61 protein-coding genes and 1 riboswitch (1 of these 62 cut by a window edge) are annotated in these 57671 nt (G+C 36.4%); of the genes, 35 read left to right on the top strand and 26 right to left on the bottom strand.

The features are described 5' to 3' along the window. The first annotated feature begins 94 nt into the window (after positions 1–94). The 11 genes from ASG21_RS13580 (at position 95) to ASG21_RS13630 (ending at position 11988) form a co-directional block, all read left to right on the top strand. Entirely contained in the window at positions 95–745 is a 651-nt protein-coding gene (locus tag ASG21_RS13580) for a protein-L-isoaspartate(D-aspartate) O-methyltransferase (RefSeq protein ID WP_056081103.1), read from the top strand. Positions 746–747: 2 nt separating this feature from the next. Continuing rightward, on the top strand, positions 748–1146 hold the full coding sequence (locus tag ASG21_RS13585; protein ID WP_056081104.1) for a DUF1801 domain-containing protein: 399 nt from the start codon (positions 748–750) through the stop codon (positions 1144–1146). Positions 1147–1207: 61 nt separating this feature from the next. Then, the gene (locus ASG21_RS13590) at positions 1208–1471 is read left to right on the top strand and encodes a hypothetical protein (RefSeq protein WP_056081107.1); all 264 of its coding nucleotides are present in this window, start codon (positions 1208–1210) and stop codon (positions 1469–1471) included. A 75-nt stretch (positions 1472–1546) separates the two neighbouring features. Beyond that, positions 1547–2524: a D-glycerate dehydrogenase gene (locus ASG21_RS13595; protein ID WP_056081110.1), complete on the top strand. Its 978-nt coding sequence runs from the start codon at positions 1547–1549 to the stop codon at positions 2522–2524. Between the two features lie 209 nt (positions 2525–2733). Beyond that, positions 2734–3072, top strand: a complete 339-nt coding sequence (locus ASG21_RS20240; protein WP_056081113.1) for a hypothetical protein — start codon at positions 2734–2736, stop codon at positions 3070–3072. Positions 3073–3272: 200 nt separating this feature from the next. Then, on the top strand, positions 3273–7472 hold the full coding sequence (locus tag ASG21_RS13605) for a T9SS type B sorting domain-containing protein (RefSeq protein ID WP_056081116.1): 4200 nt from the start codon (positions 3273–3275) through the stop codon (positions 7470–7472). A gap of 205 nt (positions 7473–7677) precedes the next feature. Beyond that, positions 7678–8094 (top strand): endonuclease domain-containing protein, encoded by a 417-nt coding sequence (locus ASG21_RS13610; protein ID WP_056081118.1) that lies wholly within the window; start codon positions 7678–7680, stop codon positions 8092–8094. Positions 8095–8141: 47 nt separating this feature from the next. Further along, positions 8142–8900, top strand: a complete 759-nt coding sequence (locus tag ASG21_RS13615) for a hypothetical protein (RefSeq protein ID WP_157844531.1) — start codon at positions 8142–8144, stop codon at positions 8898–8900. Positions 8901–8906: 6 nt separating this feature from the next. Further along, entirely contained in the window at positions 8907–10892 is a 1986-nt protein-coding gene (locus ASG21_RS13620; protein WP_056081124.1) for a urocanate hydratase, read from the top strand. Between the two features lie 2 nt (positions 10893–10894). Further along, positions 10895–11428 (top strand): hypothetical protein, encoded by a 534-nt coding sequence (locus tag ASG21_RS13625; protein ID WP_056081127.1) that lies wholly within the window; start codon positions 10895–10897, stop codon positions 11426–11428. Between the two features lie 74 nt (positions 11429–11502). Then, entirely contained in the window at positions 11503–11988 is a 486-nt protein-coding gene (locus tag ASG21_RS13630) for a DUF3997 domain-containing protein (protein WP_056081130.1), read from the top strand. Positions 11989–12240: 252 nt separating this feature from the next. Here the strand turns inward: ASG21_RS13630 and ASG21_RS13635 are convergent, their stop codons facing one another. Further along, complete coding sequence (locus tag ASG21_RS13635) at positions 12241–12792, bottom strand: hypothetical protein (protein ID WP_056081132.1); 552 nt, start codon at positions 12790–12792, stop codon at positions 12241–12243. Next, positions 12782–13732, bottom strand: coding sequence for a hypothetical protein (locus tag ASG21_RS13640; RefSeq protein WP_056081135.1), 951 nt, complete (start codon positions 13730–13732; stop codon positions 12782–12784). Before ASG21_RS13640 ends, ASG21_RS13635 begins: the two co-directional genes overlap by 11 nt. A gap of 261 nt (positions 13733–13993) precedes the next feature. Between ASG21_RS13640 and ASG21_RS13650 the strand changes: the two genes are divergently transcribed. From ASG21_RS13650 to ASG21_RS13680, 7 genes are all read left to right on the top strand, one after another. Further along, positions 13994–14692: a DUF6261 family protein gene (locus ASG21_RS13650; RefSeq protein ID WP_056081141.1), complete on the top strand. Its 699-nt coding sequence runs from the start codon at positions 13994–13996 to the stop codon at positions 14690–14692. 672 nt (positions 14693–15364) lie between these two features. Beyond that, positions 15365–15685 carry a GIY-YIG nuclease family protein gene (locus ASG21_RS13655; RefSeq protein ID WP_056081144.1) on the top strand — a complete coding sequence of 107 codons (321 nt, stop codon included), beginning with the start codon at positions 15365–15367 and terminating at the stop codon, positions 15683–15685. Positions 15686–16266: 581 nt separating this feature from the next. Continuing rightward, the gene (locus tag ASG21_RS13660; protein WP_056081148.1) at positions 16267–17025 is read left to right on the top strand and encodes an NAD(P)-binding domain-containing protein; all 759 of its coding nucleotides are present in this window, start codon (positions 16267–16269) and stop codon (positions 17023–17025) included. A gap of 118 nt (positions 17026–17143) precedes the next feature. Continuing rightward, entirely contained in the window at positions 17144–17485 is a 342-nt protein-coding gene (locus ASG21_RS13665; protein WP_056081151.1) for a hypothetical protein, read from the top strand. Positions 17486–17552: 67 nt separating this feature from the next. Beyond that, positions 17553–17771 carry a hypothetical protein gene (locus ASG21_RS13670; protein ID WP_128414300.1) on the top strand — a complete coding sequence of 73 codons (219 nt, stop codon included), beginning with the start codon at positions 17553–17555 and terminating at the stop codon, positions 17769–17771. Between the two features lie 10 nt (positions 17772–17781). Continuing rightward, positions 17782–18789 (top strand): cytochrome-c peroxidase, encoded by a 1008-nt coding sequence (locus ASG21_RS13675; protein ID WP_128414301.1) that lies wholly within the window; start codon positions 17782–17784, stop codon positions 18787–18789. 16 nt (positions 18790–18805) lie between these two features. Next, positions 18806–19270 (top strand): hypothetical protein, encoded by a 465-nt coding sequence (locus ASG21_RS13680; RefSeq protein ID WP_128414302.1) that lies wholly within the window; start codon positions 18806–18808, stop codon positions 19268–19270. Positions 19271–19301: 31 nt separating this feature from the next. Here ASG21_RS13680 and ASG21_RS13685 read toward each other — a convergent pair whose 3' ends face one another. From ASG21_RS13685 to ASG21_RS13715, 7 genes are all read right to left on the bottom strand, one after another. Further along, positions 19302–19802 (bottom strand): hypothetical protein, encoded by a 501-nt coding sequence (locus ASG21_RS13685; protein WP_056081161.1) that lies wholly within the window; start codon positions 19800–19802, stop codon positions 19302–19304. Positions 19803–19838: 36 nt separating this feature from the next. Then, the gene (locus tag ASG21_RS13690; RefSeq protein ID WP_056081163.1) at positions 19839–20513 is read right to left on the bottom strand and encodes an RDD family protein; all 675 of its coding nucleotides are present in this window, start codon (positions 20511–20513) and stop codon (positions 19839–19841) included. Between the two features lie 165 nt (positions 20514–20678). Then, positions 20679–21752, bottom strand: a complete 1074-nt coding sequence (locus ASG21_RS13695; protein WP_056081166.1) for a type I restriction endonuclease — start codon at positions 21750–21752, stop codon at positions 20679–20681. A gap of 145 nt (positions 21753–21897) precedes the next feature. Continuing rightward, positions 21898–22416: a thioredoxin family protein gene (locus ASG21_RS13700; protein ID WP_056081168.1), complete on the bottom strand. Its 519-nt coding sequence runs from the start codon at positions 22414–22416 to the stop codon at positions 21898–21900. Between the two features lie 202 nt (positions 22417–22618). Next, complete coding sequence (locus tag ASG21_RS13705) at positions 22619–23476, bottom strand: hypothetical protein (protein ID WP_056081171.1); 858 nt, start codon at positions 23474–23476, stop codon at positions 22619–22621. 11 nt (positions 23477–23487) lie between these two features. Next, positions 23488–24384 carry a hypothetical protein gene (locus ASG21_RS13710; protein WP_056081173.1) on the bottom strand — a complete coding sequence of 299 codons (897 nt, stop codon included), beginning with the start codon at positions 24382–24384 and terminating at the stop codon, positions 23488–23490. Further along, the gene (locus ASG21_RS13715) at positions 24371–25276 is read right to left on the bottom strand and encodes a hypothetical protein (protein ID WP_056081176.1); all 906 of its coding nucleotides are present in this window, start codon (positions 25274–25276) and stop codon (positions 24371–24373) included. The genes ASG21_RS13710 and ASG21_RS13715 overlap by 14 nt, the downstream gene beginning before the upstream one ends. A gap of 505 nt (positions 25277–25781) precedes the next feature. On the opposite strand from ASG21_RS13715, the gene ASG21_RS13720 reads away from it, so the two are divergent. Next, positions 25782–28001: an NADP-dependent isocitrate dehydrogenase gene (locus ASG21_RS13720; protein WP_056081179.1), complete on the top strand. Its 2220-nt coding sequence runs from the start codon at positions 25782–25784 to the stop codon at positions 27999–28001. An 88-nt stretch (positions 28002–28089) separates the two neighbouring features. On the opposite strand, the gene ASG21_RS13725 is transcribed toward ASG21_RS13720, so the two are convergent. The 12 genes from ASG21_RS13725 to ASG21_RS13780 all read right to left on the bottom strand — a co-directional run bounded on the left by ASG21_RS13725 (position 28090) and on the right by ASG21_RS13780 (position 40981). Continuing rightward, complete coding sequence (locus ASG21_RS13725) at positions 28090–28533, bottom strand: nuclear transport factor 2 family protein (RefSeq protein ID WP_056081182.1); 444 nt, start codon at positions 28531–28533, stop codon at positions 28090–28092. Between the two features lie 208 nt (positions 28534–28741). Beyond that, the gene (locus ASG21_RS13730) at positions 28742–29167 is read right to left on the bottom strand and encodes a hypothetical protein (RefSeq protein WP_056081186.1); all 426 of its coding nucleotides are present in this window, start codon (positions 29165–29167) and stop codon (positions 28742–28744) included. Positions 29168–29466: 299 nt separating this feature from the next. Further along, the gene (locus ASG21_RS13735) at positions 29467–30549 is read right to left on the bottom strand and encodes a hypothetical protein (protein WP_056081189.1); all 1083 of its coding nucleotides are present in this window, start codon (positions 30547–30549) and stop codon (positions 29467–29469) included. Positions 30550–30727: 178 nt separating this feature from the next. Beyond that, positions 30728–32497: a long-chain fatty acid--CoA ligase gene (locus ASG21_RS13740; protein ID WP_056081191.1), complete on the bottom strand. Its 1770-nt coding sequence runs from the start codon at positions 32495–32497 to the stop codon at positions 30728–30730. Beyond that, positions 32494–33510 carry an NAD-dependent epimerase/dehydratase family protein gene (locus tag ASG21_RS13745; RefSeq protein ID WP_056081194.1) on the bottom strand — a complete coding sequence of 339 codons (1017 nt, stop codon included), beginning with the start codon at positions 33508–33510 and terminating at the stop codon, positions 32494–32496. The genes ASG21_RS13740 and ASG21_RS13745 overlap by 4 nt, the downstream gene beginning before the upstream one ends. A 4-nt stretch (positions 33511–33514) precedes the next feature. Further along, positions 33515–35671 (bottom strand): peptidase domain-containing ABC transporter, encoded by a 2157-nt coding sequence (locus ASG21_RS13750; RefSeq protein ID WP_199767880.1) that lies wholly within the window; start codon positions 35669–35671, stop codon positions 33515–33517. A 6-nt stretch (positions 35672–35677) separates the two neighbouring features. Beyond that, positions 35678–36685 carry an MvdC/MvdD family ATP grasp protein gene (locus tag ASG21_RS13755; RefSeq protein WP_056081200.1) on the bottom strand — a complete coding sequence of 336 codons (1008 nt, stop codon included), beginning with the start codon at positions 36683–36685 and terminating at the stop codon, positions 35678–35680. Beyond that, the gene (locus ASG21_RS13760) at positions 36675–37634 is read right to left on the bottom strand and encodes an MvdC/MvdD family ATP grasp protein (RefSeq protein WP_056081204.1); all 960 of its coding nucleotides are present in this window, start codon (positions 37632–37634) and stop codon (positions 36675–36677) included. Before ASG21_RS13760 ends, ASG21_RS13755 begins: the two co-directional genes overlap by 11 nt. 84 nt (positions 37635–37718) lie before the next feature. After that, positions 37719–37913: a microviridin/marinostatin family tricyclic proteinase inhibitor gene (locus ASG21_RS13765; protein WP_056081207.1), complete on the bottom strand. Its 195-nt coding sequence runs from the start codon at positions 37911–37913 to the stop codon at positions 37719–37721. Between the two features lie 116 nt (positions 37914–38029). After that, on the bottom strand, positions 38030–38815 hold the full coding sequence (locus tag ASG21_RS13770; RefSeq protein WP_056081210.1) for an alpha/beta fold hydrolase: 786 nt from the start codon (positions 38813–38815) through the stop codon (positions 38030–38032). An 83-nt stretch (positions 38816–38898) separates the two neighbouring features. After that, the gene (locus tag ASG21_RS13775) at positions 38899–39618 is read right to left on the bottom strand and encodes a pyridoxine 5'-phosphate synthase (RefSeq protein WP_056081213.1); all 720 of its coding nucleotides are present in this window, start codon (positions 39616–39618) and stop codon (positions 38899–38901) included. Positions 39619–39715: 97 nt separating this feature from the next. Further along, the gene (locus ASG21_RS13780; RefSeq protein WP_056081216.1) at positions 39716–40981 is read right to left on the bottom strand and encodes a mechanosensitive ion channel domain-containing protein; all 1266 of its coding nucleotides are present in this window, start codon (positions 40979–40981) and stop codon (positions 39716–39718) included. Positions 40982–41150: 169 nt separating this feature from the next. Between ASG21_RS13780 and ASG21_RS13785 the strand changes: the two genes are divergently transcribed. From ASG21_RS13785 to ASG21_RS13795, 3 genes are all read left to right on the top strand, one after another. Continuing rightward, positions 41151–42326 carry a carboxypeptidase-like regulatory domain-containing protein gene (locus ASG21_RS13785; protein ID WP_056081219.1) on the top strand — a complete coding sequence of 392 codons (1176 nt, stop codon included), beginning with the start codon at positions 41151–41153 and terminating at the stop codon, positions 42324–42326. A 68-nt stretch (positions 42327–42394) separates the two neighbouring features. Further along, a complete protein-coding gene (locus tag ASG21_RS13790; protein WP_056081222.1) occupies positions 42395–42886 on the top strand; it encodes a DUF456 domain-containing protein in 492 nt (163 codons plus the stop codon). 3 nt (positions 42887–42889) lie between these two features. After that, positions 42890–43384, top strand: a complete 495-nt coding sequence (locus ASG21_RS13795) for a hypothetical protein (RefSeq protein ID WP_056081224.1) — start codon at positions 42890–42892, stop codon at positions 43382–43384. Here ASG21_RS13795 and ASG21_RS13800 read toward each other — a convergent pair. Together ASG21_RS13800 and ASG21_RS13805 are read right to left on the bottom strand one after the other, a co-directional pair. After that, positions 43371–44012 (bottom strand): uracil-DNA glycosylase, encoded by a 642-nt coding sequence (locus ASG21_RS13800; protein WP_056081227.1) that lies wholly within the window; start codon positions 44010–44012, stop codon positions 43371–43373. The genes ASG21_RS13795 and ASG21_RS13800 overlap by 14 nt on opposite strands. A 63-nt stretch (positions 44013–44075) precedes the next feature. Continuing rightward, on the bottom strand, positions 44076–44582 hold the full coding sequence (locus ASG21_RS13805) for a GNAT family N-acetyltransferase (RefSeq protein WP_056081230.1): 507 nt from the start codon (positions 44580–44582) through the stop codon (positions 44076–44078). Between the two features lie 126 nt (positions 44583–44708). On the opposite strand from ASG21_RS13805, the gene ASG21_RS13810 reads away from it, so the two are divergent. Next, on the top strand, positions 44709–46856 hold the full coding sequence (locus ASG21_RS13810; RefSeq protein WP_056081233.1) for a DNA mismatch repair protein MutS: 2148 nt from the start codon (positions 44709–44711) through the stop codon (positions 46854–46856). Between the two features lie 5 nt (positions 46857–46861). Then, positions 46862–47350, top strand: a complete 489-nt coding sequence (locus tag ASG21_RS13815; protein WP_056081234.1) for a YcxB family protein — start codon at positions 46862–46864, stop codon at positions 47348–47350. A gap of 36 nt (positions 47351–47386) precedes the next feature. On the opposite strand, the gene ASG21_RS13820 is transcribed toward ASG21_RS13815, so the two are convergent. Continuing rightward, positions 47387–48007: a T9SS type A sorting domain-containing protein gene (locus ASG21_RS13820; RefSeq protein WP_056081237.1), complete on the bottom strand. Its 621-nt coding sequence runs from the start codon at positions 48005–48007 to the stop codon at positions 47387–47389. Positions 48008–48114: 107 nt separating this feature from the next. On the opposite strand from ASG21_RS13820, the gene ASG21_RS20245 reads away from it, so the two are divergent. The 4 genes from ASG21_RS20245 (at position 48115) to ASG21_RS13840 (ending at position 50811) form a co-directional block, all read left to right on the top strand. Then, positions 48115–48393: a hypothetical protein gene (locus ASG21_RS20245; protein ID WP_056081240.1), complete on the top strand. Its 279-nt coding sequence runs from the start codon at positions 48115–48117 to the stop codon at positions 48391–48393. Next, a complete protein-coding gene (locus ASG21_RS13830) occupies positions 48390–49049 on the top strand; it encodes an ATP-binding cassette domain-containing protein (RefSeq protein WP_056081244.1) in 660 nt (219 codons plus the stop codon). Before ASG21_RS20245 ends, ASG21_RS13830 begins: the two co-directional genes overlap by 4 nt. Positions 49050–49079: 30 nt before the next feature. Then, positions 49080–49874, top strand: a complete 795-nt coding sequence (locus ASG21_RS13835) for a hypothetical protein (RefSeq protein WP_056081247.1) — start codon at positions 49080–49082, stop codon at positions 49872–49874. Positions 49875–50136: 262 nt separating this feature from the next. Then, positions 50137–50316: riboswitch (cobalamin riboswitch) on the top strand. Positions 50317–50427: 111 nt separating this feature from the next. Further along, positions 50428–50811, top strand: a complete 384-nt coding sequence (locus ASG21_RS13840) for an acyl-CoA thioesterase (protein ID WP_056032228.1) — start codon at positions 50428–50430, stop codon at positions 50809–50811. Positions 50812–50916: 105 nt separating this feature from the next. On the opposite strand, the gene ASG21_RS13845 is transcribed toward ASG21_RS13840, so the two are convergent. Both ASG21_RS13845 and ASG21_RS13850 read right to left on the bottom strand, forming a co-directional pair. Beyond that, complete coding sequence (locus tag ASG21_RS13845) at positions 50917–51153, bottom strand: hypothetical protein (protein ID WP_056081252.1); 237 nt, start codon at positions 51151–51153, stop codon at positions 50917–50919. A 255-nt stretch (positions 51154–51408) separates the two neighbouring features. Beyond that, positions 51409–51999 carry an HD domain-containing protein gene (locus ASG21_RS13850; protein ID WP_056081255.1) on the bottom strand — a complete coding sequence of 197 codons (591 nt, stop codon included), beginning with the start codon at positions 51997–51999 and terminating at the stop codon, positions 51409–51411. Between the two features lie 328 nt (positions 52000–52327). On the opposite strand from ASG21_RS13850, the gene ASG21_RS13855 reads away from it, so the two are divergent. From ASG21_RS13855 to ASG21_RS13885, 7 genes are all read left to right on the top strand, one after another. Next, on the top strand, positions 52328–52657 hold the full coding sequence (locus ASG21_RS13855; RefSeq protein ID WP_056081257.1) for a PadR family transcriptional regulator: 330 nt from the start codon (positions 52328–52330) through the stop codon (positions 52655–52657). 11 nt (positions 52658–52668) lie between these two features. Further along, positions 52669–54393, top strand: a complete 1725-nt coding sequence (locus tag ASG21_RS13860) for a PspC domain-containing protein (RefSeq protein WP_056082417.1) — start codon at positions 52669–52671, stop codon at positions 54391–54393. A 310-nt stretch (positions 54394–54703) separates the two neighbouring features. Then, on the top strand, positions 54704–55297 hold the full coding sequence (locus ASG21_RS13865; protein ID WP_056081260.1) for a 1-acyl-sn-glycerol-3-phosphate acyltransferase: 594 nt from the start codon (positions 54704–54706) through the stop codon (positions 55295–55297). Positions 55298–55466: 169 nt separating this feature from the next. Then, the gene (locus ASG21_RS13870; protein WP_082482457.1) at positions 55467–55895 is read left to right on the top strand and encodes a PaaI family thioesterase; all 429 of its coding nucleotides are present in this window, start codon (positions 55467–55469) and stop codon (positions 55893–55895) included. Between the two features lie 120 nt (positions 55896–56015). Then, on the top strand, positions 56016–56474 hold the full coding sequence (locus tag ASG21_RS13875) for a protease complex subunit PrcB family protein (RefSeq protein WP_056081270.1): 459 nt from the start codon (positions 56016–56018) through the stop codon (positions 56472–56474). A 50-nt stretch (positions 56475–56524) separates the two neighbouring features. Next, the gene (locus ASG21_RS13880; RefSeq protein WP_056081272.1) at positions 56525–57586 is read left to right on the top strand and encodes a hypothetical protein; all 1062 of its coding nucleotides are present in this window, start codon (positions 56525–56527) and stop codon (positions 57584–57586) included. A 4-nt stretch (positions 57587–57590) separates the two neighbouring features. Beyond that, positions 57591–57671, top strand: the beginning of a protein-coding gene (locus ASG21_RS13885; RefSeq protein ID WP_056081274.1) for a sigma-70 family RNA polymerase sigma factor. The gene runs 999 nt beyond the window's last position; 81 of the gene's 1080 nt are visible here — the first part of the coding sequence; the start codon lies at positions 57591–57593; its stop codon lies beyond the right edge, outside the window.

The raw sequence follows: 57671 nt of genomic DNA on the forward strand, positions 1-57671 counted from the left end.
TATCATGAAAAGTATTGTTTTAATTTTGATAAAATCAAGGTAAAATTTCAAATCTCAAACTGCAAATTTCAAATCAATTCCTTACTTTTGCTCAATGCAGGATTCATTTGTACATAAGGGAAAGAGAAGGAATTTGGTAGATTATCTGAGACGCAGCATCGGAATTTGTGATGAAAGCGTATTGGCTGCAATCAACGAAGTTCCCAGACATCTTTTCATTGAAAGTATTTTTGAAGATTACGCCTATGAAGACCGCGCTTTTCCCATTGCGGCGCACCAGACGATTTCGCATCCCTCCACTGTTGCAGAGCAGTCTGAACTTCTGGAGATAAAGGAGGGCGAAAAAGTTCTGGAGATTGGAACCGGATGCGGTTACCAGACTGCAGTTTTAATCGCCATGAAAGCTTTGGTTTATACAGTTGAACGGCAGAAAGACCTTTTTGATTTCTCCAAAAAGAAACTGAGAGAAATGAATCTTTATCCCAAATTCCAGAGTTTCGGTGACGGTTTTGCGGGGCTTCCGACTTTTGCTCCTTTCGACAAAATTATTGTGACCTGTGGCGCTTCAGTTTTGCCTACAGAACTTTTAAAACAGCTGAAAGTCGGCGGTAAAATGGTGATTCCTTTAGGTCCGACCGACCAGCAGGTTTTATACAGATTTACCAAAATTTCTCCTACAGAATTTGAAAAAGAAGAATTCGGAACGTACAAATTTGTCCCGATGCTGAATAATACCAATCAATAAAGATGATAAATCCCGACATTCTTGATTACATTGAAAAGCTGTCAGATTCAGACAAAGAAATCTGCAAAATACTTTCAAAAATAATTGATGAAGAACTGCGTGATGCCGAAAATAAAATCTGGCACGCCCATCCCGTTTGGTTTCTCGAAGAAAATCCGATCGTAGGATTCAGCAGACAGAAAAAGGGAATCCGTCTGATGTTTTGGAGCGGAAAATCTTTTAATGAAGAAAAACTGAATGTAGAAGGTGAGAAATTTCAGGATGCATCAATATTCTACAATGATCAAAGCGAAATTAACGCAGCTGATTTGAAGCAATGGCTGAAAAAGTCTGTGGAAATACAGTGGGATTACAAAAATCTGGTCAAAAGAAAGGGTGAACTGATCAAAATTAAAGGCTGAAATTACGGTGTTCGGAATGATAATTGGATTTTAAAAAACACCAATCCAAAAAAATTCAGTTATGGACACTAACAGATTTAAATCATCACACGATTTCAGTAATATCGAAAAAAACCTGCACAACAACCCCGGTTACAGTGTAGAAAGTTTTTCTCAGCAGGCAAAAGATTACCTCAACGAAATGAAATCCCAAAATCAGGAGGCCACTAAACAGGGCTTTATAGCGCAGGCAAAAAAATCTGCACACGAGGTTTGGGAAGAGATTCAGCATATGGCTGATGAAGGCTGGGAGAAGGGTACAAACCAGCCGGATGACAAAGCATAAATTTAAATTATAACTGATAAGACACCTCATTTTTAAACAGTGAGGTTTTTTATTTTAAAAAAAACTATACATTTTATGAGAGTATTTGTAAACAAAAGAATTCCTGAAATCGGGTTGAAAATAATGAAGGAAAACGGGCTCGATGTTTTTATCCCTGAAAACGATAATCTTTCGGATGAGCAGTGGTTGAAATACTGCCAGGATTCTGATCTTATCTTAAATGTCGGCTTCCATAAATTTGACAGAGAATTTTTTGAGCAATGCCCAAATCTGAAAGCCATTGCTCTGCTTTCGGTCGGTTTTGATCATGTCGATATCAAAGAAGCCAATTCAAGAAATATTCCCATCGGAAATACTCCTGATGTTTTAAGTGTAGCCACGGCAGATACTGCTTTTCTTCTGATGCAGTCCGTAGCAAGACGCTCGAGTTTTTATTTTGAAAGAGTAAAGAATGGTGAGTGGGGAGATTTCGATCCTTTGTTTGCATTGGGTCAGGAACTTACCGGTAAAACTTTAGGAATTTTCGGTTTGGGAAGAATTGGTTTTGAAATGGCTAAAAAAGCGAAATACGCTTTCGACATGAACATCATCTACCACAACAGAAATCACAACGAAGAAGCTGAAAAAGAACTTGATGCAAAATATGTTTCATTTGATGAACTTGTTGAACAGTCTGACGTTTTGAGTATTCATGCCAATTTTAAACCTGAACAGAGTGAACTTTTCAATGCTGAAATTTTCAGTAAAATGAAAACTAATGCAATTTTCATCAATACGGCAAGAGGTGGATTTCAAAATGAGCACGACCTTTACGAAGCGTTGATCAACAAAGAAATCTGGGGAGCTGGTCTGGATGTCACCAATCCCGAACCCATGAGCAAAGAAAATCCACTTCTCGGACTTTCGAATGTCTGCGTTCTTCCACACATCGGTTCTGCGACCGAAGAAGCCAGAAACGGAATGGCAAAAATGGCAGCCGACAATCTGGTTGCTTTTTCGAAAGGTGAAAAAATGCCGAACTGTGCTAATGAGGAAGTTTATGATGAGATTTGAGATTTGAGATTTGAGATTTGAGATTTATGGGGAAACTGTTTTTCTAAAATATTTATTGTTTGAAACAAAAACTTTAACATCTCAACTTGGATCTTTTTACTTTTTCCCTGGATCATAAAATACTACTTGTCTCTCTCTACTTTTTCCTTGTCTCTTCTGAAATTGGACTCATTTTTGTCTTATCCCAAACATCACAAAAAATAATTATTATGAGCACAGAAAACAATGCTGAAGAGCAAGACAGAAAGCTGGAAGAGATGGATTACAATCCCGGCGAGGACATCTTTAATAAAGAAGAGCACATTCCACTCGACGGAGACGGTAACCCAATTTTAAATCCCGGCCACGTAAATGATGGTATGCCTTATGGACTGGATATTCCGGGAGCGGAAGATGACGATAATTTCGAACAGATTACCGATCAGTTACCGGAAGAAGAAGATGATGTATACAATATTATTGATGACGAAGAAGATGAGTTTGAAGATGAAGATGATTTGATTGACGATTTGGAAAACGAAGATGAGGAAGATGATATTGATAATTAAATCAGTTAATTTTTATTAATTTAATATAAGCACAAACAAAGGCTATCTCTACAGGGATGGCCTTTTTTATGTTAATTCATTTTTAAATAATTATAAATAAATATTTATGAATATTTTATTTATAATTTAAAAGTTATAAATTTGCAGAATATTTAAACATAACCAAAATTAATTAGAAAATAACTAAATATTTACTTTTAATGAAAAGAATTTTACAAATTATTTATTTTTTTATCAGTTTTTCAGTTTATTCTCAAAATAACTTAAATGTATTAATTAAAGACAATTCAGGAAACGAAAATTTTCACGTCACCTGCACCAATGATTTAAATGCAAACGGATGTATCAGTCTTCACGCAGAATATCCGTCAATAAAACAGACGGATACTTATACCCTGACTCAAAGCAGCTTCTCGCCAGCCGCGGCATTTAATGCAGGTACATCACTCAATGCTAATTTCGATGATTCGTTTACCTCGCTGATCAGTCTGCCGTTTAATTTCTGTTTTTTTAATCAAAATTTTGATGCTTTGGTGATTGGCTCCAACGGTATGATCACTTTTGATGCAACACAGGCAGGAAAAATCAATTTTCCGAATGTCAATTGGACAAATCCCAACACAGGACTTCCTAAAAATTCAATTTTTGGAGTGTACCATGATATGGTTTTTTCAGCTGCAGATCAGTCGGAAATATACTATTCAACAATCGGAACAGCGCCTAACAGGAAATTCATTGTGAATTTCTACGAAGGCAGAATGGCAGGATGTACAGAAAGATCATCTTCCCAGATTGTTTTGCATGAAACCACAAATATTATTGAAGTTTTTGTTGACAAAAAACTTACGCCGTGCGCAACAAGAAAATTTGAAAATGCCTTAATTGGAATCATCAACGACAGCGGAACTTTGGGCTACTCCCCTGCTTCGAGAAATACCGGAAACTGGGAAGCACAGCAGGAAGCATGGAAATTCACACCTTCAGGAAACGACATTACACCTGAGGTGATCTGGAAAAATGCCGCCGGACAAACTCTCGCAACAGGAATTCAGGCTACCCTTTGCCCGACACAAAATGAAGTTTACACCACTGAAGTCAATTTCAATACATGCGGAAGCAGTGTTCTGACGCTTACCGATACTTTCAATCTGACTTTTGATCCGACTTATCCAACGGCAGTCAATTACAGTCAGACTTTTTGTGGAAACAGTCCGGTTAATTTAAATTTAAATAATTTTAAACCTAATTTAACTTCACAAAATCCGGCCAATTTCAACTTCACTTATCACAACAGTTTGCAGGACGCTCAGAATAATGTGAACGGAATCTCAAATTCCTACCAGCTGAATTCCAATAAAACCATTTATGTAAGAATACAAAATCCTGTTACCGGGACCTGTTTCAGAGTGGCGACACTTACCTTGGAGTTTTTAACGAAACAGCTTCTTACCAATTCCGTAGTTCTTTGCGACACCAATAACGACGGCGTTGAAGACAATTATGACCTCAGCCTTTTAAACAATTCACTTCTTGCACCGGGGAATACTTCTGTTTCTTATTTTTTAACTCAGAATAATGCTCAGAATAACACAAATCCTGTTACGGCAGCCAATATTTCTGCAGGCACGCAAATCTGGCTGAGAGTGCAGGATGCCAACTGTACTTATGTTTTAGGTCCGGTGACTTTCCAGTTCAAACCGGGAGTTAATGCCCATGGAATCAATTATCCTATAACCATCTGTGATATCAATGATGACAATAATGAGCCTTTTGAATTTGCATTACAGTTGGGTCCACTCATCAGCACGCAGGCCGGAGCAACCTTTACCCCCTATGCCACTTACACTGAAGCTTATGCCGCACAGGGATCGGTTTTGCAGACCATCAAAGAAGGAGTTTATCCTGTTTTTATAAGGGTTCAGATTCCGGGAGGATGCTTCACGGTTGTTCAGGTGAATATGAATGTGACTTTCACAAAAATTAAGGCCAATCATAAAAACGAATACATCTGTTTCAACGGGACTGAAGATATTACCGTAAACCTCACGAATTTATCTTCAAATTTATTGATAGATCCCGTTACAGTGCCGGTCACAGAGTTTTATGGTTCTGCAGACGATGCATTTTACAGCAACAATCCAATTTCGCCGACGCAGACCATCACAAATAACGGCAATCTGGTTTCGCAGACTTTCTACGTGAGATTTGAGCAGAGTGATGACTGTTTTACCGTGAGACCTATCACCGTGAATCTTGTACATCCTGTGATTGTTAATTCTAATTTTACGGTTTGTGATTTTAGTAATGATAATTTAGAAAATGTAAATTTAAATCAGTTTTCAGCTTCAATCATCGGAAATCAAAATGCTACGACCACTTTTTATCTTAGTCAGGCAAATGCCATTGCGGGAACAAATCCCGTAACGACCGTTAATCTGAATGGTTCACAGCAATATTTTGTGAAAATAAATTCTTATAACTGTACTCAGGTTTATCCGTTCACTGTAGGTTTGGTGGCGACTCCGAATGTTAATCCGAATGTTAGCATTACGCTGAATGATATTTGTGACAATAACAATGATGGTGTAGAGAATTATAATCTTACACAGGCTCAGACGCAAATCTATTCAGGTTCATCTGCTGTAACTTTTACGTATTATCAGAATTATAACGCATCCAACCAGACGTTCTCAAACGAAATAACCAATGCGACAAACTATCCGGTTACAGGAAATGCAACGGTCTACGTAAAAATTAAATTTAATTCAGGAGAATGTTATTCAGCTTCAAAACTGACCATTCAGATGAACTTTCTTCCGGTGGTAGTGGTGACCAATAATGCGGTTTTAAACAGATGTGATGAAGATTTTAATTTAAGTGAAACTTTTACGCTAGCCGATGCGATTCCGCAGATGTACGATCCTGCACAGAATACGTATGCCTTATCGAATATCGATGTGAAATTTTATCATACTCAGGCAGAAGCAAATGCAGGAAGCACTACAAATCAAATCGGAAATACTTTGGTAACGAACGTTTCAAGCGTTCAGATTTGGGCAAGATTTACCGCCAAAACTACAGGATGTTTTTCCGTGGCTCCGCTTCAGTTAAACACTTATTTTCCTCCGAAAGCCATTAATTCAACCATCAAAATCTGTGATGAAAATCTCGACGGAAATTATGAAGTTAATCTGATGGCGTTCACCAATCAGTATGTAGATTTACCTAATCCGATGAACACATTCAGCTTCTTCCCTACTCAGCAGGACGCTCAGAATGGAACGAACGGTATTCAGAATCCAACGATGTTTACAGCAAATCCTTTCCCTGCACAAATCTGGGTAAGGGTGATGAATATCCCTGGATGTGATGATATTGCCAGCATTAACTTTGTCTTTGGTGATAAACTTGTCACACAACCCGGACCGTATTTATTGAATAACGTTTGTGACCAGCTGAATGACGGTATTGAGGCTGTCAACCTGACTCAGTTCCAGAGTCAGATTTATTCCAGTGCCAATGCGACTTTCACCTACTACCCTTCTTTGGCTGATCTTCAGGCGAATTCGAATGTTATTTCAAATCCGGCTGCGTATTCTTTCAATCAAAACACAGGTCCGGATACCATTTTTGTAAAAGTAGAAGCTCCCGGACTTTGTCCGGAATACACAACGATTAAAATCAGTCTGAAAAGAGTACCCATTTTTACAATCGCAACGCAATATTTCTGTCCGGACGGAACATTCAGCTATACCTTAAAGGTGGAAGGCCACAATATCGTAAGCTATGTATGGACAAATCCTGCGGGACAAATCGTTTCAAACACTGATACGGTGACGAATATGAACATGGTGGGAACCTATTCAGTTACCGTCACTTCAGACAACGGATGCTCTTACACCGCAACCTTTGAGGCAAAATATTATGATGTGCCGGTGATTCAGCAAATGACAGCCAATGGGAATACGTATACAATCACAGCGACCGGTTCGCAGCCGATTGTTTATTCAATTGACGGCATCAGCTGGCAGTCGGGTAATATTTTCTATAATCTTCCAACCGGAATTACGACGTTCTATGTGAAATATGTTGAAGGAAAATGCATCGTAAAACAGGACGGAGTAGTTTTAGATATTAAAAATGCCATCACACCCAACGGCGACGGCATCAACGATAAATGGATTATTAAAGACCTTCACGTCTTCGGAAAGAAAATGACCAACGTAAAAGTATTTGACCGTTATCAGTATAAAATTTTCGAACAGGACACAAACACGCAGATCATCTGGGACGGAACCATTGCCGGAAGAGCAATTCCTTCCTCAAGTTACTGGTACGTGATCACCCTTCCCGACGGCAGAACATTTACCGGATGGGTTTTGGTAAAGAACACAAATTAATCATATATAATGAACGGTAAGACCCCGCCTTTGAGCGGGGTTTTGTTGTTTTCCAGTTATTATTAAAACAACATCCGAATCATAATTCCCCTCCCTTGGAGGGGTGGATTCGACCAAAGGGAGAAGACGGGGTGGTTACACGCAATTTAAATCATAATATTTCCACCTTTCCAAAGAATTCTTATCATTCATTAAACACTTACCGATGAAAGAAATCCTCACAGAAATAAACGGAATTCCGATTTACAAAAAATGCACTCACTATCTTCCCTACAATCCAAATTTAAAAATACTATTGCCAAAAAAACGAAAAGCAGGAATTCTAAACGAAGTAATATTCTGGAAGAAAGTCAGAGCAAAAAATTTCCACAAAATTGATTTTGACAGACAGAGAATCATCGGAAATTATATTGTTGATTTTTATGTAAAAACACTCGGATTAATCGTAGAAATCGACGGTTCAAGCCATGATGAAAAAGAGATTTATGATGGTATAAGACAAGATTATCTGGAATCATTGGGACTGAAAGTGTTCAGAATTTCAGATTTTGATGTTAAAAACAATCTGTCCGTTGTGATGAAGGAACTGGAAGATTTTATTATCAAAAACTATAGCATGTAAAATTCCCTACTCTGGAAAGTTGGATTCGATCAAAGAGAAAAGGCTGGGTGGTTAAATTGCGCGTAAACCACCCCGTCAAAAAATCAAAGATTTTTCGCCACCCCTCCACTGGAGGGGAATTTTCAGCGCCATTTTATATTCTCTTTCTTTATTTGCATGGATTTTCTAATTTGAATATCTTTAAAACCACAAAAAATTCAAATCCAATAAAAGAAACCATAAACTTAAACATGATGTTCTTACGTTATTCTTGGATAATTTTAAGGCTCATAATAAAATATTTTAGTCTGATTTTATTAGTTGCTTTAGTTTTATTTTTAACAAAAAAATACGTTGATTATTCATCAACTGTTTATTTAATTTTTATAATTCCAATTCTATCACTGCTAATTTTAATTAATTTAATTGTCATTTATACCAGAGACTACTTAAAATATAAAAAGAAAAAAGGAAACTTTAGAACTTCAAATATTGTTATTTTGACACTTTTTGCTATTTCTGTCCTTCATTTCTCAGTTAACTATTATATGGAAAACAAAAGTGTTTACCTTTCAGCAAATCTCAATGAAAGCAATACAAAATTATTTTTATATAGTGATAAAACTTTTAAAATAGCAAAATATTGGAATCATGGGGGTGACAATATTTTAGGAAAATATGAATTGAAAAACAATATATTGACATTAAAAAAAGATGATTTAGAAAAAATATCGAACTTTGAAATCACTCATCGTTACAACATTTTCTCTAAAGACAGAATCATCACAACAGATAAAAAAGGCTTTAAGAACTTAATTTTTGATTAAATAAAAATGACTTTCCAACAACAAATACAGCAGGGTATTCCCACCGAATTACCACACCCTAAACCATACGAGCAAAACATCAATCACGCACCAAAGCGTAAAGAAATCTTAACGGAAGAAGAGAAAAAACTCGCTCTGAAAAACGCTCTACGCTATTTCGAACCCAAATTCCACGCAGAACTGTTGCCGGAATTCAGAGAAGAACTGGAAAAATACGGCAGAATTTACATGTACCGCTTCCGTCCCGATTACGAGATGAAAGCAAGAGATATTGCCGAATATCCCGGAAAATCTGAGCAGGCAAAATCCATAATGCTGATGATTCAGAACAATCTGGATTATGCCGTGGCGCAACATCCGCACGAACTGATTACGTACGGTGGAAATGGTGCGGTGTTCAGCAATTGGGCACAGTATCTTCTGACGATGAAATATCTGTCGGAAATGACGGACGAACAGACGTTGACGATGTATTCCGGTCATCCGATGGGATTGTTTCCTTCGCACAAAGATGCACCGAGAGTGGTGGTGACCAACGGGATGATGATTCCAAATTACTCCAAGCCGGATGACTGGGAAAAATTCAATGCGCTGGGTGTTTCGCAGTACGGACAAATGACGGCCGGATCTTATATGTACATCGGTCCGCAGGGAATTGTGCACGGAACGACGATTACCGTTTTAAATGCTTTCAGAAAAATCAATAAAGAACCAAAAGGCGGATTATTCGTCACTTCAGGTTTGGGCGGAATGTCCGGAGCTCAGCCAAAAGCCGGAAATATCGCTGGTTGCATTACGGTCATTGCCGAAGTGAATCCCAAGATTACAAAAATCCGTCACGAACAGAAATGGGTGAATGAAATCCACGAAAATCTGGATGAACTGGTAGCAAGAGTAAGAAAAGCGAAGGAAAATCAGGAAACAGTTTCTCTGGCTTACCTTGGAAACATCGTGGATATTTGGGAGAAATTTAATGAAGAAAATTTAAGAATCGATATTGGTTCAGACCAGACTTCGCTTCACAATCCGTGGGCGGGCGGTTATTATCCGGTTGGTCAAACCTTCGAGGAATCGAATACGATGATGGCAGAAAACCCTGAATTATTCAAAGAAAAAGTTCAGGAAACTTTAAGAAGACACGCTTCCGCCATCAACAGACATACAGCAAAAGGAACCTATTTCTTCGATTACGGAAATGCCTTTTTACTCGAAGCTTCCAGAGCCGGAGCCGATGTAATGGCAGAAAATCCTACGATTGGAAGGGAGTTCAAATACCCATCTTACGTTCAGGATATTATGGGACCGATGTGTTTTGATTATGGTTTCGGGCCGTTCCGTTGGGTTTGTACCAGCGGAAAACCGGAAGATTTGCAGAAAACGGATGATATTGCGTGTGCGGTTTTAGAGGAAATGATTAAAACATCGCCGGAAGAAATCCAGCAACAGATGAAAGACAATATCACTTGGATTAAAGGCGCTCAGGAAAACAATCTGGTCGTTGGTTCGCAGGCGAGAATTCTGTATGCCGACGCAGAAGGAAGAATGAAAATCGCTGAAGCCTTCAACAAGGCCATTGCCAACGGAGAAATCGGAGCGGTGGTTTTGGGAAGAGACCATCACGATGTTTCGGGGACGGATTCGCCGTACAGAGAGACTTCCAATATTTATGACGGCTCAAGATTTACGGCAGATATGGCAATTCACAATGTGATTGGCGACAGTTTCCGTGGCGCGACCTGGGTGAGCATCCACAACGGTGGTGGTGTTGGCTGGGGCGAAGTGATCAACGGTGGTTTCGGGATGTTGCTCGATGGTAGCGATGATTCCGACAGAAGATTAAAATCGATGCTTTTCTGGGACGTCAACAACGGAATTTCCCGACGAAGCTGGGCAAGAAATGAAGGAGCTGTTTTCGCTATCAAAAGAGCAATGGAAGCCGAACCGAATTTGAAGGTGACGTTGCCGAATATTGTGGATGAGAGTTTGTTTTAATTATGGATTCTGATCATAAGCATAAAGTAATATCATCTTTTAATCTTCCAACTTTAGGAATGGTTGTAGGCCTTTCTGACGTGGAATTTGGATTCAAGAAAGGAATGGTTTTAAAATCAATTTCTTCAAAGCGTTATTGGGAAGTTCAGTCGAGAATAATTCATTCTTCGACCGAAAAAAGATTTGATGGCGAAACTGAAATTGTAAGTCATACAAATATTAGAGAAATCGGCGCTTTAAAAGATAAAACAGAAATCATTAATTCTTTCGAATACAATATTAAACCAATCGGACATCATGAAAAACCCATCTGTGGTGATTTTTTAGTTTTCAGTGTAACAGTTGCTGTTCGTGTTATTTATAAAGTCATTGATATTTATGATGACTATTTATTATTGGATACTAATAATGGAGATACCGGAGTCATGCATAAAAAATATGTTGCCGATAAAGTTCAGATTGGAGATTATGTCAGACATTGTGAACACAAGGTTCATGACTTAGTTGATGAATTTGGCAATTTTATTATATGTTAATACTTTGCTCCATTAAAAGACATAAGAAAGCTGAGCCGAATTTTGTTTCAGACGAATTACTCGAATTTTAACGAATGACAAAACGAATTTTAAAAGTATTTCTATTATTTATCGGACTGTTTTTATTGTTATTAGCAATAAATTTCCTATGGGACCCACGGTCATACATATTCCCTTCACTTGGTTATGGTCCCGGAGTTCATGACTTTTCTAAAGGTATCACAGGTGGCTATGATCTATACAGGAATTCTGCTCACGAAATTTTTATAGCTCCGAATGATGGGTGGAATAGTGAGATTGCAATTATCCCATCCAAAGTTCTTAAGGTGAATACTTTTAAAGAATTTATCATTGCAGAAAGGCAGGGTTTAAAAATAAGAAATCCAAAAGACAGTTTGGATGGCTATGAAATTCCTAATGAAGAGGTAAAAGATTACTGGATTTTGAACACTGATAAAAACTATGTTTTAAAAAATTTAAAAATCAATGATCTACAAAAGAAACTGGAATCTTTACAAATTCCAATTGACATTGAATTGATTGATATTTATAAATACTGATACAAAACTGTTCTTAAAAACGCGTCATTGCGGGGAGTATCGACAAAGGGATTTGTTGGAAGTTGCCTGATGAATTCTAAAAATGATCTCGTTCTTCGCAATAACGGAAAATATGAAAACCTGCTGTGAGGCAGGTTTTATTGTTTTTTAACCAGATGGCGCGGATTTAAATCCGTGTCTTCGCATGTTTTTGCAAATGCTCACGGATTGCAAATCCGCGAGATCGGGGCAACTTGAGCTTGGAAGCTCCCACTAGCTTGGGGTATCTTCATTATTTTGATTATCCAAATCTCGCAAATTTTCTCGAGTTTGTTTTTCTAATGTTAATTTCAATAAGTTTTTTTCTATTGTTGCTTTCTCATCATCATTTTTTTTAGATTTTCTCCAATTTAAAAAACCATAAATCACAAGAAATAATCCTAAAGGTGCAAAAATCCATATAATTATATTATAATAAATGATGTAATTATTTCTCGTTTCAATCTCTTCTAATTTTGCATCAGCCTTTATTTTATTTATTTCGTTTTCTATTTGTTTTGCTTTGATTTCTTGTAAATATTCGCTTTTTTGATTTTCGCTTATCTGATTTTTATTTACTTTTTTGCTTAAAGCTATAGCTTTACTTTCATTTTTAGTAACAGAATATTCAATCGTTTTTAATTCTCTCAATAATTCAATCTTAAGAATTTCTAAGCTTTGCTTTTCTTTTAATGGATAATATATTGTTAGTACAAGCATCAAAATGCCAATACTGACTAAATATTTATATAAATTTTCAGAACCTGAAAAAAAACTACTTTCCATCTTTTTTAGTTTTATTTGCAAAAGGTTGAGTTAGGTCATTTGTGTCTATATCTAGAGTGTCAATAATTGTTTTTGTATTATTTAATTTACCTTGGATTTTAGATGCTATACTTTTTATTTGAGGATCTTTTTCCGTTTTTGGGTCAATTCCGCACGAAACCAAATTCAATAAATACGCAAGAATTGCTAAAGATTTTCCAGCCTTAATTAATTCTAATTTCCCTGGTGATTGTAAGTTAATTTTGACAAAAAAGTCATCTAAATTCTCATCAAATTTAAACTCTTTATTAATCTCATTAATAATATCCTCGATGTTATCCATCAACTTATTTAAATCTCTGAAATTAATATCATCTTGTTTTTCTACATTAAGTACATAGTGAGTTTTATCTCCTTTTTTGAACAGATTTCCTATAACCTTATCAATATATGGTGCAAATCTATCAACTCTACTGATTGCATGTTGGTTAGATTTTAATTGATAAAATATTGAATCTAATTCAAAAATACTTTTTAACTCTAACCATTTAACTTTTCTTCTTTTGAAATAATTACCCATTTCAATAGCATTTGAATCTTCATAGGGCTCAGCTTCGACAATTTCTCCGAATGCTAGTCTTTCTGAATTTCTGCTAGGAACAATGATAATATCGCCTTTACGTAATTTTAAAAAAGTAGAAATTTTATTAAATATTGCTGTTATTTTTCCTTTCTCTACAGAATCGAAAGGATCCAAGTCTTCTTTTTTCCCAATTATTTCTTTAATTTCTGAATCACTTTTCTTAAAAATATCATTTAAACTCAAATAATCCCAGCCAATTGCAATGTAATTCCCTTCATAAAAAATGTCAAAATGCTTACCCGCATCTGTTCTTGTAAACCAATAATTTCTATTTTCATTAAAAGTTTCAACTTGATTTAAAATTTCTTTGACATTCATTATTATATATTTTAGGATATTAAGTATTTCTAATTGGTTTATTATTAAAATACAGATTGTAGTTTTCAAATATAAACAAACTGATAAATATATATTTACGTGTTCCCTTAAAACGAGAAAAAAAGTAAAAATTTATTTCCAAACCACCCATAATTAAACCTACCCATATCTGAAAAACCTCACAAACATCCACAAAATAAAATTCCTGCATCTGCATTTTGTTTTGATTAATTAATAAATTTTTAACAAACACATTAAACGATGAAAATTTCATTAGTGAGACTGAGCACTAAAGATCTTGCGACTTTAGCTCAAAGAATTATTTCAAACATTCAATCAGGAAAATATCCTGTGATTTCCAACCATCCTCTTACCGCAACTCTGCAGAATTCCTACACCGAATACGACGCAGTCTACACCAAGCAAATTTACAGCGGAAAAGGAAAAGACGTTGCCACGGCAGACTTTGAAAGGGATGTTGCCTACAACAGTCTCAAAGCTTTTCTGAACGGCTACCGAAAGCTACAGTCGGCACCCAATTATCAGTCGGCGGAGGATTTGTACAGTGTTTTCAAAACTTTCGGGCTGGATCTCGACCGTTTAAGCTATTCCTCACAAACCGCAAAGATGGAAAAGCCGATTGAAGCTTTGGAATGTCCGGAAAACCAACAGAAAATTGCGCTTCTTTCTCTGAACACGGCTTTCGCAGATATGAAAACAAAACACGAAGCTTTTGAAACCATCTTTGGCGAACAGGCAGAAGCCAATGCCGACCTCAGACAGATGACCAGCGCAAGCGCCATCCGCCGCGATCTGGAGAAATACCTCAAAACCTATCTGAATCTGCTGACCGCCATGAAAGACGTCACCGACTGGAAACTCCTCTACAGCGATACCAACGAGCTGGTAAAAGCAGCAAAAAATTCGGAAGTAAAAAGGAAGGAAGAAAAACAGGAATAAATAGAATGACTCAGCGGAAAGCTGAGTTTTGTGTTTGAATAAGCACAGCGAATAACCGCAACGTTTGTCATCCTGAAAGGATCTAAGCCCGAATCTTTCCGTGCAACATCTCTAATACTACGTTGAGATCCCTACGGGATGACAGACGAGGCGCATAGTTTTTTTTTCGTAAGAAGAATGCATAATCACAGCGTTTGTCATCCTGAAAGGATCTAAGTGAGAATCTCTGCAAGCAACATGTCTAATACTACGTTGAGATCCCTACGGGATGACAAACGAGCCGCATAGTTTTTTTGAGTAAGCAGATTGCATAGCCACAGCGTTTGTCATACTGAAAGTATTTAAATGCGAATCTTTGCAAGCAACATCTCTAATATTACGTTGAGATCCCTACGGGATGACAAACGAGGCGCAGAGTTTTTTTGCGTAAGAAGAATGCATAGCCACAGCGTTTGTCATCCTGAAAGGATCTAAGTGCGGATCTTTGCAAGCAACATCTCTAATACTACGTTGAGATCCCTACGGGATGACAAACGAGGCGCAAAGTTTTTTTTTAGTAAGCAGAACGCGTAGCCACAGCGTTTGTCATACTGAAAGGATTTGAATCCGAATAATAATCAAACGTGATATGGCATAAATTATATATATTGACTAAATTAAAAAAAACACATAATGATTGAATTTACTGAAGGAATATATACATTTTACGTTTATATCCTCACGAACAAAACCAGAACTGTTCTCTACACGGGTGTTACAAACAGTCTTCATAGAAGATTACACCAACATAAGACGAAAACAAATCCTAACTCATTTACCGCAAAATATAATGTGGAATTCTTGGTTTACTATGAAAAATTTGGGTGGATCCAACAAGCTATTGTGAGAGAAAAGGAAATAAAGAATTTTTCTCGATTTAAAAAATTAGAGCTGATAAGAACTCAAAATCCTAATATGGATTTTTTGAATGATTTGTTTCAACAGAAATTTTAATTATCAATTAAATATAACTAATTGGTATAAGCATAGAAAATAACCACAACGTTTGTCATCCTGAAAGGATCTAAACCAGAATTTTTCCATCTGACGTCTCAAATACTATGCTGAGATCCCTACGGGATGACAGACTGTGCGTTGCTATGTATGAATAAGCATAGAGAATAACCACAACGTTTGTCATCCTGAAAGGATCTAAACCTGAATTAGTCAATGTAACTCCTCTAAGACTACGGTGAGATCCCTGCGGGATGACAAACTGTGCGTTGATATGTTTGAATAAGCACAGCGAATATCCGCAACGTTTGTCATCCTGAAAGGATCTAGACGCGAATCACTCTATGCAACTTTTCTAATACGGTGAGATCCCTGCGGGATGACAAACTGTATGTTGTTATTTTTGAATAAACAGAGAGGATAACTACAACGTTTGTCATCCTGAAAGAATCTTAACATGAATTTTCTGAAAAATTCTTTAAGATCATCCTGAAAACACTATCAGTAGACAAGCTTTGTAGAAATAAATTAATATTTTTGAACTTCGTAAACAGTACACGAATTCAAATATTAATCAATCAATGAAAAAACTGGGAATCATCGGCTGCGGCTGGCTGGGAAACCATATCGCAGAACGGTTATCAAATCGATATCAAATTTTTGCAACAACGACGACGGAAGCGAAAGTCGAAGAATTTAAATCAAAAGGATACCAGGCGACACTGGTCAGCTTTCCGAATGAACTGGATACTGAAATGAAAGAATGGGAAGTTGCAAAAGAGCTTGATGCCATCATTATCAGCGTTCCGTTTTCTGGAATCAGAGGTGCGCAGATTCCGATGAATGACAAAAGGCAAAACCTGTTGAAATTTCTTGGAGATTTTAAAGGACAGCTTTTTTTGATGAGCTCCACGGGGGTGTATTCTCAGGAAGATAAAGAATTTACAGAAGACGATCAGCATGCAAAAGATGTGGAAAGCGAAAGTTTTATTTTAGAAAAATTCCCACAAACCAATATTCTGAGACTGGCCGGATTGATGGGCGGTGAAAGGCTTCTGAAAAATTATAATATTTCAGGTTTGGATCAGGTGGTGAATCATATTCATTATGCAGACATCGCTTCAGTGATTGAAAAAATGCTGGACAATCAATCTGAATCTAAGGTTTACAATGTTGTTGCCCCAATTCATCCGAATAAAGAAGAGGTGATTAATTCTCAGAAAGGTCTGTCTTATGATGGAGAAAGAACAACTGCGGGAAGAACTGTTTCTCCTTCAAAATTAATTGAGGAACTAAATTTTGAATTTCAACATCCTGATCCGAGGTATTTTCACTTGTAAATCATTGAAATTAGATAGATCACACATAAAAACCTGTCGACTGACAGGTTTTATTTTAATCAAACCTAAAGAATTTTATTATATTTGTCTCATAAAGTGATACCAAATAAATAAAATTATGATAGCGGAAATAGAAAGATATATAGAGATTCAAAATAATATTGATGAAATTCTGAAAAATTCGCCATTTAAAATGTCTTATATCATTGAGAAATCGGGAATTAAAAAGCCTACATTTTTCAAGAAATTAAAGGAAAAAAGATTCACCCCGGAAGAACTTCTGGTCATTTCAAAAACCATTGAACCTAAAGAATGGAGAAATGAAACAAAAGAAGAAATTCTGGAATCATTTATAAGAGCTGAAGAAGATTTTAAAAATGGAAGAACTTACACTTATGATCAGGTAAAAGAGCGTTCCAGAAAAAGATTAGAAGATTACAGAAATGGAAATTCAATTTAGTAAGGAGGCTTTTGATGATCTGGATAAAATTCAATACTACCTTTAAAAAAAATGGAATGATAAAGTGTTGGAAGATTTTAATTTTGAACTTGACCGATGTTTACAAATCATCACTGATGGAATTGCTGTATTTCAGAATTATGAAGATACTAAATATCAGAAAATACTGAGTACAAAACACAACACGCTCATCTATTACATTGAAAATAATATTGTAAAAGTGATTCGGATCCTCCAAAACTTCCAAAACCCCGAAGAAAATTACGATTCTGTGAAGGACTTATAAAACGCAAAACTTGGTTTCAAAACTAAAATATTCCGCTTTCGCTGCTTTTCTGATGCTGCTGTTTTCTTACAGTCTTCAGGATATTGGGCTGGTCTACCCTTCTTATTTTCCGAAACCTGTCTATGATTTTAATAAAAATCCACTGAAATCTTCAACTGTCCAGCTGGGAAGAAAACTGTTTTATGATCCTATTTTATCGAGGAATAATACGATTTCCTGTTCGTCCTGTCATAATTCCGGTCAGGCTTTTTCTCATGCAGGAAATCATTTAAGCAAAGGAATTGAGGATGGGATCGGTGACAGAAACTCACCTGCGATTTTTAATCTGGCGTGGCAGAAAAATTTTATGTGGGATGGCGTGATTCCGAATATTGATGCGCAGGCGCTGGCTCCAATTAACCATCCCATGGAAATGGGCGAAGATATCAATGTTGCTGTCAGAAGACTGAATAAATCTAAAGAATACAGAACGCTTTTCTACAGAAGTTTTGGCGACAGTTTAGCAACTTCCGAGCGTCTTATGATGGCACTTTCGCAGTTTCAGCTGACGATTGTTTCGGCCAATTCAAAGTATGATAAAGTAAAACAGAAAAAAGCTCAATTCACTGATTCTGAAGAGAAGGGTTATCTTGTGTATCAACAAAATTGCAGTTCGTGCCACAGCGAACCGCTTTTCTCTACCTATGATTTTGCCAATAACGGACTTCCCGTCGATTCCAAATTAGACGACCACGGAAAATGGAACAAATCCTTCGAGCCCGCAGATCAGTGGATGTTTAAAATACCAAGTCTCCGCAATCTTGGCTTCACTTATCCTTACATGCACGACGGCAGATTTAAAACTTTAAACGAAGTTTTGGATCATTATGAAAAAGGTATTGTGAAAAGTCCTACGCTGGCGAAACAGCTTGAAAAACCAATCATTTTTAATCATAAAGAAAGAGAAGATCTTCTGTCTTTTTTAGCCACGCTGAATGATTCTGTACTGGTTTCTGATGTCAGATTTCAGAAAAAATAATTTTGCATCGAAAAAAATGAGTATTTTATTCCAAATCTACACCGCTTCTCATCAAAAGAAAAATTTCATTTTATTATCTGAAAACAATCAGGAAATCGGTAAAATTATAGATGAAAGCAAATTTTACAGAATACAACATTCAATTGAATACCAATCTCAGATTTACGCTATTAAAAACGTAGGTTTCCTAAAAAATGATCTGGAATTAAGTTTTGCGTCAAGAATTATCTATTTCACAGATCTTGGTAAAGAAAGAATCATTAAATCTGGTGTGGATGTAAGAATATTTTATTTCAAATTAGGAAAAACGAATCAACTATTTGAAAAAGGTAAATTACTCATCGAAATTCACACCGATCAAGATCGTCATTCAGCAGCAGAATATTTAATTGAGGCAGATCAAAATGTGGATGAACTGCTAATTCTGCTATTTTTACACTATTCAACAAAAGAATTCAACAGTATCGGAGGATCAGATTAAATTATCTGATCGGCTTTTTCTAAACTAAATTTTACTTATTCACCAAAATATTCTCAACCGATTCCAGAATTTCTCTTTCAATATCCTCTTCGGAAAGATTCTCGAGCGTGTAGTACTGTTCTTTCAGAGCTGCGGTTCCTGTACCGTTCTGGAAAATGGTGTCCTGATGAATGACAATTCTTTTTAAATTTTTATCAGCCACAAACATGATGTGCGGAAACTTGTCATTTGCATAAAAATTGGAATCCACATTCCTTGAAATCTGCAGCTTGATATTCGTTTGAGAGTTAATTCCCAACCCGTTTTTAATCTCTTCATTAAAAGAAATCTTGCATCCAAAACCATTCTCACGAAGCATTCTTCTGAACTCCTGCATTTTCGGATCTATGAAGTTTTTACATAAAGTCCTGAAGCCTTCTATGAACAAATCGTCTTCACTTTTTTTCTTTTCAAGACTTTCTTTCAGCTTTTGATCTTCTGATTTTAAATTGGAGAATAAGGAATTAAGTTTATTGATATTTTCTTCTTTCATTTTATTTGAGGTTGAGGTTTAAAAATATAAATTATCTTAGTATTTACGCTCTCTTCTTAGCTCAGCGACTACAACCGTACTTGCCAGATTATCGTGAAGACATTGATTTTTTCGGTTGAAAAAGAACATCAAAAATCCAATAAAAAGTGTAAGGTTATTCAGGATATTGGCAAAATAACGTCCTGTCGACTGTCCAAAATTTACCTTCATACCGTCTGTGCTCAGAAGTTTGATGTTTACGACTTTCTGCCCCAATGTCTGCTGATCATTACTCGAGTGCAGGAGCGCATAGTAGAGCCATCCCGCAAATAAAGGGAGAAGGCACGAAGGAATTATGATAATTAAAACATCTAATATTCTTGCCCCAAGCCTTTCGCCAAAACTAGCATATCGGTAATGGATAATTTCGTTTTCGTAGTGTATTTTCAAGGTGTCATCATTCAGATATTCGATCCTCCCGTTTTGATAATTAGTGCTATAATTTTGAGGCTGATATGAAGGAGGCTGATGTATTTCCTTTGTAAGATTGATGGGTGGCGGCGTCATTGCAAACAGACTTTTAAGTTCATACAGTTTATCTGCTTCCGTCCAGTTGTTGAGGCCACTGTGCCAGATCAGGGTATATCTTCTGACATCCTGTAATCTGAGTTCTTCGAGCGTGTAGGGACCTTTTTTGTCTGTTCCGTCATGAATAAAGTATTTCTGTTCCATCGTTTGTTTGCAGTTTTATTATGAGTCGGTAAATATAATAATAAGAAATAAATTATTGGGAATGTCGGTGTGAGCTCACAGAAACATTGTAAAAAATCCGACTTCACATTTTTAATTTAGTAAAATCGGACTTTCTCTCATGTGCTGACTGTCTATTAAAATAGATTATTCATAATTCTTCATTGTCGCCAAAAGCTCATTTTTAAAATTATAAATATCTTCCAATGAAGCGATTAATTTTTTTTCGCCATTATCTTTGCCGTTGTGAAAAAGTTCAATGTATTTATTGGATGAATTAAAATGAAGACGACAGATTGGCTTGCGGTTATTATCATCCAGTAAAATTCCAAAATACGATAATGTATCTCTGAACGCGATTCTTGATGCAGGCAAAATCTCCCTCAGAATAGCTTTTACAATTTGTGATCCCTCTACTTCCTCCTCAGTGGTGATGATTTTTGAAGCGTCTTTAGGGTCGTCAATCGGAGTAATTTCTTCTTTAGCTTTTGAAGGTATGGTCTCATTTATATTCAAAGCATTTTTCAATCTGAAGTTGATCGATTCATTTATTGAGTTGGAAAAGGCCTTTCTTGTGTATTCTTTAAAAGAAACTAATCTGGAAGCCGTAACAGGTTTATCAAAAAATCTATTGACCAGCATTCTTACCATTTCATCGGAGGGTTCTTTCAGTTCTTTTTCAAACTCATTCCGGATGGCTTTGATGTATTTTAAAGATTCTGCAGAGTCTAAAATTCCTTCTAAATTATAACCATTCTTTGAGAATTTTTCCAGTATTTTTAAACTTGAATCTTTTAAATTAGCTAAATCTAAAGTGAAAAACGGTTTCTCGTCCATGATATTAGGCTTTTCCAGATCTGCATAAAAATTATATTGATGACCATTCGTTAATACACCAAATCTTGATTTTGATACGTGATAATAACGATGCAGTTGAGAATTATGTGCGTCTACCTTCTCTTTCCAGTGTTTGCATTCTATAATTAAAATGGGTTCATCATCTTTCTTTATGACATAGTCTATTTTTTCGCCTTTTTTGGTTCCGATATCACAGATAAATTCCGGAATTACTTCTGTCGGATTAAAAATATCATATCCGATAATCTGAATAAACGGCATCACAAAAGCATTTTTTGTTGCTTCCTCTGTATTGATCTGATCTTTTAAAGCATCAACTCTCTGATGAAGTTGTTCCAGTTTTAATTTTAAATCTGTTTCCATAATTGAAATTTTAGGGTTATTGTTTATGATTTTAAAACAAATATTGTCTGTTGACCAATGTTTTTTTTCAAATCTAAATAACCTTTCTCAATAAAAATTACGGCATCACGTAGTTTTAAATAAAATAAATATTAATTATAATTTTTTAGTTTTTTGCAGCAAAAGCAATTTTGATTTTCTCTAATTCGTCCTTTTTTAATTTGGTTGTTTTTGCCAGTTTTTTAATGAAACTTTCCACTTCTTCGGGCGCAGAGGGACAACCGATATTCTCCTTTTTTTCGTCAAATGAATTTTCTTCCATTTCCCCGTTTGCATTTATAATTACCCAAAACGGAATTCCCTGATCTTCACTGCCACCATATTTTTTCAAAACCTGATCGCCTCCTGCATTCTCAAGATTTTTCCTGTTTGGAGATTCCATTACAGTCAAATGCGTTGTGATAAAATTCTTTGTAAAATAAGGCTCTATCTCAGGTTTCTGAAGATTTTTATCCATCTTTTTGCACCATCCACACCACGAGGCATGAAAAATGAGAAGCACTTTTTTCTTTTCTTTTTTTGCTTGTGTCAAAGCTTTAGACATTACAACGTCTGCACTTTCCTGAGCACATACAAACGAAATACTGAAAAGACCAATTAAGAATGTAAGAAGAATTTTTTTCATATAACTTAGAATTAATTTTAAACAAATATAAGAAAAGTACTTTCTCACAAGGATAAATAACTGCAATCATTCACCTTATTATAGTAAATGCTTTTTTGAATGAAGAGTCTCAGATAAAAAAAGACATACCTATAGAATATGCTGATCTCAAAAATCAAAAACTCAGCATCGCCGCTGAGTTTTTGATTATTTGAGTAAAAGCTTAGTTAATTTTTCTGATTCTAATGAGTTTGGTAATATCATTAGATGCTTTAGACATGACTCCGGAACCTGTTCCGTAATTCGGAGTAGCGGTGCCGCCGGGCTTTGTCATTACTATCCGAATCAGATCATTTTGATTAAAACTGAGAATTGTCCGAGGAATAATGATGGTCTGCACTTCATTGGAGGCAGCATTGTCAAAAGGCATGGCTGTTCCCGCAATGGCAGTCCACACTGTACCATTATCTGTCGATTTCATTACCGTAAATGCAACCGCCGTGTAATTAGAATTGTTGGCAGTTACATTTCTTCTCGGGTTAAACGTGAAATTTGCGAGAATACGGTATTGTCCTGTGGTCAACACCTTGAAATCCTGAGCTGTAGAAAGTTCTACATCATCGGTATTATCCAGATAAATATCTGCAGCCGTCCACGTCACAGGGATATCTGATGTATCCGAACTGTTGACAGCCGTAAGCTGTGTTGTTGTGAAAGGTTGCTGGGTAAAAGATTCCAATACGTACTGACTTGAAAATGCTAAATTGGCAAGTTCTGTAGCAGAGGCAAACTTCTGCCAGATATTATTCTGTCTGAAATAAAGTGAATTCGCGAGCACTGCATTTGGAGTTGTGCCGGCTGCTGCAAGATTAAAAGCAATCAGTCCATTGGTGGGAGCAGAGATTGTCGCTGCATCATTTCTACCTGAAAGATTGAGTCTTGGCAATAAAATTCCTTTATTGGAGGAAAATACATCAAGTGCCGCTGAAGAATTTGGCGAAGTAGTTCCGATGCCTACCTGAGCCGATAGACTGCTCACACCCAAAAATGCTGAAATTAATATGATAATGTTTTTTTTCATTTTTTTTAGGATTAATTGATTTTCTGCAATCTCAACAGTCGTGAGTACTGAAGACCTGTACCCGACTCTATGTTTAAGCTATTGCCCGTCGTTCCGTGATTGGCCGACGAACCTTTAGCCACAACCGCTCTCACAAGATCATTCTGACTGAGAAGAATGGTAAATGGTGCTACAATCACAGACCTGTTTCTGTCTCCTGTTCCTACACCCCACATTGTACTCGATTTTGCAATCTGTACCCACGTGACACCGTTGTCCTTGGATCTCTGAACTATAAAATCCAGTGCGGCAACGCAGGTTCCTTCAGTTGCAGCTGTAGTACAGGTAGTCGGAACCCAGGGATTGTACCCTACATATCCGGCAATCTCAAAATAACCCGAAGAAAGAATCCTGAAATTATTATTGGCCAGCGAAACTCTGTTTCCCACATTTACATTCATCGCTCCGGTTGCAGTACTGCTGAAATTTACAACCTGAGGAGTTCCAGCATTAAAAGCCGTCTTGTCTAAAAGTTGATTTCCTGTATTTCCCGTAATAAACATTTGCGGAAAAATTCTGGAACGTATCGTTTCAGATGTAGCGAGATCCATCCATCGCACGCCATTCCAGAAATAATAGGTGTTTGCAGTAATCATAGGATCGGTAGCGGAAGCTGTTGTATTGAAAACCAAAAGTCCCGTTGCAGGATTGGCCACCGTCACAATATCTGTAGTATTTGATAAAGCAACTCGTGGCATCAACATTCCTTTTTTATCATTGGCTGCACGTGAACTGACATCAATATCCAGAAGCGCTGAAGCTGCAGGAGTATCGGTTCCAATTCCTACATTCTGGGAAAACCCTAAAGTACTTAATAGGATAAAAGCAGAAGATATTACTTTTTTAAAATTTATTTTACTGCAGATCATAATCTAATAAAACTATCGTTAAACTTTTGGAAACCGGAACTCTCGCTGCTGTCGTAATTGCGGGAAGCGGACTCCCGACAGTTGTTTCTCCGTGTAGTGATGAGGTATCTGTCCCATCAAAAGGGTTTTGTACCACCAGCCTCAATTGCTGCCCGGCCGTGAGATAAACAGGTGTAGAACTTAGAATTGCTGTTTTAAGACTGTTAGCTGCTCTTACGCCCCATGCCGTACGGTTTCCTATAATATCGGTCCATGTTGTACCGCTATCGGTTGACCTTTGAAGTTTTAAATTTAAAAAACAGCCTCTTTGAGGCGAGCCTATGGATGTTCTGTTGGGATTGTAATTTACAAAACCAGTCACCTCATACAAACCGGTAATGCTTATTACAAAATTATTATCTCCCGACTTTGATGCAATAGCTCCGGTATTGGTTACAATATCACCATCAGCAAAACTCACGGGAATGCCGCCGTTGGCAGAACTCGTAGCATTGATGCCTGCATAAGTGAAAGTCTGGGTTGAGGTACTGTTGAGGCTGAGAATTCGGTCGGCCAGATAACCAGTCAGCGAAGAAGTCACTGCAAGATCAGTCCAGATGGTACCGTTCCAGTAATAGTATCTGTTGGCAATGACGTTATTGGGGAAAGTTCCTCCATTCGCAGTGTTGTAAACAAATAAACCGACTGCTGGAGACGGAATTGTTGTAGTGTCTCTGTTTCCGGCCAAAGCAACTCTGGGCGGAAGAAAACCTTTTTTATTGCCGACAGCAAGATCGTTAGTACTAATTTCCAGAATGGCGGATGGTGCTACCTGACTGGTCTGTATTCCCACCTGCGAAAACATGGAAGCAGAAAAAACAGCAGATGAAAGAAGAATAGAAAATTTTTTCATAAAAATAAGTTCAAAAAAGCAAACAATATTTTAATAATCAAAAAGCAGGTATCAGTTTTTAATTAAAATTTAATTATCGTTAAAAAATTCGCGATGTGATTTTGCTTTAAAAAAGAAAAATTCTGATCAAGAATTATTCCAAAAGAAACAAAGTAGAATACCTTATTGATGTAGATTTAAAGATATATCAGAAGATATTTTATGATCCTTGAAATGATTTGAAAACAATTAACAAAAGGCGTTTAATAAGTTTCATGAATTATTAAAAATATTCAAATATGATTGATTTAAAGATAATTTAAGAGGTTCAGACTAAATCAAACACTTTAATGGCAGTTATTTAATTTAAGATTTTGAACAGCAGTCTGAATTGTGTATCTAAATCATCAATTATCTACAGTGATTATCGTTTTTAAGCCAAGAAAATTTAAAATCAGAAAAGCTTTAAGAATAAAAATACTTAAATTTGTCTGTCTTAAAAATCAAACAATAAACTAACATTATAATGTCAGAAAAATCAAAAATCTATTACACGCTTACAGACGAAGCTCCAATGTTGGCAACGCACTCGTTTTTACCGATTGTGAAAGCTTTTACAGAACCGGCAAACATTGAAATCGCTGTTCCGGATATTTCTTTGGCAGGAAGAATTTTAGCCAACTTCCCTGAGTTTTTGAAAGATGATCAAAAGATCGTTGATGCATTGGCTCAATTGGGAGAACTGGCTACTCAGCCTGATGCAAACATTATCAAATTACCAAACATCTCTGCTTCTGCTCCCCAACTGGATGCTGCAATCGCTGAGTTACAGGCTAAAGGTTTCGCAGTTCCAAACTATCCGGCAGAACCTAAAAATGATGAGGAAAAAGCAATCAAAGCTAAGTATGCAAAAGTTTTGGGAAGTGCTGTAAACCCTGTATTGAGAGAAGGAAATTCTGACAGACGTGCTCCGAAAGCCGTTAAAAACTACGCAAAAGCAAACCCTCACAGAATGGGTGACTGGGCATCAGACAGCAAAACTGACGTGGCTCACATGAACAGCGGAGATTTCTACGGAACTGAAACTTCGACTACGCTTGAGAATGCTACAAAATTTAAAATCGTTTTCAAAGGTAATGACGGTGCAGAATCTTTACTGAAGGATTTCGCTGGTCTTCAGGCTGGAGAAGTAATCGATTCTTCAGTAATGAATTTAAATTCTTTAAAATCTTTCGTACAGGAAGCAATTGAAGAAGCTAAAAACAGAAACGTACTTCTTTCTGCTCACCTGAAAGCGACGATGATGAAAATCTCTGATCCAATCGTATTCGGAGCGATCGTTGAGACTTTCTTCAAAGATGTATTCGCTAAATATGCTGAGACTTTTGATTCTTTAGATGTTAATCCAAACAACGGTTTAGCTGATCTTTTCGATAAAATCAAAGGAAACGCTCAGGAAGCTGAAATAAAAGCGGATATCGAAACTGCTTTGGCAAACGGACCAAGAGTGGCAATGGTTAATTCTGACAAAGGAATTACCAACTTCCACGTTCCTTCAGACATTATCGTTGATGCTTCTATGGCTGCCTTGGTAAGAGGTGGAGGAAAAATGTGGAACAAAGAAGGTAAAGAAGAAGATACAGTTTGTATCATTCCGGACCGTTCTTACGCAGGTTTCTATCAGTCTGTAATTGATGATATGAAAGCGCACGGAAAATTAGATCCTACTACAATGGGTTCTGTTCCAAACGTTGGTTTAATGGCTCAAAAAGCTGAAGAATATGGTTCTCACGACAAAACTTTCCAGGCTACAGCTGAAGGAACGGTTGAAGTTCAGGACGAAAACGGAAACGTTCTTCTTTCTCAGAAAGTTGAAACCGGAGATATCTTCAGAATGTGTCAGACTAAAGATGCTCCGATTCAGGACTGGGTAAAACTCGCGGTAAACAGAGCAAAACTTTCTGACACTCCTGCGATTTTCTGGTTGGATAAAGGAAGAGCTCACGACAGAGAAATGATCAAAAAAGTTGAAAAATATTTGGCTGATCACGATACGAACGGATTAGACATCAAAATTCTTGATGTAAAAGACGCAATGACCGAAACTTTAAAAAGAGCAAGAGAAGGAAAAGATACCATTTCTGTTTCAGGAAACGTATTGAGAGATTATCTTACTGACCTTTTCCCAATCTTAGAACTTGGAACTTCTGCAAAAATGCTTTCTATCGTTCCGTTGATGAACGGTGGTGGTTTGTTTGAAACTGGTGCGGGAGGTTCTGCACCGAAACACGTTGAGCAGTTCATCGAAGAAGGTTATTTAAGATGGGATTCTTTAGGTGAATTCCTGGCTTTACAGGCTTCTTTAGAGCATTTGGCACAGACTCAGGGCAATACAAAAGCTCAGGTATTGGCAGATGCACTCGATGAGGCAAATGCTAAATTCTTAGCAACCGACAAATCTCCTGCGAGAAAGGTTGGACAGATCGACAACAGAGGTTCTCACTTCTATCTGGCAATGTATTGGGCAGAAGCTTTGGCAAATCAAACTGCCGATGCTGAACTTGCTCAGCAGTTCGCTCCTGTTGCAGAAGCATTACAGGAAAGCGAAGATGTAATTAACTCTGAATTGATCGGTGCTCAAGGTAAGCCGCAAAATATTGAAGGTTACTTCAAAACTGACACTTACAAAACGTATGAGGCTATGAGACCAAGTACTGTTTTAAATGAAATCATTGACGGGATTTAATACGAATTTTTTCGGATTTCCGGAAGTATTATAAAACAGAAGAACACGCAGATTTATTTTGCGTGTTCTTTTTTATTTTAAAGATAAATTATTTTAATTCTTTACAGTTGTCTTTCCTCCTCGTATCAATTAAATACTGAATTTTCCATTCGTTACTTACTTTAATCAGTTGAAAACTGTTGGCGCCACAGTGAGAAAATTTCCCTTTAAAATAAAAAGAATACGGTGTAAAAACGCTTGCCAGATTACCGTCCGTATGAATACCTTCAACCGAAATTCTTTCATCCAGATCATCTTTTTTCATTTTGGAAATGGATGAAACAAAATCAGTGATATTTTCAGTTTTCACACCATCTTTTGCAATGGTTTGAAGAATGGCGGAATCAGAAAAAACCGTTTTCAACAATTCTGAATCTGCATTTTTCATGGCCAGAAATAAATTTCTAATCGGTTTTTCGATCTCTGAATTTGAAGTTTGCTGTGCGAATGATAGGCTTCCGAGAAATAATGTGAGTGCAAATATAATTTTCATTGTGATCTAATTTCTTAAGGTTTAAAATTAGATATTATTTTGATATAAAATAACCTAACTTATTATCCATACGGATAAGTAAGAATTATAGTTTGATAAAAATTAATTTAAAATTAAATTGCGCGATAAAACTATTCAGATTTACAGAACAAAAAATGACTGCACTTTCGCACAGTCATTCTTTATTTAAAATTTTTTATAAGCCTGATTACCGCTTATTTCCTTTAGCCTTATAGACTTTATGAACCTTTGCTTTTTTGTTCATATGTTTATAGCGCTTATCATTGTTTTTGTTACTGTTGTAGACAGCTACAGGATTTTTTCCTTTATAATATTTGGTTTTAAACTTTGTATATTTATCTCTTCCCATGATTCTCTCCAGCTCAGAATATCTGTCTGTAGACCATCTGTCGGGCTGATTTGAATACACTCTGTTCCAGCCATCGTAATCATTGTATCTGTTATTCAGAGCGTTAATTTCATTCGCTTGTGTTGCTGATAATAACAGATCTGAAACCACAGTCTGCCAGTTGACATCTGTTACACTTCTTCTGTAATCATTGTAATAATCTGACTGCGCATATCCCAAACTGAAAGTTCCAAGGAGTAATGCTGTGATGAATAATTTTTTCATTTTGTATAAACTTGTAATTACATAGTTTCAACATCAATGCCAAAAAAATTTAGTCAAATCACAATAAATAGTTAAATATCAACTTCATAGGGCATGTAAAGCTGTTAAACCATAATTTAAATTGAATCATATAGTTTGATACACCTTAAATGTTTTGATGAGAAAATTTATTAACCAGCCGTATAAGTTATCAACTTAGTCGAAAACTTATTTGTACTACAAAAAATGAAAGCGGACTAAAGTCCGCTCCAATATTATTCAGGATATTTCAATTCTTTAGTAAGAAATTTGTTTTAAGCCTACCACTTCATCACATCCTTCACCACCCCATTTTTCTGGGTGTGTTGCAGCAATTCTGTTTCAATAAAAGATTTGATCTGTTCTTCTGAACCATCGTTCGGGAAAAGCAAATGAACATTGGCACCAGCATCCAGCGTAAAAAACAAAGGCAAATTGGTTTCTCTTCTGAAATCCCAGATCTTATTGATGACTTCCAAGGTTCCGGTTTTCATTAGAATAAATGCAGGATCGCTCATCATCATCATTGCGTGAAGGGTTAAGGCTTCGTGCTCAACCAATTTGATAAACTCCTCCATGTTTCCGCTTTTCAGAACTTCCTTCATCGGAACAAAGTTTTCTCTCGCCTCCTGAAATCTTCTTTCTGCGTAAGGATTTGTGTTCATTAAGCCATGACCAACAGTAGAAGAAACGCTTTTTACACCTTCATGAATCAATAAAACCCAATCGTTAAAGTCTTTAAAAACAGGATGAATTTCGTCATCAGAATATTTCACTGCGAACAGATCCGAGCTTCCTTCCACCTCATCAGATTCGCCCCAGACCACCAAACCGTTATACAGACTTCTGCATGCACTTCCGCTCCCCAATCTTGCCAAAAATGAGGCTTTTTTTAGGATGAATGATGACTGATCATTGATCACTGATGATTCTGTATTTGTACTTGAAAACTGTTCATCTAAACTCATCAGACATTTTGCAATCGCTCCAAAACCTGAAGCTGAACTTGCAATTCCCGAACTGTGAGGAAATGTATTTTCGGTTCTGATAGTGTATTTTCCTTTTAAAATCCAAGGCAAATACTGCTCGATATTTTTGAAATATTTTTCAATCTTTTCGGCAAATTTCACTTCTTCATTTCCTGCTAAAAAAGTCTGGACAGAAAACGGTTCATTGGCCAGAAACTCCATCTCCGTGTTGGTTTTACAGTGATTTAAAGTAAAACTAATGCTCGGATTCGCAGGAATCTGATTGGCGTATTTCCCCCAATATTTAATTAAAGCAATATTTGACGGACAGCTTTCTGAAACTGTTTTATTCTGTATTGTAAATTCGTCTGTTCCTAAAAAATCGTTTGTTGTCATAGTTTAAAATAAAATTTTTAACCGTTTTAAAATCATTTGAAATTATGGTTTTGAAATAGATTACGCCCTTTGCAGGGCTGATATTTAATTGAGATTTTCAGATTGATTGGGCTTCACCCAATGCTGGTCGTCAACAAGCCTTCAAGACTCATCCTCAACCTTAACCTCAACCTTAATTTTAATACATTTTTTCAATCAAATCCGCGTATTTCTTCATCACCACATTTCTTTTTACTTTCAAAGTTGGCGTTATTTCTCCACTGCTGATTTCAAATTCTGACGGCATCAGCGTAAACTTTTTCACTTTTTCGTAATCTGAGATCTGATGCTGCAGTCCGTTTATTTTTTCTTTGTAAAAATCAATAATTTCTTTCTTTTTTACAATATCCTCCCAGCTGGTAAATGGAATGTTTTTCTTATTTAAATAATCCTTCAGAAACTCAAAATTCGGAACAATCAAAGCTGAAACAAACTGTCTTCCTTCGGCAATTAATGTTATCTGACTGATAAAATTATTGTTGGTGAGAAGATTTTCAATCATTTGCGGAGCGATGTATTTTCCGTTAGAAGTTTTCATCAAATCTTTGATTCGGTCTGTAATAAAAAGATTTCCGTTTTCATCAAATTTTCCTGCGTCGCCGGTTTTAAACCAACCATCGTGTGTGAAAACTTTTTCGGTTTCTTCAGGCCGGTTGTAATAACCTTTCATAATTCCGTTTCCTTTTGCCTGAATTTCATCATGATCGCCAATGCGAAGTTCTACGCCCGGTAAAGGCTTTCCGCAACTTCCGTGTTCAAAATTAGTCAGTGGGAAAGCCGTCAAAGTTGCCGTCGTTTCGGTCAAACCATAGCCAACGGTCACATGAATGTCGACCGATTCAAAAAACTGAGTGACTTCCGGCGACAGAGAAGCTCCGCCACAGGGAATAAACCAAAGTCTTCCGCCCAGTTTCTCTTTAATCTTACTGAAAACCAGTAAATCTGCAACGGTTTCCTTGGCTTTTAAACCGAAAGGAATTGATTTTTCTGTTCTTTTAAATTCTGCGGTTTCTTTTCCAGTTTCCAATGCCCATTTGAAGATTTTCTTTTTTAAAGATGAACCTTCTTCTGCCTTTTCCAAAACTCCTGCATATACTTTCTGCAAAAACCTCGGAACAACGCACATCATCGTTGGTTTTACCTCAACCAAAGCTTTGACAATATCTTTAGAATCTTCCAGAAAATAAACTCTTGCTCCGCCATACAGACACAGTAAACTCCAGCTTCTTTCGAAAACGTGGGTCAATGGCAAAAACGCCAGTGAAACTTCGTCTTCGAAATTTTTAAACTTAAAAAATTCAAAATGGGCATCACATATTTTGATGAAATTGGTGTGAGGAAGCATTACTCCTTTGGGATTTCCCGTTGTTCCTGATGTGTAAATTATGGTTGCGGTATCGTCTTCATTTTTTTCTGAAAACTGAAATTCAGCTGATGACTTCGCAATAAAATCTTCCAGATAAAAACTGCTGAATTCTTTCTTGATCCAGACCGCTTTCTTCGAAATGATGATTGATTTTAAATCAGTACTTTCCTTTTTTAAAATCTCAAGACATGAATCATATTGAGCCTGACTGCCAACCAAAACCGATTTTGCACCTGAATCTTTTAAAATAAATTCCGCCTGCTCAGTATTATTGGTTGAATAAATCGGAACGGTAATCGCTCCAATTGACAATATAGCCAAATCAAAAATCATCCATTCTGCAGAATTATCGGCATAAATAGCGACTTTATCATTTTCAGAAATTCCTGATTCTTTTAAAGCGTTGGCTGTTTTAAAAATAATTTCGCTGAATTTATTCCAGCTTAATTCTTTCCACTTGCCATCTTTTTTCTTAAAGCCAATTGCTGATTTTAAAGGATGCTTTTCTACATTTTTTCTGATGATTGCCTCTGCAAGATTCATTTATTTGTCAGCTTTTTGTCGTTGATATAATTATTTAAATGAAAATCAATACTTTCCGATACCGGAATAAACTGAAAATCAATCTCTTCTTTAATTTTTTGATTTGAAATCCTGGTAAACGTTGTAATCGACTCAATATTGGTTTTATTGACAATCTTCAGTGCAGGAATCAGCCAGCCGAAAAGAATGTTAAACACTCTTCCGATATTCAGTATTGACTTGGGTAAAATTTTAAGTTCCTTTAAATTTAATTTTGAGCGGATTTGTTTTCCTATTTCGGCGTATCGTTTATTTTCAGAAATTAAAATAAATCTTTGTCCAAAAACTTCTTTTTCCATTAATTGCAGGGCAATATTAGCAACATCTCTCACATCAACATAATTTGCGCCGCCGGAAAAAGTAAAATTGTTATTCTCAAAAGTCGGAAAAATATCGCCACTGCTTTTGCCCCAGTTTCCACTTCCGATAATCATTCCGGGATTGATGATGATGGTATTTAAACCTTCAGCAGAAGCTCTCCAGACTTCCATTTCAGAAAGATGTTTTGAGATGGCGTAGGCAGAATGTTCTATTTTAGGATTAAAATCTGACTCTTCATCCAGTTCACCTTTTTCATTAAAACTATCCAGAACGGCAATCGAACTTACATGAAGAAACTTTTGGACACCTGAGTTTTCACAAGCGTACAGCAGCTGTTTTGTGCCTTCTATATTGGTGCGGTACAGTTCTTTTTCATCCTGAGGTCTGAAACTTACTTTCGCCGCACAATGATAGACCTCATCCACGTTTTGCAGTGCAGATTCAAGAGAATGAATATCATTAAAATCAATGTCTACCCATTCTATTCTGTCGAAAAACGAATCGTGATTCTCTGTATAAAACTGAAAAGATTGCTTTACTTCATCAATATTGCTTTCAGGTCTTTTAGCTGCGCGCACGCTTTTTCCCTTTTTTAAAAGTTCCAAAACGATGACTCTGCCTAAAATTCCTGTTGCTCCTGTTACAAAAACCATGAAACTATATTCCTACTTGATTGTTGACTAAGTTATGATAATATTTTTTACGGTTCAAAAGTCCCTGATGATTTCCGCTTTCTACAAATTCGCCGTTGTGAAGTACCAGAATCTGATCTGCATTTTTGATGGTACTCAGACGGTGTGCGATGATGACGACCGTCCGTCCTTTGAAAAACTCAAAAAGATTCTCCATAATTTCTTTCTCATTTCGGGAATCGAGTGCGCTTGTGGCCTCATCCAAAAGAAAAATATCAGGATTTCTGTAGACAGAGCGGGCAATTAAAATACGCTGCTTCTGCCCTGTGCTCAAGTTTATTCCGTCGTTTCCCACCAAAGTATCCAGACCCTGAGGATACTTCTGTACAAATTTCTGCAAATTTGCAACTTTTACAGCATAAGTCAGCAGGTTTTCATCAATATTATTACTTTTCAGCGTGATGTTTTTGCGGATCGTGTCTGAGAAGATAAAGCCTTCCTGCATTACTGTTCCGGTAGTTTCACGCCAGTCAGCAAGAGGAATTTCAGATAGACTTTGGTTACCGTAAGTGATCATTCCTTGATCAGGCTCATAAAACCTCAGCAAAAGTTTAAATAATGTTGTCTTTCCGCTACCACTTTCGCCGACAATGGCCGTGATTTTGCCTTTCGGAATTTTTACGTTTAAATTTTTTAAAATCTGAAAATCACCAAATCCAAAATCTACATTTTCGAGAACGAGGTCTTCATTCTTAAGTGTTTGGCGGCTTTCTTCCAAAGTATTTTCTACAGGTTTTGTGTGTACTTCGGCTATCCTTTCCAGACTTAATTTGGCATCCTGTGTGATTTGAATAACGTATAACAGCTGATCAAAAGGCGAATTCATCTGACCCACAATAAAACTGATTGCAAGCATCATCCCGAGCGTCAGATCTCCGTCGATCACAGCGTAGGCAGAAAATCCGGTGATCAGAATATTTTTAAGCTGAGAGATAAAACCCGACCCAATCATCTGATACTGTGAAAGTTTCAGTGCTTTTTTGTTCCGCTCAAAGAGTTCTTGCTGTACATCTTCCCATTTTGCCTGCTGAAAATTTTCAGACTGATTGATTTTAATCTCAGCCATTCCCAAAACAATTTCATTTAAAATATTCTGATTCTGACTGTTGAGAATGAATTCTTTCTGGTCTAAAACTTTTCTTTTATTTAAAAAAATGAAAATCCAGACAACCGATAAGAAGCTGAATGTAAAAAATAAAATCAGGATAATGAGATTGTAAGTTCCGAGCACAACCGAGAAAACCAGAAGATTGATAAATGAAAAAAGTATTGCCAAAGTATTGGTTGACAGAAACGAACTTATTCTCTGATGGTCTAAAATGCGCTGCTGAATGTCTCCTACTCTTTTCGACTCAAAATACGCCACCGGCAGACGGATCAGTTTGCCAATAAAATCGCTGATGAGTCTGATATTGACTTTGGTATTGACTTTGAGCATAATCCAGCTCCGGATCAGATCCATAAAACTGTTTCCCAGAAAGAGCACAATCTGGGCGCCTACAATCATTAAAACAAGATTTTTATCTTTAAATTTAATGGCTTTATCAACCAAATTCTGTGTGAGAAACGGAAAAATAAGTGTGATCACACTCGTAATCACCAAAGTAAGAAGCAAAAAAATAAGAGCTTTGCGTTGATGCTTTAAATATTTAAAAAGAAACTTAAATCCGTTGACAGAATGGTCTTCTTTTTTCTGAAAAAAAGCTTCGGTCGTTTCAAACAGAAGCGCTTTTCCCGTACTGTTTTCCTGAAGCCAGCTTTCTTTAAATTCTTCTTCACTAAGTTCAAGTCTGCCATATTCAGGATCGGCTAACGTAATTTTCCCTGATTTTTCCTGAGGAACAAGCACAACAAAATGATCGTTTTTCCAGTGAAGAATGCAGGGTTTGGGTGCTTCAGACATCAGTTTTTCGAAGCTGATTTCGACTGCCAAAGTTTCCAGATGCAATTCCTGTGATGCGGCAATAAGATCATGAAAACTCACGCCCGTTCTCGACTGAAACGTAATCAGCCGGAGGTATTCGGAGGAAAACTTTTTACCGAAATACTGAGTAATTATCCTGAGACAGGTTGGTCCGCAGTCCATCGAATCCAGCTGTCTATAGTAGGTAATTTTTGCCACGTCAATTTAGATTAGAACTGTATTGTCTCGTCTTTGCGCTTTTTCACACAGCAAATCGGCAATGCTTTTTGAGATCAGATTATCTTCGGTTAAATTATCTAGCCAGAAAAACTCGCCGGCAGCATTGATTTCTATGAAATAATATTCATCTTCAGGCGACACAATGATATCAATGGCTCCGTAATCAACATTGTACACATCGAGCAATCTGATGATTTTATTTTCGATTTCGGATGGAAGATCAGTCTGAACCCATTTCTGTAAAAGATTGACGCCATCCTTCCGCCAGTCCACTTTCGCATCTTCAGACTGTTGAGAATCAATTTCAAAAGTGTAAATATCCTGACCTACAACCGTTACCCGGAGTTCTTTTTTCTTGTCTATTTTCTTCTGAAACTGCATCGGACAGTATATCAGTCCATCCAGTTCCTCTAAATTATCTTCATTAATAAGATTGGTAAAAACCACGTTTTCCACACCATCTTCGTAGATCGCGAAACCAGTTTGCATCTTGGTGATCACCTCTTTGTTTTCGGCAATAAATGCTCTGGCTTCGTCAGGATTATTCGTGATGCAGGTTTCAGGAATTTTAAAACCAATTTTAGAAGCTATTTTCAACTGTTCTTCTTTGCTGTCCAGTCTTCTGTAAACACTCGGTTTCCCGAGAGAATAGCAATCCAGAGATTCCAGAAATCCGAAAAGTGTATTTCTGATTTCGCCCATGGCAGCGCCGAAAAATTTACCTTCAAGTTCCTCTTTCAGTCCATTTCCGATATTGTAGGCACGTCTGTACCAAACGGTGGCGATGTCATCAAGACGGAATTCTCCATCAGCATTTTCCAGAAAGCTTTCCCAGTTTCCATTTTGGTAGCCTGTGCTGAGTTTATTGTGTAAAGGATAAAGGTCAACATCAAAACGGATCACCTCGAAACCGTTTGCTTCGATATTTTCTGTCACTTTATCGATTGAGAAATTATCTTCGGTATGGGTTATAATTAAAATTTTATTCTTCATGGTCTTCTATTCTTTTTAAAAGATGATCGGCGATTCTTTCGGCAATAGGAAATCCCAGTTCTTTCTGCAGCATTCCCCACTCTCCCTGTGGATTGACTTCGAGAAAATAATACGCTCCATCTGTACTTTTGATCATATCGATGGCACCAAAATACAGACCCATCTCTTTCATCATCGAATTGAGATTCATTTCGATCTCCTGAGGAAGCTGATCACCAGACCAGAAATAATTTTCCTGAGTAACACGCCAGTCGGTATTTTCACTGTTGTTGATTTTCCCTGCAAAAAACTCACCATCAAGATACACAATTCTGAGTTCATACTCTTTTTCAATATACGGCTGGAAAATCATCGGACTGTAAATGACATCTGAAAGATTTTCAATATTCGACTGATCAATGATCACTGTGGAAACCATATTTTCTCCACTCATGTTTTTAGACAAAACTCCATGCAGCTTGGCAACAGCTTTACCATTGCATTTTTCATTCAAAAAATTTCGAATTTGAACTTCATCGTTCGAGAAAAGCGTATCAGGAATCTTTAACCCATTTTTTTCTGCTATACTAAGCTGAAGCATTTTGTTGGCATCAATCTTTTTTTCGTTTTCTAAAGGATTGATCCACGGAAGATGTTCCAAAAGACTGAAAAGGTTGGTTTTGAGTGTTTCATATTCATTGATAAAAATACCGCTGAAACCTTCATCAAGATCTTCCGGCGGCTTTACCCTCCATGCTTTGCGGTGCCAGACTGCTTTTATGTCTTTTGAATATATAGTATTCCCGTTAAGATCAGTAATGGTAAAAGAATGCGGACTCACGTTAATCTTCTGACTGTGATTAAGCTGATCAGAATTCAGCCTGTAAAAAGAAATATTCTTTGAAGATAAATAATCAAAGAACATATCAACCGTGTAAAAATCCTGAGAATGGGTAATGCAGAGAATCATGATAGCCCGTTATAAAAAGAGGAAACTTAGCGGTAAGTTTCCTCAAATATCAATTTGTAAATATGAATAATATTGGAACGGCTTTTATACCGTAGATTCGTCACCGTCTGAAGGATACTTCATTGTCTGTTGAGTATCGTAAGCAGGTTTAGTAACGCCGTCGCGAAGAGGACTTGTTGATCCAACGCTGCTGCTGCCACCTTTCACCTCTTTAGGATCTTTAATCTGATTTTCTAAAAATGAAGCAAAGAACGGTTTTTTTAACTTTTTCTTTTCCATAACACATTTTTTTTATTGATTTGATAGAACTAAGTTACAAAAAATTTATATCAGGAAATAAAAAATATTGAGTTTATGAAAAATTTAACCTTTCAATTGAAAACATTTAACAGTCATTAAATTCCAAGAAATTCTTTAACTACCTTACTGAATTCCATAGGATTATCCGCCTGAACCCAATGTGCAGCGTTGCTTACCTTTACGATTTCAGCTTTTGGAAACTGCTGTCTGATGGCAAAGCTATCCTGAGGTAAAATGTAATTCGATTTTTCACCTGCAATAAACAATGTTTCGCCCTCAAAAACTCCGAATTTGATAGCATTTGAGACAAACTGATTGTATTTTTCTGAGAGTGTTTTAAGATTAAATCTCCAGTTGAGCTTTTTAGTGTCTCCATTTTCTTCCCAATAAAGATTTTTAGCAAGAAACTGAATCGTTGATTTTTCAGGAATATATTCTGTTAAGACTTTTTCAACCTCTCCTCTTGATTTTACCTCATCAAAATTGACAGTTTCCAAGGCTTTAATGATGCCTTGGTGGTGCGGCGGATAGGCTTTTGGAGCAATATCTACGACGATTAACTTTTCAACCTTTTCAGGATAATTCAATGCAAACTGCATTACGGCTTTTCCACCTAAAGAATGTCCTAAAACGTGGGCTTTTTCTATCCCGTGATGACTCATGTAATTAGCGATGTCGTTTGCTAAATCATCATGTGACATTTCATCGGAATGAAAACTCCGGCCGTGATTTCTGAGGTCAATTAAATGAACCGGCAAAAATTCGCCCAGTTCTTTCCCGAAGCTTCCCCAGTTATCAAGCATTCCAAACAAACCATGAAATACTAAAAGTGGTGTTGACGAAAGGTTTTCGCCGAATATTTTTGAATGAAGAATTTCCATATATTTTTTTTTAAATGATGGATGTTTGATGTTGGATGCTGGATGTCAGAAACTACATTGTTTAAATCCTGGCTTCCGACATATTACCACTTCGCCAATCTTTTCAGATAAGCCTGAACCGTATTTTCCATGCCCATATACAAGGCTTCTGAAACCAAAGCATGTCCGATGGAAACTTCCAGCAAATTCGGAATGCTATCTGCAAAATATTTTAAATTGTCTAAGCTTAAATCGTGGCCGGCATTGATTCCCAAACCGAATTCATTGGCAACAACCGCGGTATCGTAATAAGGTTTGATTGCCGCTTCTTTATTTTTTACATAATCTTTAGCGTAAGCTTCGGTGTACAGCTCGATTCTGTCAGCGCCAGTTTTAAAAGCATATTCTACCAATTCAGGTGTTGGATCCAGAAAAACAGAAGTTCTGATTCCAGCATTTTTAAATTCACCAATAATTTCAGTCAGAAAATCAAGATGCTTTTTCGTATCCCAGCCCGCATTGGATGTGATGGCGTCATCAGCGTCAGGAACCAGAGTAACCTGTTCAGGTTTCACTTCCAAAACCATATCGATAAAATCTCTGTGCGGATTTCCTTCAATATTAAATTCGGTATGAACCAATGGTTTCAGGTCATAGACATCTTTTCTGGTGATGTGTCTCTCATCCGGTCTTGGATGAATGGTAATTCCGTGAGCACCAAATTCCTGAATTTTCACTGCAGCTTCTGTTACGCTTGGTGTTTCTCCACCTCTTGCGTTTCTGATGGTTGCAATTTTATTAATGTTTACACTTAGTTTTGTCATATTGTTGTTGGATGATGAATGTTGGAAGCGGGATGTTATTGCTTCTTGAGTTCATCATTTTATTATATTTATTTATATCTAAACTTAAAATTCATACTTATTTTGGCAATCCAATCTGCATAATCTGAAGATCAAATTCCTTTGAGGCAACCAAAAGATGATCGAAAATATCTGCCTGTATCTGTTCAAATTTCACCCATTTGGAATCATTCGCAAAGCAGTAGACTTCCATCGGCAAGCCTTGTGTAGTGATCTCTAACTGGCGAACCATAATCGGGCTTTCTTTATCTATTTCGGGATCATTTTCCAGATATTTCTGAGCGTAATATCTGAAGACTCCGATGTTGGTCAACTGTCTCCCGTTAATGATTTTATCTTTGTGATCGATTGTTTCTTTTTCAAGATTGATTTCCGAAATTTTATCTTTTAAATAATCTGAAATAAGATTAATGTCTTTTAGTTTTTCAATCTCTTCATTACTCAAAAATTTAAATGAATTGATATTAAAAACAATCGACTTTTTAATTCTCCGCGTATTCGATTCAGACATCACCTGCAGGTTTTTGATCTCCGTAGTAAGTAAATCATAGGTTGGAATTGAGGAAATAGTTTTATCAAAATTAGAAATCTTTGTGGTCAGCAAACTGATGTCTAAAATATTTCCTTCAATATTGTATTTCGGAACTCCGATCCAGTCGCCCACCTTCAGACTTTTTGAGGTGGCAACATGAATTCCTGTCACAAAACCTAAAATGGTATCTCTGAAAACCAGTACAAGTACTGCCGTTATCGCTCCTAAACTACCTACAATTGTAGTTCCTTTGATCCCGAAGACTACACAGATGCTTACAATAGTGAAGATAAAAATTCCAAGAATTTTCACAGTTTCGGAAATAGCATTGATGGCCATCACTTTATAAAAATCCTGTTTAATGGTAAAATAACTCCTGAAACCAGTCAAAGACCGGTACAACATTCCTGCAAGAATCAGCACCAAACCCAAGTTGACAGATCTGTGAATAAAAATACTTGTTTTGGGAAGTGCTCCGACAAAAATGGCCTCATGAAGAGATCCTACAGTTGCCAACGCAATAAAATGAGCAAGAGAATTGGTGATTCTGGACTGATAAACTGATTTTAAGATCGGGAATTTATTCTCGTTTCGGAAAAATCTGAAAGTATAGTTGATGATAATTTTAAAAATAAAATCAAGCAAGAGAAAAACACCAACCAGTAACGCAATTTTAAATGCGATAAGAAATACAATATCAAAACCCGACGGTGCAACCTTACTGATATAAATGTAAAGCTGCTCACTCAGTTCCTGAAAAAAACTTTTGGTATCTTTTATTTCATCTTTCATTGCATACAAAACTACGAATTTTAAAAAATCTTTTAATGCCTTTCAATAAAGGAAAAATTACCAGCGATTAGATTATTTTATTGGAATTATTTTAAACAAAACAAATATTTCATGAATTATCCGTAATAAATTTTTAATTTAGCTACACTAATCCATAAAACTTTAACAAATGAAAAAATTCAACTTATTATTCATTTTAATCCTTATTCTGTCGCTTGGTTCCTGCCGTTCAGATTCTGAAACAGCTGAAACTCCAACAGCAATCACCGTGCAAAACGGAAAAGTAAAAGGAAAAATCACTTCGCAGAATGGCTCAAAATCGATTGGCGGCGCTTCTGTTTTCACTTTTGACGCTCAGTACAAAATTTATCACACAACATCAGATTCAGAAGGAAATTTCACACTTGAAGCTCCGGAAGGTAATCACACCATTTACATTCAGACCGGAAACGGAAGCAACTTCCGAACACAGGCTACGGCAAATATCAAAGCCAATGAAACTGTAAACCTTGAGCTGACGCAAACCAAATTGACTCAGGTTGCAAAAATAGCTTACGTAAAAGGAACTTACGATAAGATCGAGGACATCATCCAGACCTTAGGCTACACCGCTACAGAGATTACCAATGCAGATCTGGCTAATTTGAACACTCTTGCTCAGTACGACATCGTATTTCTGAATTGCGGATCGAGAAAATTTTCTCAGTTTGCCAATCTTTATCCGGTAATTGAAAACAACCTTGCCGTTTTTGTTGCGAATGGCGGCAGTATTTATGCATCAGACTGGGACGTTGCTTATTTGGTAGGCGGAAATGACAATACCAACAACTGCAATCTTGCCGGAGGATTTATCCCTGATTCTAAATTGTGTTCGAAAAACATCGGTTCTTCAGGAATTGTTCCGGGGACAGTAAGCAATGCGCCTTTGGCAACGGCTTTAGGCTTCAACACCCTGAATCTTGATTTCGATCTGGGTGCATGGCAGAAAATCACCAGTTATGACCCAGCTTATTGGGAAGTTTTGGTTAAAGAAACTGCTACTAACGATCCTCTGATGATCAGAACCAATCAGTTTACAGACAATACTTTACCAAATATTCCGGTTGGAAATGCTCCGACTTTAAACTTTGTAACGGTGTGCATCACGCTTTCTACGAATGTTCAGATCAGTATTTCTGTACCACAGGTTGCTGTTCCCGCTTTGGTGGCATTGGGTGCAACTTTAGGGTCATGTTCAGGTGCAGGAAACAGCGGTTATATTTATTATACAGCCTTCCACAATCACGCTTCAGGAAATATCGGAAATGCTGCCGGAATTCTTCAGTATGTGATTTTAAATCTTTAAAAATCGGCTTGGAAATTGATACATAAAAGTGGCCTGAAAAGGTCACTTTTTTTATTAAAAAATAATTTATGGAATACGCTTTAATTGTTTTGCTCAGCATCGTTCTGCTGATTTTAGGTATTATAGGAACAATTCTTCCCGTCCTGCCCGGACTTGTCTTAAGTCTTGCCGGACTGCTTATCTACAAATATGGTGCAGATGCAGACCTGTCTATGATTTACATTTGGGCATTTGTGATTCTGACTTTGGCTTCAGTCATTTTAAATTATGCTATCCCTGCAAAAGCCACCAAAAAATATGGTGGAACGCGCTGGGGAAGCATAGGTTCGGTGATTGGGACCATCGTAGGAATGTTTATTCCAATTCCGCTGGGATTCCTGGTGGGAATGTTTGCCGGAGTTTTCATTGGTGAACTTTTACACGACAGCAAAGACATGAAAAAAGCCTTGAAATCTACAAAAGGAGCCTTTATCGGATTTCTTTACGGTACAGGATTCAGTTTTGTAGTTGGTGTGGCAATGTTTTTAGTTGTAGTTTTGGATCTTACAAATGTTATTTAAAAAATGTATTACAAATCAATTATTCTAAGTCTTGGATTTTTAAGTTTAATCAACTGCAAAACTCAAAAAGTAAAAAACGATGACATCAAAGTTCAGGTTGCAGAAAATGGCGATGTGAAAACAACTACCAAAGAAGGTGAAATCATCTATTTTAAGGAAGGCGAAAATAAATTTCTGAAGGACTACCAAATGAATGTGACATTCAAAGGAATTTCTGAAGACAGCCGCTGCCCGAAAGATGTGCAGTGCATTTGGAGCGGAGTTGCCGTTGCACAGGTTGAAGTGATATCAACCACTTCCCGACCGATGACTTTGCAAATTTCAAGTATCGAAAATAAAGGTAGAAATTATCACAAATCAGCTGACTTCAATGGTTATACGATCTCTCTTGCAGATATAAGTCCATATCCTGAGTCATCTAATTCTAAGTCGATGAAAGGAAATTATAAAATTGGAATTATCATTATAAAGGCCGGAGAATATACTACCACGAGATAGGTTTTTTCCCTTTTGAAACCAGATACTCATTGATTTTAGAGAAAGGTTTGCTTCCGTAAAAACCTCTGTAAACAGAAAATGGCGAAGGATGCGCAGACTTGATAATAAAATGCTTAGCCGGATTGATTAATTCGGCTTTTTTCTGTGCAAAAGCGCCCCACAATACAAAAACAACATTCTCTTTTTTATCTGAAATTTCTTTGATAATATAATTTGTAAAGGTTTCCCAGCCCAAATCTTTGTGAGAGTTTGGCGAATGGGCACGAACGGTCAGTGTTGCATTGAGCATTAAAACACCCTGTTTTCCCCAGTCATCAAGTTCTTTTGAGCTTCTGTCGATTCCCAGATCATCTTTTAACTCTGTGAAAATATTTTTAAGTGAAGGCGGCGCAGCAACCTGTTCTGAAACCGAAAAGCACAAACCATTCGCCTGAAAATCATTATGATAAGGATCCTGACCCAAAATTACCACTTCCACATCATCAAAAGGCGTTATTTCCAAAGCTCTGAAGATTTGCTTTTTGGGCGGGAAAACTTTTGTGGTGGCGTATTCCTGTTTTACTTTTTCCCAGAGTTGTTCGAAGTAGGGAGTGTTTTTTATCGGGGCTAGAATTTCGGTCCAGGTCATGATGTCAATTTGAAAATTTGAGAATGATTTAATTTGAAAATTAGAATTGCAATTCAAATACCATTATCCTTGTTTGATGCTGAAAACCAAATTATCCGGAAAACCTTCATCTTCTCTTCCATCTTCCAAAATGAATCCACTTTTCAAAAGAAGACTTTTAGAGTTCTCATTGAACTTATTGGTCATTGCAACGATTTCCTGTAAATGTACATAGGTAAAACCAAAATCTACAACTGCTTTTAACGCTTCAGACATAAATCCCTGATGATGAAACTCGGGCAACAGTTCGTAGCCAACTTCTGCCGTTTTTCGGTCTTCTGTAAAATTATACAGACAGATTGTCCCAACTAAATTCTGTTGATTTTTAAGCGAAATTCCAAAGTAAAAAGATTCATTATTCACCGTTCGTTCCTTGATCATCAAAATAAACTGCAATGCATCATAATTATTTTTGGGTGTATTTCTTACCACATATTTGTTGGTAATTTCATTGCTGCGGATCTTCAGAATATCCTCAACATAAGTTTCGTCGATAGGTTTTAAAATTAGTCTTTCGGTTTCAAGTTTCATAAGCCAAATTTAACTAAATGATTTGAAAGTTGAAGTTTAAGATTTGTAATACATTTTCAAATTCTCAAATTAACACATTTTCAAATTCTCAAATTATTTCATTTTCAAATTAATTATCTTTGCAATGTGTATATAGATAAAGAAGATTTAGACGAACTGGAGTTTCCGCAACTGCTCGCGGAGATTGCACCTTTTGCATATTCCCATAAAACGAGAGAAAAAATTCTTGAGCTCCGTCCGATGAAAATTGACGAAGCTGAAATTTCATTAAAAAAAACCTCAGAATACCTTTCAAGTTTTGAAAGTTCAAATGCGATTCCGTTTGATGAATATGAAGATATTGAGAATGAACTGAAACTGATGCTGATCGAAAATTACCGTTTAGAAAACGTTGCTTTCATCAAAATAAAAACCCTCACAGAACAGATTGGAAAACTGCAGAAGTTTTTCCCCACAATGCCGGAAACTTTTCCGAATTTAATTCACGATGTTTCTGAGCTGGAGTTTAAAAAAGAAATTATTGATAAAGTTGATAAGGTTTTCAACCGGTTTGGCGAAGTAAAAAGTGAAGCTTCCCCAATTTTAAAAGTGTTGAGAACGGAAATTCAGCATGCTAAAAAAGCGATAACTGAAAATTTCAACAGAGCTCTGTTTAATTACGGACAGAGTGAATTTCTGGATGACATCAGAGAAACGATCATAGATGATATGAGAGTTTTGGCAGTGAAATCTGCGTATAAAAAAAGAGTTGTCGGAAGAGTTTTAGGACTTTCGAAAACAGGCTCTATTACTTACATGCAGCCGGATTCTGTGGTGAAACATTACTTTAAACTCAAAGAAAGCGAGGAAGAAGAGAAAAAGGAAATAGATAAAATTCTGAGAAAACTGACTGCGGAACTGGCGGAATTTCAGCCTCAGCTTTGGAGATACCAAATGTATATTTTTGATCTTGATCTCACTCGGGCCAAATCGAAGTTTGCAGAATTAATCAACGGAGTTTTACCGAAAATCAACCGTCACAAAACGTTGAAATTAAGAGATGCATTCCATCCCTTACTGTTTTTGAGAAATAAGATTGAAAATAAAACCATTTATCCTCAGACTTTAGCATTAACGGAACACAACAGAATCATCTGTATTTCCGGACCGAATGCAGGAGGAAAATCAATCACCCTGAAAACCGTCGGATTGCTTCAACTGATGATTCAGAGCGGAATTCTGGTGCCGACGCATCCGAAATCTGAAATGTTTTTCTTTGATAAAATCATGACGGATATCGGCGACAATCAGTCCATTGAAAATCATCTTTCAACCTATTCATCAAGACTTAAAAAGATGGGTGGAATTATCCGGGAAGCTGATGGTGAAACACTTTTGCTGATCGATGAATTTGGTACAGGTTCCGATCCCGAACTGGGTGGTGCTCTGGCAGAAAGTTTCCTTGAATTTTTCTACGATAAAAAGAGTTTCGCCATTATCACAACGCACTACACCAACATCAAACTGGTCGTGGAACAGCTTCCGAACGCTCAGAACGCAGCGATGCTTTTCAACGAAGAAACTTTGGAACCGATGTACAAACTGGAAGTGGGTTCGGCCGGAAGTTCGTTTACATTTGAGGTTGCAGAAAAGAACAAAATTCCAAGATTCATCATTCATTCTGCAAAGAAAAAAGTGGAGCATGATATCGTTAATTTAGATAAAACCATCGTCAAGCTTCAGCAGGAAAAATATGAAGTTGAAAAGCTGAAAACCGACCTTGCCGAAAGAAAAGAATCAGTGGAAGATAAGCGGGACAATCTTCAGAAACTGAATGAACAGCTGCAGCAAAAACTCTTCAATTTCCAGAAATTATATGAGGATGAGCACCGCAAACTTCAGTTTGGAAGCAAGATTGAAGGCTTTATCGACGGCTATGTAAAAGGCAGATCGAGGAAGGATGTGGTGAAAGATTTTGTAAAGATTCTCGAACAGGAAAAATTCAGAAAAATTGGAGCCGATAAGGATGAAAGCAAACGGCTACAAGTGGTGAAAAGAAAAATCACGCAACAGCTTAAGAAAGAAGAAGTGATCGAAAAAATCACTGAAACCAACGAAAAAATAGAAGAAAAACGCAAATCGGATCGTGAACTGTGGATGAAAGTAGGACAGCGCGTAAGAATTACGGGAAGCACGAGTGTGGGAACGATTGAAAAAATATCAAGGAATAAAGTGACCGTAAATTACGGAACTTTCAAGACTTTGATTAATGCGGATGAGCTGGAAAGGATTTAATTTAAATGACGGTAAAAACGCATATCAGTTTTAAGGATTTTCTGAATTTTAATATTAAAAATTCGTTGCCGAGGATCATTATTTTTTCTTTGGTTTTACTTCTGTTTTTTGTATTAAATTTTTATAATTCTGAAAATGGTTCTAATGAAATCTATAAATATGTTCTGATCTGGTTTCCTGCGATTGTAATTTTCATTTTTATCCGATCCTATCTGAGTCTTAAAAACGCATTTTATTCTAATCTCAAGATTCAGGAGGAAATTATTTACACTTTTACTGCTGAAAAAGTTCAGACAAGAGGTGAAACTTTCGAAAGTGATTTTGCGTGGAGTACGGTTTACAAAGTCAGAGAAGACAGAAATTGGTTTCTGATTTATCAAACTAAGACGGTCATGAATATGATTCCAAAGAAATACTTTTCTGAAAATGAAGTGTCGGAACTGAGAACTTTGATCAGAAACAGCGGCGTTACAGCAAAGCTTTTGAAAAATTAGACAAAAAAAGGGGAATTTAAAAAACTGCTCTTTTTTTTATTTTTTAATGAATTTTGCTTTCACATTATTGATTTTTATAAAGTAAATTCCTTTTTCCAAATCCTTAATATTGATGAACGACTGAGTCGTTTTTCCTGATTTTATAATTTGCCCGGAGTTTGAATAGATAATGTAGTTTTCTTCAACAGAAATTCCTCTGACGAAAATATTTTCTGTGGCGGGATTTGGGTAGATTACAAAGGATTGATTTTTCTGAACTTCGTTCAAAGAAAGACTGCAACTGCCATTAGATAATGTTGTGAAAGATAACGGCGCTGTCCATGTTCCTATACTCAGACACACTTTTGCGACCTGAACTTCATACAAGGTACAGGGGAGCAACACCGAAAAAGTGTAACTTCCTGAACTGCCACTTTGTATGGGAGAAGCTAACCAGGCAGCAGACCCAACTGGGCGTATTCTCAGAATATAATCGGATGTATTAGGATCCAAAGTCCAACTTATACTCACAGAAGTTTGCGTGATATTTGTAATCTGAACATTTACCGGAGCCAATGTATCACAGAAAAAAACAGATTTAAAATCTCCAGCAGTTTTGCTTTGAAATATTGCGACCTGCAGTAAAGTAAATACAAAAAGAAGTAGTTTTTTTATCATACTTAATAGTTTTATGTGTTTAAAAGTAGAATTAAATTTTCACAATTAAAACAATGCGACAAAAAAAATCTCTAAATATGGATAAATATTTTTCTTAATCTTCAGATATGCAGATCAATATAAAGATTCTCTGGATTTTTTACAGAAAAATTCTCATTCCGGCGGTTTTATTTTCACTTTTAACTACATTGCCTCAAGGTTTAAATTTCAAAAATTTCAGTTTGGGATTTTTATTTATTTTTCCGTTGATGCATTATTTTATTTATGAATTAAGACTGAAAAACGAATATCTCTTTTATGCAAACTTTGGTTTTTCCAGACGTCAGTTATGGATTTTAACATTGATTTTCGCGGTAAGTTTAAAACTGATTGCCACTTTTATATGAGCAGACTCCATATCGACAGCATTACAAAATCTTTTGGTGAAAAAGAAATTTTAAAAGACATCTATTTAGGTCTCGATACCGGGAAAATTACCGGACTTTTGGGTAGAAACGGTTCTGGAAAATCTACTCTGTTTCAAATAATTTTTGGAAGTTTAAAAAGCGAAACCCAGTATATTAAATTTAACGAAACTATTTTACAGAAACAGTCTGACAGAAAAAACAGAATCGCTTACCTGCCACAACACTCATTCCTGCCGAAAAATGTAAAAATAAAAAGTCTGATTAAATTGTTTTGCGACAAAGAAGATGCCCAAAAATTATCTGATTTAAATTTAATTCATCCTTTTTTAAATGAAATTCCAAAAGCACTTTCAGGAGGAGAATTGAGACTTGTTGAAGTAATGCTTATCATCTGTTCAAAGGCAGAATTTATTTTGCTGGATGAGCCTTTCCACAGCCTTTCACCAAAAATCATAACCGAAGTAAAAGCAATGATAAAAAAGCAGATCAAAAAAGGATTTCTGATTTCGGATCATCAGTATCAGGATGTTTTGGAGATTTCGGATGAAAATTTCCTGCTTTCTGAAGGTAATTTAAGTTTAATTAAAGATTTAACAGAATTGCAAAGGCTTAATTATCTCCCGAAAAATATTTAATTTATATCTTTGAGCTAAATATTCTTTCAAATGACTTTCATCAACAAAGCAGTTTTATCTTTATTCAGTATATTTTCTTTGAGTCTAATCGATGCGCAAAACAAAATTCCGTTTGGAGTGGTAAAAGCACAGGAAGGTTATGCGATGGTGCGTGTACACAAGGAAGATTACCGCAAGATTGTTGATAAGATCAGAATGAAAAAAGGGGATGTTTTCGTTTACGTAAAACCCGCTCCGGGAGAAACCGAATGGATCTGGATTAAATATGCTGAAAAAACTGACGACGAAAAGCCATTCGTGAGGTACGACAGCCTGACCAAAGAAGGTATGGTGAACAAAGACCGTGTCGCTTTCATCGATCAACTTCCGAAATTCACACCGTCAAAATCTAAAAACGGAAGATCTTACACGTTTACGGACAATTCCAATGAAAAACTTCCGACTGCACAACGTACGAAAGTAGTGATCGACATCTACCCTTCCAACGCCAGTTTTAAAAGACAGGAAAAAGATGCTGACGGAAACATCATTAAAATCGACAAAGCAAAACCTTGGGGCATCGGAAAAACCCTGCCTGAAGGACTTACAGAGGTAAAATCCATCCGTGTGCAGCAGCCGGGAAGAGGAACTGTTTTCGTTCGTGATGCTATCAAAAATTTATTTGACCCAACCACCGACTTTGAAAATATAGGTGTTACGGCAATGGATGCCGATCATATTTACATTTATATGATCAACGGCTCAGGTGAAAACCGTTACACTACTTTTTGGACAGTGAAGGAAGGAAAAGTAATCAGTCAGATTATTTACAGCAATCCTGAATAATTTTTGGAATTTTAAAACATTAAGATCATGAATTGGTTAAGCTTTTAATGATCTATAAATTGATTTAAGCAGACAGTACAGGTTCAAAATTAAATTTCAACCGTCCACCTTAATGTTTTACCTCGGTAAACCTTAAAAAATATGAAGTCGTTTGTCCTTAACAGCTTAATCTATCTTAATGGTTCAAATTTTCTACAAAACATATTCATTCCTAATTTAATCAAACTTTATTTGTACTTTTGCCGGCGGAAAATCACCTAGAATGATCTTCCGGGAAACTGGTTTTGCTTAACCGCAAATGAAAAGGGAACCGTGTGAAAATCACGGACTGTCGCGCAACTGTAAGTAACCGGAGTCTTTATAAAAAACCACTGTGCACAGTGCATGGGAAGGAATAAAGATGTTACAAGTCAGGAGACCTGCCTGTTTCTTCAAACAAAAAACTTTCGCGATCTGAAGTTTATTGACCAAATGTTATTTCGGGAATTATCCTTCCTGAAAGATTCTTTTTGTTTCAGTAAAGTTCATTTTTCGCATAAATTTATAATGAAATATGACTACAGAAGAAAGAATTGATGCCTCGGAAACCAGAATTTTCAAAGCCGTTTTCCCCAACACAACCAATCATTACGACACGCTTTTCGGTGGAACCGCGATGCAGCTGATGGACGAAGTTGCCTTTATTACAGCCACAAGATTTGCAAGAAAACGCGTGGTAACTGTAAGCAGCGACAAAATTGATTTTAAAAAACCAATCCCCGCCGGAACTATTGTGGAATTAATCGGAAAAGTTTCCCACGTTGGAAAAACGAGTATGAAAGTGAATGTTGAGATTTTCACCGAGCAGATGTATTCTTACGAAAGAGAAAAAGCAATTACAGGCGATTTTACCTTTGTAGCCATCGACGAATTTAAGAAACCAATTCAAATTTTATAATAGATGAGCGGTAGTTTTCGACTGCCACTTCGTCACTTTCAGTCTTTATTTAAAAGGTTTCGGAAAACTTAATTGTTCGCCGAAACCTTTTTCTTTAAATAAGATCTAAATTTCCTGATCTGAAATTTCCACTAAAATATCCATCGGAACACTTGTAATAATCAGTATTTCATGATTTTGTTCCCGAATTACAACATCTGCATCAGAAAAAGTTCCATCGGAATTCTTTCTTTTAATTTTTAAACTTTTTGCATCTAAAAATTTTGCCGGAATCGACAGTGTATAATTGTTTTCGCTTTGATGATAATCAAACTCTTCGCGATTGTATTCTTTTGTCTGCATTGCTTATTTTTTGAAATAGAAACAATCTGCACACCATTTTTTCCGCCTCCCGAAGATTGTGCGGATTTTGCATATGAAATTTTATGAAGAAAATGCTTCGACAGGATCAGCATGACATCTCTAATACTAAACGCTTAAGCTACGCATTGTCAGGCTGAGCCCGTCGAAGCCTTCGTGTTTTAAATAAAATTTGCGATCAGACTAAAATTTAAAAAGAAATCAGCTCAATCACCAAAATCTGCGTGAGATATCTAATTATTTTAAAACCTTCGCCGATTCCAGATTGAGATTCATTAAATGGTGAAAAGCCTCTTCCATCTCTTCAGATGCTCTGCAAATGGCATTTTCCAATATCTTTCTTACCTGTACTTCAGTGACTTTAGCTTCAGTCCAGCTTTTTCCCGAAGTATGAGAGTTTAAAATAAAAGGCATGATTCTGTCGATGGCGCAGGCAAAAATAGCGTCCGGCGTCTCTTCCTCTTCAAATTCCATCCAGAGATTAAAGAATTCTGAACGGATCGGTTCATCCAAAATTCCGAAAATCTTTAGGGCAGACAGTTTTTCTCTTTCAAATTTACCAACCATTGCAACTTCATCAAAAATAAAGGTGTCGCCCGCTTCAATTTCCACCAGATCATGTATGGAAAGCATTCTGATCACTCTTAGAAGATCAATATCTGCCCTGTTTTTGGCGTAAGGAAAAAGAATTTGTGCTAAAATAATGATCTGCCAGGAATGTTCTGCCGTATTTTCTCTTCTGGAATCATCGGCGTTGTAATTTCTTCTCTGAACGTTTTTCAAAGCATCAACGGCGATGATAAAATCGATTTCTTTTTGGATTTTCATCTGTAGATTTTATTTTTTTTTAATTGTCAGATGTTATCGCCAAATCTTCGTAGTTGCTTGCTTATAAAGTTCTTTGTTGGGCGATTTCATGGTTCAAAAATAATAAATATGGATGTAAAATTGGGTTTAATTAAAATTAAAAAATTCTTAACTAAAATTTATTTAACTGAAAATCAATACTTTAAATAATTTAAAAAATTAATTTAACTACTTTGTATTGCATATTACCATCTTTATTACATATCTTTGTAATGTAAAATCGGAATAGGCTCACTGGCCAGGAACTGATTTCTGAAAATTATAACCAATTAATAAAACCTCTTTAACAATGAATACCGAAAATACCAAAGCGCAAATGCGAAAAGGGATTCTGGAATTCTGTATTTTAAGCCTTATCAACAACAGAGAAATGTATGTTTCTGATTTGATAGACGAGCTGAAAAAAGGAAAACTGGATGTTGTGGAAGGAACCCTCTACCCGCTCCTTACAAGATTGAAAAACGGAGAATTTCTCTCCTACAGATGGGAAGAATCTACCGGAGGACCACCGAGAAAGTATTATCAGATCACAGAAAAAGGAAAAACTTTTCTTGCTGAACTGCAAAACACATGGAAAGAACTTACAGATTCTGTAAACCACATCACTCAAAAACTTTAAAAACAAAAGCTATGAACAAAACACTCTCAATAGGACTGGCAGGTTTTTCTTTTACAATAGAAGAACACGCATATATAAAGCTCAGCGATTACCTGAATGCTCTCAGAAGCTCTCTGGATGCAGCTGAAGCAGACGAAGTAATGCACGATATCGAAATCAGAATGGTGGAAATCTTCAGAGATTTGCTTGGAAAGCGTGAAGTGATCAATGACAGTGATGTAGAAAGAGTAATCACTCAAATCGGTTCCCCTGAAAAAATTGAAGAACAAGAAGAGGCTTATTATTCTGAAAACAATACCAAAACAAAAACTACAGGAACAATTTATTCCGACAGAAAACAACTTTTCCGTGATCCTGAAAGACAGAAAATCGCAGGTGTATGTGCAGGTTTGGCAGCATATTTCGGAATGGATATCACTGGCATGAGACTACTTTGGATCGGCGTATTTTTGATCCTGTGTTTTGGAGCTCCAGTAATGCTTTTTGTTCCGTTGTTGTACGTTATTCTCTGGGCGATTCTGCCAAAAGCGGCTTCAGCTTCAGATTTTTTAAAAATGAAAGGCAAACCTTTGAATTTTGATAATTTAAAAGAAGAATCCAGCAAGATTGTACAATTTGCAAATGAAGCCGGTACGAAAGCGGGAGAAATTTATATTGAAAGTAAACCCTACATCAATAATACCAGCAGCGGAATCTGGAATGTTTTAAAATACATCGTCGGAGCTTTCTTCGCATTCATGGCGATCAGCAGTATCATAGGTGTATTCGTGGTTTTCGGACTTTTTGGGATTGATTCTGATTTTCCTGGAGCCAATGAAATGAAATTCTATTTTGACGACGACGGTTTATACAATCTTTTTGTTGCGATCTGTGTGATTGGATCTTTAATTCCAGCTGTACTTTTCAGTTTATTAAGTATTAAAATTTTCTCACCAAAAACTAGACTTAGAAATATCGGATGGGTACTTGGAGCACTTTTCATTGCAGTGATTGGCCTGGGAGCATTCTTCGGAGTGAGTGTTGCAAAAAGAGAAATGATTTATAAAGGTCATAAAGAAGATGTGGAAGAAATTGCCATCAATACTTTATCAGACACCCTGTATGTTGACATGAAAAACGTTACGATTCCTCAGAATTTTACGGCTTATGATGATGATTTGTATTCTGACAAAGTTTCTGTTTTCGAAAAAGACTGGGTTCATGTGGATGTTACAAGAAAAGCAAACATTAAAACACCTTATCTGATCGTAAAAAAAGAAGCGAAAGGTTACAACTTTCCTATCAATGTGAGCGTTCCTGTAGAAGTGATTGACAATAAAATAGTTCTTCCTAATTATATTAAATATCCTTACGGACAGAGATTCAGAGACTACAGCGTAGATTACGAACTCGTAATTCCTCAGAATACAATAGTTATTGGATTAAAAGATTACGGTTTGAATTTTAACGGAGATTTAAACAACAACGGAATCAACGATGATGAAGAAGACAACGATATGGAAGTTGGTGACAACGACAACTCAGTGAAAATTGAGAAAAACAAAATTACCATCAACGGTTCAACGATTGAATATACCGAAGGCGATAAAGACAGCGTCATCATCAATGGCAAAAAATATCCGAAGGAAAAAGCAAAACAGATGATGGATTCTGTGAAAGTGGATTTCGAAAAAATAAAGGATGTGGACATTAAAATGAATGCCAACAAAAAAGAAATCTCTATACAAACCAAATAACCAACCATCGAGAGTGGCAGAAGGTGTGGATGAATAGCCAATTGTTTGAAGTTCACACCCTTCTTCTCTCAGAATAATCACAAAAAAATCAACTTTTTGTGTATTATCAACAGAATTTTTCTTAAATTCGTACAAAATTAATTAACCCCAACACAAAAAAATTTAAAAAAATGGTACAACTCGTTTTAGAAATTGCAGTAGTGATAGCTGATTTCATCAGCAGTCTGTTTTAAGAGCCATAATATTTCAATATATTTGTAAAGTATAACCATGATGTTGGTTATACTTTTTTGTTTTAAACTGAATCTTCATGAAAAAGTTATTAGGTAAACTGATCTTAAAAACCATAGGCTGGAAAGTCGTTTTGCAGGGCGATGCCAACGTTCTCAACAGATGTATTCTCGTGGTTGCTCCACACACCCACAATTCTGAATACCTACTGGGAAACCTCGCCTACTGGGCGTTGGAAAAACCTATCAAAATTATTATCAAAGACGCTCACACTAAGGCCTGGTACGGCTCTGTAGTGAAAGGTCTTGGAGGTGTGGGAATCGACAGAAGCCAAAAAAATGACCTCGTAAATTTTGTTGCTAAACAGTTTGAGAAAGAAGATTTCAGTTTGGTAATTACACCGGAAGGCACCAGAAGCTGGGTTCCGAAATGGAGAAAAGGATTTTACCATATGGCTTTGGCAGCAAAAGTTCCTATCGTTTTGGCTGCCGGAGATTTTAAGCGGAAAACAATGTATTTGGGCTACACTATTTCTTATGAAAAACTAGCATCATTACCTTACGAAGAAATCATGCAGGAAATTGAAGATTACTACGTAAAATATGACATCGTTCCAAAAATCCCAGCCAACTGGAATCCGGACATCACGGGGAGCGGGCAAGTGGGGAATTAGATGCGGGTTACGGGGATTGCGGGTTACGCGATTTGGGATACGTGATTCGAGTACCCAAATATTAACCTCCGAAAACAATCGCAATGTGCGATAAGCCATAAGCCATAAGCCATAAGCCATAAGCCATAAGCAAAATTACCTATTAATCATTACTCATAAAAACATGTACATAAAAGACAAAACCAAAGAAGAAATATTAACGTTCATCAACAATTGGGGCGAAGAAACTTTTGCAAAAACACTCGATATTCATTTTACCGACATTGATCTTGAGAATGAAACCTTAACAGCCACAATGCCTGTTTTACCGCGAATTCATCAGCCTTTCGGGATTATGCACGGCGGAGCAACCTGCGTGTTGGCTGAAACAATGGGTTCAAGCCTCTCTAATATTTTTATTGATGGTGAAAAGTATTTTGGAGTGGGCACCAATATCAATTCCAATCATCTTCGCGGTAAAAAAGATGGTGTGGTAACCGGTTTCGCAAGGTTTATCCGAAAAGGAAGGACCATGCACGTTTCAGAAATTGAAATTAAGGATGAAAAAGGAAATCTGATCAGTCATACAACGATGACGAATAATATTATTAACAGATAATCCTACCCGACTGAAAAATATCTAAGGTTCAAAAATATTTGAGCCTTTTTTGTTGCATTTCTGCAACCTTTTCATTTTTTTTCATCTTATATATAATTGAAACTCTTAAATTTATACATCATGAAAAAAATTGTATTCCTTCTTCTTTGCTCTGTTTTTTTTATTCTGAATTCATGTCAGGATGACGAGCAGAATGCAGTTGCACCTGTGCCCATGAACTTTTCATTAATTGGAAAAGGAAATTTTTACGGTGGAACTTATGTAACACCACAAAATTCAGTAATTACCAATACTGCCGACTGGAATAATTTTCTTGCGCAGGCAGATGCAACCAACAATGTTTCAGGAAGTTTTACTGAAACCAATATCAATTTTAACCAGTTTATGATTCTCGTTGCAGTTGATCAGGTTCAGAATAGCGGTGGTCATTCCATCGACATTATGACTGCTGTTGAGCACCCTCTAAACATTACTGTAGAAGTAGACAAACTTCTCATTGGAGATGCCACAACCGTAATTACACAGCCTTATCACATTGTGAAAATTCAGAAAAGTACAAAACCTGTAATTTTTCAATAATTTATCTGCAACCTTTTTACATTTTTCCATCTTTAGAGAAAAGAATAATTATGAAAAATTTAATCTTACCATTTTTACTTTCATTGACTTTTGTTTTTTCATGTACAAACAGTGATGACAATGAAACCTTAGAAAAAAATATTCAGTCCTACGATGTCTACGTTGGAGGGGTAGATGAATTTCATGCATGTTACTGGAAAAATAACCAGAAAACGCTTCTTTCAGGTGGTGAAAACCTTCAGGGTACAAGCATTACAGTCGATCAGGGAAATATTTATATGTTAGCAAATAATATTCAAAAACTTGGAGGAAATCACGTAATACCTGCATGGTATTTCTGGAAAAACGGTAGCAGATACAATCTTGCAGAATATCTTAATGTTGCACCCAATAATATGAATGAACATGATAATCTCCAGATATGGAACAATATGACTGTAGAGAACGGAAATGTTTATTTCTTTGGAGTTATAAAAAACCCTTCAACAACTTCCACATCAGATCAGTACCAGATATGCTACTGGAAAAACGGAGTTAAAACTGTATTGGAAAATACAGACTATTACGGTTCTTTTACGGGTTGTTTAAGTGTTTATAATAACGATGTCTACGCGGTAACACGCAGAAATATTTCACCTTCCGGCGGAATTTTTAACTGGGAAACTGTACTTTATAAAAATACTGTTTACGCTTCTCTCTCAAACAACACCTTCCCTAAATATTTTCTGAAAGACAATTCAGGGATTTCAATATTTACACTGAGTTCTAATGGAACTCCATCTGTAAAAAATATCATTAACAATACTGAATTGACGATTCCTGCGTCTATTACTCCAAGTGAAATTAAAGATATTGTTTTGGATAATTCAGACCGCTATTTTATAGGTAGTACATTCTATTATAAGAATGATGTGTTAAATCAAATCAGTGATTCAAATAATTTTACCAGTATAGGCCATTTTGTTTCAAAAGATCAAAACATATACATGACAAGATACAATACAGCAGTTGGTGGAAAGGCAGTAAAGTTTTATGTAAACAATACTGAAATGCTGTCTCTTCCGGATGTTTCGCGGGGATGTTTCAATTCAATTTTTGTAGCTCCAAATTAAATTAATGGCTGAAAAAACCTTAAACTGGCAACAAATTTATACAGACTATTCCCCAAAACTTTTGGGGATTTGTCGCAGGTATATC

Source organism: Chryseobacterium sp. Leaf394, from assembly GCF_001424105.1.
Taxonomy (GTDB): Bacteria; Bacteroidota; Bacteroidia; order Flavobacteriales; family Weeksellaceae; genus Chryseobacterium.

Bases quoted from the DNA above. Each gene is read 5' to 3' on its own strand.
- ASG21_RS13580 (WP_056081103.1), top strand. From the start codon at position 95: ATGCAGGATTCATTTGTACATAAGGGAAAGAGAAGGAATTTGGTAGAT.
- ASG21_RS13585 (WP_056081104.1), top strand. From the start codon at position 748: ATGATAAATCCCGACATTCTTGATTACATTGAAAAGCTGTCAGATTCA.
- ASG21_RS13590 (WP_056081107.1), top strand. From the start codon at position 1,208: ATGGACACTAACAGATTTAAATCATCACACGATTTCAGTAATATCGAA.
- ASG21_RS13595 (WP_056081110.1), top strand. From the start codon at position 1,547: ATGAGAGTATTTGTAAACAAAAGAATTCCTGAAATCGGGTTGAAAATA.
- ASG21_RS20240 (WP_056081113.1), top strand. From the start codon at position 2,734: ATGAGCACAGAAAACAATGCTGAAGAGCAAGACAGAAAGCTGGAAGAG.
- ASG21_RS13605 (WP_056081116.1), top strand. From the start codon at position 3,273: ATGAAAAGAATTTTACAAATTATTTATTTTTTTATCAGTTTTTCAGTT.
- ASG21_RS13610 (WP_056081118.1), top strand. From the start codon at position 7,678: ATGAAAGAAATCCTCACAGAAATAAACGGAATTCCGATTTACAAAAAA.
- ASG21_RS13620 (WP_056081124.1), top strand. From the start codon at position 8,907: ATGACTTTCCAACAACAAATACAGCAGGGTATTCCCACCGAATTACCA.
- ASG21_RS13625 (WP_056081127.1), top strand. From the start codon at position 10,895: ATGGATTCTGATCATAAGCATAAAGTAATATCATCTTTTAATCTTCCA.
- ASG21_RS13630 (WP_056081130.1), top strand. From the start codon at position 11,503: ATGACAAAACGAATTTTAAAAGTATTTCTATTATTTATCGGACTGTTT.
- ASG21_RS13635 (WP_056081132.1), bottom strand. From the start codon at position 12,792: ATGGAAAGTAGTTTTTTTTCAGGTTCTGAAAATTTATATAAATATTTA.
- ASG21_RS13640 (WP_056081135.1), bottom strand. From the start codon at position 13,732: ATGAATGTCAAAGAAATTTTAAATCAAGTTGAAACTTTTAATGAAAAT.
- ASG21_RS13650 (WP_056081141.1), top strand. From the start codon at position 13,994: ATGAAAATTTCATTAGTGAGACTGAGCACTAAAGATCTTGCGACTTTA.
- ASG21_RS13655 (WP_056081144.1), top strand. From the start codon at position 15,365: ATGATTGAATTTACTGAAGGAATATATACATTTTACGTTTATATCCTC.
- ASG21_RS13660 (WP_056081148.1), top strand. From the start codon at position 16,267: ATGAAAAAACTGGGAATCATCGGCTGCGGCTGGCTGGGAAACCATATC.
- ASG21_RS13665 (WP_056081151.1), top strand. From the start codon at position 17,144: ATGATAGCGGAAATAGAAAGATATATAGAGATTCAAAATAATATTGAT.
- ASG21_RS13680 (WP_128414302.1), top strand. From the start codon at position 18,806: ATGAGTATTTTATTCCAAATCTACACCGCTTCTCATCAAAAGAAAAAT.
- ASG21_RS13685 (WP_056081161.1), bottom strand. From the start codon at position 19,802: ATGAAAGAAGAAAATATCAATAAACTTAATTCCTTATTCTCCAATTTA.
- ASG21_RS13690 (WP_056081163.1), bottom strand. From the start codon at position 20,513: ATGGAACAGAAATACTTTATTCATGACGGAACAGACAAAAAAGGTCCC.
- ASG21_RS13695 (WP_056081166.1), bottom strand. From the start codon at position 21,752: ATGGAAACAGATTTAAAATTAAAACTGGAACAACTTCATCAGAGAGTT.
- ASG21_RS13700 (WP_056081168.1), bottom strand. From the start codon at position 22,416: ATGAAAAAAATTCTTCTTACATTCTTAATTGGTCTTTTCAGTATTTCG.
- ASG21_RS13705 (WP_056081171.1), bottom strand. From the start codon at position 23,476: ATGAAAAAAAACATTATCATATTAATTTCAGCATTTTTGGGTGTGAGC.
- ASG21_RS13710 (WP_056081173.1), bottom strand. From the start codon at position 24,384: ATGATCTGCAGTAAAATAAATTTTAAAAAAGTAATATCTTCTGCTTTT.
- ASG21_RS13715 (WP_056081176.1), bottom strand. From the start codon at position 25,276: ATGAAAAAATTTTCTATTCTTCTTTCATCTGCTGTTTTTTCTGCTTCC.
- ASG21_RS13720 (WP_056081179.1), top strand. From the start codon at position 25,782: ATGTCAGAAAAATCAAAAATCTATTACACGCTTACAGACGAAGCTCCA.
- ASG21_RS13725 (WP_056081182.1), bottom strand. From the start codon at position 28,533: ATGAAAATTATATTTGCACTCACATTATTTCTCGGAAGCCTATCATTC.
- ASG21_RS13730 (WP_056081186.1), bottom strand. From the start codon at position 29,167: ATGAAAAAATTATTCATCACAGCATTACTCCTTGGAACTTTCAGTTTG.
- ASG21_RS13735 (WP_056081189.1), bottom strand. From the start codon at position 30,549: ATGACAACAAACGATTTTTTAGGAACAGACGAATTTACAATACAGAAT.
- ASG21_RS13740 (WP_056081191.1), bottom strand. From the start codon at position 32,497: ATGAATCTTGCAGAGGCAATCATCAGAAAAAATGTAGAAAAGCATCCT.
- ASG21_RS13745 (WP_056081194.1), bottom strand. From the start codon at position 33,510: ATGGTTTTTGTAACAGGAGCAACAGGAATTTTAGGCAGAGTCATCGTT.
- ASG21_RS13755 (WP_056081200.1), bottom strand. From the start codon at position 36,685: ATGAAGAATAAAATTTTAATTATAACCCATACCGAAGATAATTTCTCA.
- ASG21_RS13760 (WP_056081204.1), bottom strand. From the start codon at position 37,634: ATGATTCTCTGCATTACCCATTCTCAGGATTTTTACACGGTTGATATG.
- ASG21_RS13765 (WP_056081207.1), bottom strand. From the start codon at position 37,913: ATGGAAAAGAAAAAGTTAAAAAAACCGTTCTTTGCTTCATTTTTAGAA.
- ASG21_RS13770 (WP_056081210.1), bottom strand. From the start codon at position 38,815: ATGGAAATTCTTCATTCAAAAATATTCGGCGAAAACCTTTCGTCAACA.
- ASG21_RS13775 (WP_056081213.1), bottom strand. From the start codon at position 39,618: ATGACAAAACTAAGTGTAAACATTAATAAAATTGCAACCATCAGAAAC.
- ASG21_RS13780 (WP_056081216.1), bottom strand. From the start codon at position 40,981: ATGAAAGATGAAATAAAAGATACCAAAAGTTTTTTTCAGGAACTGAGT.
- ASG21_RS13785 (WP_056081219.1), top strand. From the start codon at position 41,151: ATGAAAAAATTCAACTTATTATTCATTTTAATCCTTATTCTGTCGCTT.
- ASG21_RS13790 (WP_056081222.1), top strand. From the start codon at position 42,395: ATGGAATACGCTTTAATTGTTTTGCTCAGCATCGTTCTGCTGATTTTA.
- ASG21_RS13795 (WP_056081224.1), top strand. From the start codon at position 42,890: ATGTATTACAAATCAATTATTCTAAGTCTTGGATTTTTAAGTTTAATC.
- ASG21_RS13800 (WP_056081227.1), bottom strand. From the start codon at position 44,012: ATGACCTGGACCGAAATTCTAGCCCCGATAAAAAACACTCCCTACTTC.
- ASG21_RS13805 (WP_056081230.1), bottom strand. From the start codon at position 44,582: ATGAAACTTGAAACCGAAAGACTAATTTTAAAACCTATCGACGAAACT.
- ASG21_RS13815 (WP_056081234.1), top strand. From the start codon at position 46,862: ATGACGGTAAAAACGCATATCAGTTTTAAGGATTTTCTGAATTTTAAT.
- ASG21_RS13820 (WP_056081237.1), bottom strand. From the start codon at position 48,007: ATGATAAAAAAACTACTTCTTTTTGTATTTACTTTACTGCAGGTCGCA.
- ASG21_RS20245 (WP_056081240.1), top strand. From the start codon at position 48,115: ATGCAGATCAATATAAAGATTCTCTGGATTTTTTACAGAAAAATTCTC.
- ASG21_RS13830 (WP_056081244.1), top strand. From the start codon at position 48,390: ATGAGCAGACTCCATATCGACAGCATTACAAAATCTTTTGGTGAAAAA.
- ASG21_RS13835 (WP_056081247.1), top strand. From the start codon at position 49,080: ATGACTTTCATCAACAAAGCAGTTTTATCTTTATTCAGTATATTTTCT.
- ASG21_RS13840 (WP_056032228.1), top strand. From the start codon at position 50,428: ATGACTACAGAAGAAAGAATTGATGCCTCGGAAACCAGAATTTTCAAA.
- ASG21_RS13845 (WP_056081252.1), bottom strand. From the start codon at position 51,153: ATGCAGACAAAAGAATACAATCGCGAAGAGTTTGATTATCATCAAAGC.
- ASG21_RS13850 (WP_056081255.1), bottom strand. From the start codon at position 51,999: ATGAAAATCCAAAAAGAAATCGATTTTATCATCGCCGTTGATGCTTTG.
- ASG21_RS13855 (WP_056081257.1), top strand. From the start codon at position 52,328: ATGAATACCGAAAATACCAAAGCGCAAATGCGAAAAGGGATTCTGGAA.
- ASG21_RS13860 (WP_056082417.1), top strand. From the start codon at position 52,669: ATGAACAAAACACTCTCAATAGGACTGGCAGGTTTTTCTTTTACAATA.
- ASG21_RS13865 (WP_056081260.1), top strand. From the start codon at position 54,704: ATGAAAAAGTTATTAGGTAAACTGATCTTAAAAACCATAGGCTGGAAA.
- ASG21_RS13875 (WP_056081270.1), top strand. From the start codon at position 56,016: ATGAAAAAAATTGTATTCCTTCTTCTTTGCTCTGTTTTTTTTATTCTG.
- ASG21_RS13880 (WP_056081272.1), top strand. From the start codon at position 56,525: ATGAAAAATTTAATCTTACCATTTTTACTTTCATTGACTTTTGTTTTT.